We start from the raw sequence: 55,891 nt of genomic DNA, 5'->3' as shown, positions 1-55,891 counted from the left end.
TTCGCCCGATGCCGGCAGGATCGTCCTGAAGCGGTCAATTGAAGAAGGAACGGCATTGGCCTAAGCTTTGCCCATGACTGAGAGGTTCGACATTCGGCGCACGATTGGCAGCGATGTTCTTCCGACAGGGAGCCTCGGCGGAGAGACGATCCCCATCGGCGATTCCGCGGGCTATCCCGAAAGGCTTACGCGATGGCGCCGAGCGCGGACGATGATGCGCCACGCCAGTCTGAGCGTGTGCGGCCTCCTCGCCGTTCACTTCCTGGCTTGCTACCTGACCATGCTGCTCTGGATCATCGGACCTCAGCTGGCGACCGGCATTGGCAGTATCCGCCTGTCGTTCGCGCTGGTCCTGATGATGACGATTTATGGATATGTGTACTCACTGCCGTACGTTCTGCCTCTTGCCATTCTTTCGCTGGTCATTCTTCGTCCATTTGCGCAACGTTCTGCGCCGACGGTTCTGGTAACCGGCGGTCTGTGCGGCGCATTGACCGTATCTCTTGTCGGGTATCAGTTGTCGCTTACGGCATCGCAGGAATTCCGGTTTCGAACCTTGCTCGTCTCTGCCGTTGTTGCAGGAAGCATCGGCGCATGGATCGTCAAAGCCTTGCTTGCGCGCCTCGCTCCTTCACCCGCCCCCCGGCAATCCGTCAGCCGCGACGCTGAAGACTGATCTTCTTTGAATGATCTTTTACGCAAAGCGCATCGCTGATCGCGCCCGCGCCTTTGCAGCGACTTCAGCACGGTCGCGCGGCGGCTGCGAGGTCTCGAGCGAATGCAGCAGCTCGTGGGCGCATTGTGCGATCGCATTGACCGCCTGCTCGAATGCCGCCTCGTTGCGCTTCGAAGGCTTGTTGGTTCCGCTCAGCTTGCGCACGAACTGCAGCGCGGCGTCATGGATCTCCGCGTCCGTCGCCGGCGGATCGAAATTGAAGAGAGGCTTGATATTTCGGCACATGGCTTGCTCCCGGTCGTCTCCCCTCCCATCCAGGAGGATGATTGCTTCCCATAATCTAGTCGCGTGAGCGTAAATGACAAACGGGCTGGTCGTCAGCAACGCAATCCGCAAACAGCGCGGCAAGGCGAAGGTTGGCAGCAACAGCACCGCAGCCTCGATGCGGAGAAGATCGATCCCGGCGCCACGGCGTCAATGTCGCGTCGAATCTCGCGATGCAGACCGCAGCGCTCGAAAACATCCTCACTGCCACCCGCGAGCAGGAGCAGCGCCATGAGCTGAAGGGCTAGACGGGCCATGTCCCCGAAATAGAAAAGCCTGCCGCGGGAGGAGGTGCGGCAGGCTTTCCTAAAAGAACCGAACAGCGACTTGGGAGGAGGAGTGCCGCTGTTCCAACAGACGTCCCTTCGGGAGGAGGAGTGGGCCATCTGAATCTCGAAGCGGTGCGGGAGGAGGAGCATCGCTTCGATTGAGATAATCATACTCGCACCAGCGCCATCTGCCAGCCTCTATGTTGCACTGCAGCTATGCACCCGCCGCAACGATCCGCTGGACAGCTGGGCATTCCATACCCTTATTTGTCGGCTTTCTGCCGCTCCTCATCGAATTTCAGCGCCTCTAAAGGCTCACACAAATGTGCGCGGACAAATTAACCTTGGAATTCCATTGTGCGGCGCAGCAATCGTCCCCATATCAAGTGTTCAGACCGATTGGCGGCCAAGGAGACGACATTGCTCGATAAGCCCCCACAAAATCACAGCTTGGTCGAAATCGGGAGGTTCGGCTCCAATCCGGGATCCTTAAAGGCGTGGCTGTATGCGCCTTCGATCATGGCCCGCGGCGCCCCGCTGGTCGTTGCGCTGCATGGCTGCACACAGACGGCAGAGGGCTACGCCGCAGGTTCCGGCTGGTCCCAACTCGCCGAGCGGCGCGGATTTGCGGTGCTTTATCCCGAGCAACAGCGGTCGAACAATGCCAATCTCTGCTTCAACTGGTTCGAGCCCGGCGACATCAGCCGGGATGCGGGTGAGGCATTGTCCATCCGGCAGATGATCGGCCATCTCGTCCAGTCGCAGGGCATCGATCCCAAGCGCATCTTTATCACAGGCCTGTCGGCAGGCGGTGCGATGGCGAACGTCATGCTGTCGACCTACTCTGAGATATTTGCAGGCGGCGCAATCATCGGCGGGCTGCCCTATGGCGTGGCAGGCAGCGTGGCAGAGGCTTTCGAGCGCATGCAAGGCCGCAATCCGCCGACTGTCTCCAAGCTGCAATCGGCGCTCAAGCGCGCATCGAACCACCGCGGGCCCTGGCCTACGATTTCGATCTGGCACGGCACGCATGACCAGACGGTCCGGGCCAGGAATGCCGATCAGATCGCCCAGCAATGGAGCGGCGTGCACGCCCTTGCCATCGAGCCAACGCGGAGCGAGTTGATACACGGCCACAACCGCAAAGTCTGGCTCGACGCGAAAGGCATGGAGGTCATCGAGATCTATCTCGTCAAGGGCATGGGCCACGGCGTTCCCCTGGCGACGGGCGGCGATCGCGCGATCGGCAGAGCCGGCCCGCATATGCTCGAGGCGGGGATTTCCTCGACCGTTCGTATCGCGCATGCATGGAATCTGGCGACGGAGGCAGACGTCGAGGAGGCTGAGCCAGCCGGAAGCTTTGTCCGTCGCGAAGAGCTCGACGTGGCTCCATCCACGATAGAAAGAGCATTGTCCTACGCCAGGTCGCGCGCCAACGTCGCTAGCGCCCCCGACGGCAAGATCGCCAAGGTCATAAACGATGCGCTTCGCGCGGCGGGGCTGATGCGATAGCCAGACATCTCCCCAAGCGGGAATGATCAGCTATCAGTGCGAGAAAGACGCTGGCTGCCGTAGGGCCCACAGTGCTAGTTTGGCGCGGCAGCCGCCGTTTCGCCCGGCGGCAAGATCCGGAACATGAAGGTTGAAACCTTCTCCCCCGGCTGGAAAGGTCCGGGGACCTGATTGCTGACCGGTTTCAGGCTTTGCAGGAAGACGGCAATTGCTGTCACGTCTTCTTCCGTGAGTTGCGCCAGTGCATGCCACGGCATGATCGGCGCCAACTGGCGGCCATCCGGCCGCTGCCCGGCCTGAAGCGCCGTCACGATCTGCTCCCGGGTCCAGCTGCCGATGCCGGTCTCCTTGTCAGGCGTAATGTTGCGGCCGACGAAAACACCCTGCCCGGGGATCTCGAAGCCGACATCCGATCCACCCAGAAATCGCGCGCTGTCCGGTTTCCCGAAGAAATATCCCGGCGTGTGGCAGTCGTTGCAGCCGCCGATGGTGACGAGATACTCGCCGCGCGCAACCTGCGCATCGTCGGCCGCTGCCATACTCGATTGCAACGCCAATGCTGACGCGGCAAAAAATGCCAACCGAACGCTCAATCGAAACATCGTCCCCTCCAAGATACACAGAAGCTCGCAACGGCCAGCGAACTGAATATCACCATTAACCCCCTCGATATATTAGCCATTCTGAATTAACGAGGATGGCGGAGAGGATAACCGTCGGACGGCCGGCAGTGCGCGCAGGCTCTGCACAATGGTAGGCTTCGGTGTTTTCACGAGGGGTCGCGGCGATTATTGCCTCATATTATTTGTGGTTCCAAGCTCACTGATTTGAATGATGCGCAAAGGCTTTCGACAACAGCCGCACGGCTCCGACAAGCGGGGCCTGTCTGGCCAATTGCTTCGAAGCCTGGCTACTGAAAGAGCAAAGAGCCCATGAGGCCCGCGGAGATTCCGTCTAGTCCATCTTCTTTGCCGCGCGCTCGGCGGCTTTGCCCACAAGATCGCGGTCACCCGTCTCGTGAGTGGCCGCCATCGTCATATGCGTGATCTTCCAGCCCTCGGCAGATTTCACCAGCCCGTAGCGATAATGGCCGGAGAGAACCCAGAGATCCTTGCCTAAACTATGCGTCGCCTGGAAATCGGCCTCGGCCGTCGCCGTGTCGCCTGATGCATCCACAATCGCGTGGTTGGTGACGAGATGCAGCGTCCTGTCGAAGCCCGGCAGAAAGTTCGACCATTGCGCGACCACTTCATCGGCTGACAGTGTGACAGCTTCGCCGCCCCAGAGGCTGGTATAGTCGAGTGTCACCTTCTCGGCGAAGGCGCCCCGCACCCGTGGCCATTGATGGCGATCGGCGCCGGCGGCGATGTCCGTGATGGCATCGATGATGGCGAGGCGGTCTTCAGGCTTCATGCTATCTGCCTTGGCGATGGAGGGTGCCACCATCTTCATGAAGGCAACGGGACTTGCAATGATCATTTTCATGGGCCCGCCGCCCATTGTAAACGCCTTTGCTATCGCGCGATTCAGCTTCTCGATCAGCACGCGCCGGGCAAGCGTTCTTACCTCAGTCTTAGGGGCAGTCGTTGCATTCCCATTGATGACCTCCGAGCCTGACACTGATGCCCACTTGCAGTCTGGACGGTCGGCATATAAATTGACGCAATGCTTGATCGTTCATCCCAGACTCCGACGCAAATTCCTACGGACGCACTCAGCGAAATTCTACGAGACTTTCGCCTGAGTGGAGTCAACTACGGTCGCTGCGAGCTGCGTCATCCATGGAGCATCGCCTTTGCGCAGCAACAACTGCTTCGCTTTCATTTCGTCAGTGAGGGGCCATGCTGGATCCATACCGAAGCCCAGGGATGGGAGGAATTGCAGGACGGCGATCTGGTGTTGTTGCCACAAGGTGTCGAACACCGACTGGCCAGCAAGCCTGATGTTGTCGGGGACTCGCTCAAGAGCTGCCAGGTCACCAAGCTGGGGGGCAATGTCTGTGACGTGGTGCAGGAAGGGACAGGAGCGACGAGCACCTTGTTCTGCGGTTCGATGGCTTTGGGTGCGAATGCCCTCAACCCGTTGATCGCTCTGATGCCGCCGATCATCAAGGGTTGTGATGTTGCCGGCAATGATCCGATCGTCGGCCCCCTCCTCGCCGCCATGACGGCAGAGGCGTCGCAGCCCCAGATCGGCAGCGCCACGGTCTTGTCACGCATGGCTGATGTACTCGTCGCGCGGCTCATTCGGTGCTGGGTCAATTGCAGCGGCGCCTCGACAAGCGGCTGGCTCGCCGCGATCCGTGATCCGCATATCGGTCGTGCGCTGGCAGCCATGCACCGAGATCCCGGCCATGACTGGACGCTTGAGACCCTTGCCGGCGTGGCCGGTCAATCGCGCTCGATCTTCGCGGAACGCTTCAGCGCCATCTTGGGGGAAGGCGCGGCACGCTATCTCGCCCGTCTGCGCATGCAGCTTGCACGAGAGCTGCTCGGTCAAAACATGTCCGTTGCCGCGGTCGCTTCGCAACTGGGCTATGAATCTGAAGCTTCTTTCGCTCGCGCCTTCAAGCGCATCACCAGCGTCTCGCCTGGCGTTGTGCGCCGCACCATTTCCGGACGAACGGATATGGAATTCGGACTTTAGGATACATATCATCCTGAAAAACTCCGCTATTAAGACCTCCAACACTTGGAGGTACTTCAATGACGGACACAACATCACAGCTTGACGGCGCCGCGATCGGCCTCGATTCTACCGTTCCGAGTACATGGAGCCCAACAACCTGGTTCGCCGTTATTTCCATGGCAGCCACAAGCTTTGCGCTCGTCTCAGCTGAATTTCTGCCGGCAGGTCTGTTGACGCCAATGGCGCGTGACCTTGGCGTCAGCGAGGGAACCGCCGGCCAGGTTGTCACCGCCACCGCGTCTGTTGGCGCGGTGACGGCCTTGTTGAGCAATGTTCTCATCGGCAAACTGAACCGGAAGACTGTCCTGGTCGGCCTAAGCGCCTTGGCTATCGGCTCCAATCTCCTGGCCGCGCTGGCGACGGATTTTTGGCTGTTGTTATTGGGCCGGGCCGGGCTGGGCGTCGCGCTCAGTGGTTTCTGGGCGCTTTCGGTTGCCGTCGTGGCGAGACTGGTCGGCACCAATGCGACAGGTCGGGGTATGGCCATCGTCACCCTCGGTGTCTCTCTTGCCACCATAGCTGCACCATCCATGGGTGCCTTGATCAGCGATTGGCTGGGCTGGCGTGCCGCCACGGCCATGACCGCAGGGCTCGCAGCGATTGCGATGCTGCTGCAGATACTCAGCTTGCCGACGCTACCCGCAAGCACAAGCAATCGTCTTTCCGACGTCTTCCGGCTGACGAAACGGCGCACTGTGCAACTCGGGATGCTCGCCATCCTCTTGCTGATGACGGGACATTTTGCCGGCTCGGTCTATGTGCGACCCTTCCTCGAACAGGTGACGCTGCTTGGCACCGGGCCGATTGCCCTGGCGCTCCTCGGGTTTGGCATCGCCTCTGTGATCGGCAATGTCGCCGGCGGCCGACTGGCAGACGCGAATATCCACGTGGCGCTCGCTGTCACCGGCGTATTGATGGCGTTTTCGGCGCTTGCTCTCGTACTCTGGGGTGCACAGAGCGGCATCGCGTTTGCCCTGGTGACACTTTGGGGTTTCGCTTTCGGGATGGCTCCTGTTGTATTGCCCACCAACTTGTCCCGGGGCGCAGCAGACGCCTTGGAGGCTGCCGGCAGCCTGATGGTCGTTTCGTTCCAGGTCGCCATCAGCATCGGTGCGCTGTTCGGCGGCTATGTGGTCGATCACTTCGGTGCCTCAGCGCCATTGACATTTACAGCCGTCCTGGCGGCATCGACTATCGTTCTGGCGTTGCTTCAGCCCCGCAGCTGACTTTTGGAGCTCAAGGTGAGCAGATCGCCCGATTTCAAAAAAGGACATAGCTATCAGGGGCCCTCGGCGAAGGGCACCGCATGCCACAAACTATCGGATAGAACTGAAGCTCAACGCCCCCGGCGGCAATTTTGATACGCATGGGAATAGATGTGGAGCAAATCGGCAGATCTATCGCGCTCTCTCGATATGAGGATATGATCTCCCTTAAAAGGGCATCCGGCATGAGGAGCATCCGATGATCCACGAATTGCGCGTCTATACATGTCTGCCGGAGAGGCTGCCGGCACTGCAACAGCGTTTCGAGACCGCGACGCTGGCGATCTGGGAACGCCTCGGCATCCGCTCACTCGGCTTCTGGACGACGATGATCGGTTCTTCCAGCAACGATCTGACCTACCTGATCGAATGGCGGTCGCTGGCGGAGCGCGAGCAGAAATGGGCCGAGTTCATCGCCGATCCGGAGTGGCAGGAAGCGAAGGCGAAGAGCGAGGCGGATGGGCCGATCGTCGCCAACATCGTCAGTTCGCTACTGAAGCCGACACGCTTCTACCGCGGCTTCTCCAACCTGTCGGAATAACGGTTACGGCCGGCCGAGACCACATGACCATGTCCGACACCGCCGCCCTCCTTGAAGACGCCGCCGATCGCATCGCCGACATTTCCCGGGCAGATCTGCAGATCATGCGGCGCCGCGCCGCGCTGCTGTTGCGGAACTCCGGGTCGATCGCATTCGAAGACGACATTGAAGAAGCTCTTCGAGATTTGTCCGGAGAGTTCGGCAAGACCCGCAACGATACCGTTCGGTTCATCGTACGGAGTGGATGGAGAAGAACACCTATCTGCCCGCCCCTATGTTGGACGAGGAGACGGAAGTAGACGGGCATGCGTGATCAACCGAGCACGGATGTCCCCATACCCTACGACTACATCGCTTACATCGACGAGGCCGGCGATCCGGGCATACGACGCGTGATGCCAATCGATAACACAGGCGGTACGGAGTGGTTCAGTGTCGGGTGTGCCGTTATAAAAGCCACACGCGAACGTGAGGCCGTGGACTATGTCAATCGTGTGCGTGGCCTTATTCGATCTTCGCAGCGGCCAGATCTACATTACAAAAAACTTCAACCCTGGCAGCGCCTGGTGGCATGTACCGAACTGGCGAAAGAGAACACCCGCCTCTTTGCCGTAGTGTCAAATAAGCAGACGATGCGAGGCTATCGAAACCCGAACGCCGAAGCCGTCTCGCTTCATCCGAACGACTACTTTTACAATTATTGTATCCGCATTCTATTGGAGCGCGTGACCGAATGGGTAGAGCGGCGTTCGATAGTTGAATTTGGTGAGCCGCGAAAAATGCTTCTGGTGTTTAGTAAGCGCGGCGGCCACTCATATCGCCATGTTGAGACCTACGCCAAAATTCTGCGACTTCAGAAAGAAACCGGCAAGTTGTTTCAGCATTTTAGAGCGCCGAGATTTACAGTTATTGATCCTAGGCTGATGAAGGTAATTCAACACGATCAAAATGCTGGGCTGCAAATGGCGGACATAGTCGCCAGTGCCTTTTATCAAGCTGCACACGCTCGAGCGCTAAATTGGGATACAGAACCGGCGAAGGCGTTAAAACCAAGGCTCGGGTCGATCAACGGCCGTTATGTCGATAAGGGCATCCAACTCCTTCCCTGGCGTAGCTGGACCCTCCCGCTCACTGAGCAGCAGAAAGAGATTTTCAGGTTTTACGGATATCGGATTTAAGTGGCGGGCCCCGGTCTTGTTACCATCGGCTGCGGTAGGTCATCATCCAGTGGACGACCGTCAGTTTACGACTGCTATCCCCTGCATGGGATAACCCAAGATAGTTCCGGCGTAACCCGCCGTCTTCGATTCTAGCAGCTTTCTAAAAATAAGGAATCGCGCGATGGTTGAAACTGGCAAACGGCGGGATCGTTTGCCCAGACGCAGGAATGTTCGGCCCGGCGCCCTCGCCGGCGAGTTCGGCATGACGCGCAACGACACGATCAGCTTTATTGTACGGGAGTGGATGGAGAAGAACACCTATCTCGCGGTCCACGAGGTCGACGAAGACGGCGATGTGGACGGGAATGCCTGAGCCACGCTATTCTCGGCGAACCATACCTCCCATGATTGGAGCATCCGTATGCCAAGTCTCGCGCAGATGACCGGTTCACTCCATATCCACAACTTCTATATCGAGAAGTTGAAAGCCAAGCAGGAACAGCTTTTCGAAAGCGACACTGACCTGGCGATGCTTCTCGACAACGTGGCTGCCATTCGGTCAGAGCACGCCGAAGTATTGGCTGACGATATTGCCGACATGGAATGCGACGATGGATGGCGGGTGACAGCAAGTAGGGTCAATGTTAAATGATCAAGCCTGAACTCGCATTCGCCATCATAATGATGAGCAACTTCGCAGCTCCGATCGGGGCTTTTATCGCTGGGCGCTCGTGGCCACGTTGCCGGAAGACATTGCACCTTTTGGCGGTGATCTGGGTCGTTCTGTCAGTGTACGTATGCGACAGAATGACAGTCACGCCAAATATCACCGCTGTGGACGACTCATATGACGGACTAGATCAGTTTATAGTCGTCATCGCCATCTTGTTGCAGCAGCTAGCCATCCTAGTGACCTACCTAGCTTGGTATGCGTGTAGCGCATTTGTTAAGTGGCAGCGCGCATCTCGAAAAGAAGCAGGACCCCTCATGTGAAGGGAAGCCACCGGACATTTCAATCCATGCTGTGAACGTCGACATCGTCCTCACGCTCCCGAAGCCCCATATAGGACGCGTGCCGTAGCTTCCCGTCACGCGTCCAGGCTGCCTTGTGGCTGGCATTGACATTGGTGCGTGACCCTAGCAGGGGTAAACGAACACAACAGCTGCAATCTGAGTTTGTGAGCCGCGCCTGTGCTAGCCGAGGGGATGGATGCTTTTCTGACCTTACCTTGGATCATTGGCCAAAAATTCCAATTTTGGCGTTCGCCCTTTTGACTACCATAGCTCTCGTTACGAGAAATGACCGGAGAACGTTTTGCTTAGATTCAACAAGGAGTTATAATGGGTCCATTATCCGATCTGGCAAGCTTTTTATCAGAGAAACTCATAAGCGGCTGGAAAGAGAGAAGTATATGGAAAAATATAGCTATACTATTGGTATGTCTGGTTGTTTCTATATTTAGCACAGCAATAACTGTCATGACGGTGCATGAATCATTTAGTAATTTTTTTGGAAGATAGGTTTCTCCAGTAACTATTCCAACTCATAAACCGCCGCATTATCAGCAGCATCGCGCAGTCCCTTATAGGTCGGGTGGCGCAGCTTGCCGTCATGCGTCCAGCCTCGATATTCTATCTCGGCAACAAGCTTCGGCTTGATCCAGATCAGGTTCTTGCGCCCACCGGAATATTTGACGGCCGGTTTGGTCGTCTTGATCTTGTCCATCGTTGCGCGAAGCCTCATCGCCTCGTCTGCCTTAAAGCCCGTTCCGACCGATCCCACGTAAACCAACTCGCCTCCCTTCCGAGCAGCCAACAAAAGCGCGCCGATGTTCCCGAACGCCACGCCGGACATCTGATAGCCAACGATCGCGAAACCATCGCTCTGGATGCATTTGATTTTCAGCCAGTCGCCGCCGCGACCGCTGCGATAGGTGCTGCGATGGGGGACGCTCTTATTGCCGGCGGACAGGGTTACAATCAAGGAATGCAGCGACAGCAGCCCACGTATACGCCGACGACCTGCACGTCGACCCCGCAAAGCACCTGGGTTGGTGGCCCGGTCCGTCAGGTTAGGACCACCTGCTATTGATGATCGCAGGATTGATCTTTTGCGCCTCACTGACGGCCGTCGACGGCGACACCGTCAAATGCGACGGGCAGAACATGCGCCTGCTGGGCGAAGGTGTTCCGTTCGTCTCGGGCATCGACACGAGCCGTCGAGCGGGAGCAAACCTAGGCTTCTATTTTCGCAGGATTTTCTCCATCGCCCTGCCCTTGGCGAGTTCGTCGATCAGTTTGTCCAGGTGACGGATTTCCCGCATGGTCGTTTCCCGGATTTCTTCCACGCGGACGCCGCAGATCACGCCTGTGATCTGCGATCGGGAGGGGTTCATCTCAGGTGCCTGTGCAAAGAAATCCTCGAAGTTGGCGTTCCCCACCAACTGATCGTCGAGGGTCTCTCGGCTATAGCCCGTCAGCCAGCAGATGATTTCGTCGACTTCCGCCTTCGTGCGCCCCTTCTTCTCCGCCTTGGCGACATAGTGGGGATAGACGCTCGCAACGCTGACCGAATAGATGCGATGCTTCGTCATGGGTCCTCCGAGCCGATGGCTGACAATGAGCAACCCTCCTGCGGCGGGGCGCGGAAAAGCTTGGCTCATGGACGCAAACTCTACAGCGCCGCCGGCCATGACCGCAATTGGCGCAATCCAGCCCAAGCCACTGGTCTGCTGTCGGCCCAGAGCGGCCATGCTTCGATTACGCGCGGACGTGGACCATGAACTTGGGGTAGCCGGACGGTCCGCACGAACGCTTCGCCCGGCCTACGGAAGTTCAATCTCGCCGTCCACAACGTGGTTGAGGCCGGTGCCTTCCGCCGTTAGCGTCATGCGGACCTTCAACGTCTTGCCGCCGACCTGCCCCTTGCGCACCGCCTCCTCGATCTTGCGCTGCGACGTGACGCCGACTTCCTTCAGGAACTTGCGGATCGACATGTTGAAGGCGTCTTCGCTCATGGCGGAACTCCTCTGTATGCGGAAAGGATTGTAATGGAAGGTAAATCGTCAAGGAAGCAGCAATGACGCCCCAGGCCCCGGAATCTGACGCGAAAAATTTCGGCGACAGATGACCGCTCCCGGCCCAAAGCGGCCATACCGCCTAGAGGAATTTAGGTCCCGGCAAGTGCAGTTGGCTAGCTTTCATCGCGATGAGAAGAAATGCGAAGCCGAGAGGAATTATTATCAGTGCCAACCGAATTCGAACGTGCTTTGGGAACTCGTGAATGGATTTATAGCGGAACATATAGGGAGCCATCAGCGCGATCATTATCGCAAGGATACCCACCAGCAGATAGAAAAAGACGTCTTCAAACTGCAGATTAAGCATCTTTCCACCATTCACGCTGCCTTCTTTTAGCACTTGGGCGCGAAAGAGAAATCATAAAAGCGTGTGAAAATTCATCGTGACGATGACCGCAATTGGCGCAATCCTGCCAAGGCGATAGCCGGCCTTGGCGAACATGATGCGGCTGGCAACTACTCGCGTAGTGTATCCGCGACAAGGGCGTTGGCATGACCGTGGCCCATGCCATGTGCTTCTTTCCGCTTTGGCCACGGATGAGGTCTTTCCACTCTGCAATGGGACGGCCATACTTGGCCTCGATAGGCGGAAAATAAGAAGCCGGACCCTTGACTGAATCTGTTGCCATGATTTCTCCTAAACGTCAGTTGGTAGGTATAGCTCAGCGGATGCGCTGTCATCACCGATAACCGCTTATAGCGCTTCTGTGGCAAGGACCTCTGCCACAGGAGGAACTTCGAGAGCAGCTTTAATCTCGTCTGTGTCGAAGTAAAATGGCGTTGCCTCGATCAGCAGTCCCTCCTGAAATCTTAACAGTTGAGCGAACGGCTGAGAGACTGAAATACCTGTTTTTCGAGAGACCATCCGCAATGTACAGGAGACGTGCATGCTAGCAGGAGGGCCAGAACAGGTTAGGTTCTCGACCTCGAACGTGCTAAACGTGTCACTCATCAGGTGCATAAGCTCGGCTACTCCGGCTAATCCCCTCCAATCTCCTGCGTAGGGAACCGACGTCGGCTCGTGAACAACAACTTCAGTGTGGAATGCTTCTGCCAAGATGGCGGAATCCTTCTCCTTCGACGCCATGAAAGCGATTTCCACATCGAACATCTTCTCCAGTATCTGCATCGATGAGAGGGGATTATCTTGCTGCATAGTAAGCCCATTGGTTGTGAATGAAGAACGGACGCAGTGCTAGTTGGGACGGAGGGTTCGTGCCACCCGTTTCCTGCTGCTCAAAATGACCTCTGTCTTCAACTGTCGGCGGGGGATGGCACGATAAGCCGAACTGCAACAGAGTCGTTTTTCCGCAGCATGGTAGCTGCCGCCCACCTAATGTCCGGTGTTGGCGCATTGCCGCCCGGCAGCTTTGGCAGTCGGTCGGTGGTGTCTCTGACCTCATTTCTGCTAAAGCTGGGGAGTAAATCGGCCGCGATGCCACCAACTGCCGAAGTGTGAAGGGCGCAACGGGCTGATAGCCTCTTGTCTTGGAGGAGGAGCGCTGGGATGAGCACTGACCGGGAGACTGTGCGGTCCTATGATGCGGTCGCGGCGGAGTACGCTGCCGAGGCCGCGGTGATGCCCGAATGGGTCGCGACAGAGATCGATGTGTTCGTGACCGGGCTCTCCGGCTCGGGCAGAGTGCTGGAGATCGGAAGCGGCGGCGGGCGAGATGCACTTGAGCTTGAGAAGCGGGGAATCAGCGTCCGGCGAACCGACATTTCAAAGGGTTTCGTCGAACTGCTGCGCGAAAGTGGCTTTGAGGCCGACCTTTTGGACCCGCTGACCGATGACCTGGCCGACCCGCAGCGTCCCGGCATGCCGTATGACGGGATCTGGGCCTGTGCCTGCCTCATTCATGTCGCGCGCGAGGATTTCGGCACGGTGCTTGGACGGCTTGCCGAGGCGACCCGGACCGGTGGCCGACTGCACGTCTCGGTTAGAGAGGGCGACGGCGAGGATCTATCCACACACGGCAGTGCTGCAGCACCTCGGCGCTACGTCGAGACGTACTGGCGCGAGCCTGCCCTGCGGTCCGCACTTACAGACGCCGGCTGGATCGTCAGCGATATAAGTCGGTACGTCGGAAAACCCCATGATCGCTGGCTGAGCGTTCGGGCGAGTCGGGCCTGAGGCAAACAGAACTTGCGGGAATGGCCGGTTGTGGCTCGACTATGAACTCGAGGTGATCACCGCAATGTCGGCTTCCCGGTGAAGGCAAGATCGCCCTCTGTGGCGACATACGGATGCATTAATGACATTGCGTTCCAGCCGAAAGAATGGCCAGCCCTCGTCGGATCTCGGTACCCTCCTCACGTGTTGTTGATCACGATCTCGCAGCGGCTGGTTGCACCGCACACTCTTTGCTGTTCTTTTCGCACCTGCGAACGAATCGCTTCTGTAACCCGCCGGACAAGAGACATTCCTCCTGCCAGTCCGACGTCCGGCCAGAAAGAGGATCCGAACAATGGGTGATCTCCTGAAAGGTATCTCCAGTTTTCGCGGCGCGGTTTTTCCCAACCAGTCGGCGCTTTACCGCAAGCTGGCGAGGGAAGGCCAGCAACCACAGGCACTGATGATATCCTGCGCCGACAGCCGGGTGATGCCCGAAACCATCACGCAGGCCGGTCCCGGCGATCTCTTCGTCTGCCGCAATGCCGGCAATATCGTACCGCCCTTCTCGACCCTCAATGGCGGGGTCTCTTCCGCCATCGAATATGCGATCCTGGCGCTCGGCGTCAGCGACATCGTCGTGTGCGGCCATTCGGATTGCGGCGCAATGAAGGGCCTGTGCCATCCGGAGCTGCTCGAGCCGATGCCCAATGTCGCAGCCTGGCTGCGCCACAGCCACGCCGCCCATTCGATCGTCTGCCGGGCCTATCCTGATGACCTTTCCGAAAGTGACCGCGTGCGCGCCGTGGCGATGGAAAACGTCGTCGTTCAGCTCGATCACCTGAAGACGCATCCTTCGGTGGCCGCGAAACTCGCCACCAGCGAGATCACTCTGCATGGCTGGTTCTTCGACATCGAGACCGGCGAAGTCCAGGTCTATGACGGGGCGAAAGCGACCTTCACGGTGCCGCAGGAGGGAGAGCCGCTGCCGGTTGCGGTCACCGGCCGCGATCGGCCGCATGTCATGCCGCAAATCGCAGCAACGCTTGCCGCGGAGTAGCGCCATGACAGCAATCAGCTCCGCCTTTTCGCGCGACCTCGCCTCGTCGCTGGTCGTCTTTCTCGTCGCCATTCCGCTTTGCCTCGGGATCGCCATCGCCTCCGGCGTGCCGGCGTCGATGGGCCTGATCTCAGGGATCATCGGCGGCATCGTCGTCGGCTTCCTGTCGGGCTCGCCGCTGCAGGTCTCCGGACCGGCAGCCGGACTTGCCGTCATCGTCTTCGGCTTCGTCGAGGAATACGGCGTCGCCATGCTCGCCCCCGTCCTGATCGCCGTCGGTTTCCTGCAGATCGCCGGCGGGTTCCTGCGGGTCGGTTCCTGGTTCCGGGCGATCTCGCCGGCCGTCGTTCACGGCATGCTCGCCGGCATCGGAATCCTGATCATCCTGGGACAGATTCATGTGCTGATGGATGCCAAGCCCGCTGCCGGCGGCATGGAGAACGTCGCGGCTATCGAGGACAGTTTCGCCCGTCTCTGGGGGACCGGCCTGACGAGCGAGGCAACCGCCCTGAAGATCGGGCTCATATCTCTCCTTGCCATGGTGTGCTGGGAGAAGTGCCGCCCGAAATCCCTTGCGCTGGTTCCAGGAGCGCTGGTCGGTGTCGCGGCGGCGACGGTTCTCGCCGCCGCGTTGCAGCTGCCGATCGCCCGCGTCGAGGTCCCCACCTCGCTCGTCGACAGCATCACACTGCCGACCGGGGAAAACTTCGCCCGCTTGCTGGAGCCCGGCGTCATTCTCATGGCGGTGATGATTGCCGTCATCGCGAGTGCCGAAACGCTTCTTTCGGCCGCCGCCGTCGACCGGATGCATGACGGCGTGCGCACCGGGTTCAACAAGGAGCTGTTTGCCCAGGGCGTCGGCAACGGCCTCTGCGGCCTGCTCGGCGGATTGCCGATCACCGGCGTCATCGTCCGTTCCTCGGCCAACATTCAGGCCGGCGCGCGCACGCGGGCCTCCGCCATCCTGCACGGGACCTGGATACTGGGCCTGGTGGCGCTTGCGCCAAGCCTGTTGACCCTGGTGCCTTTGTCGGCCCTCGCCGCAGTCCTGCTCGTCACCGGATGGCGGTTGATCAGCCTGCGCCATGTCCGCCACCTGTTCGAGCATCATGGACTGGTTCCGGTCGGCATCTGGGCGGCGACCGTTGCCATGGTCGTCCTGCAGGACCTGCTGGTCGGCGTCGCGCTGGGCCTGGCGCTGTCGATCATCGAGATCGTGCCCTACCTCAGGCGAAAACTCGCCATCAGGCACGCGGAGATCGACGAGGAGATCCATCTCCAGCTCGGCGGCGCAGCCACCTGCAAGGACGTGCCCATTCTGCTGAACACGCTCGAGCAGCTGCCCGAGGGCCGCAAGGTCAAGATTGTCGGCGAGGACCTCCATTACATGGATCACACCAGCGCCGAAACCATCAGCGAATGGCTGCGACGCGAGGCGAAGTCCGGCCGGGCGATCGAAATTCATCCGCCGCCGGCCGCACGCCACCCCCGCCTGAAACCGCTGTTTCAGCGTTTTGCGACCGAGGTCGCCTGATCAAATCCGGGGAGGGCAACCGCCCTCCCCGAGCGCTTTTATCCATGGCTTTTCAAACCGCGGCTGCCGTCCCAGCGGTCTATTTCACCGGCCAGACGAAGAGCAGCGCGGGCACGCTGACCAGGATGATCAATGCCGACAGCGGCAGGCCGAGACGTGGGTAATCGGAGAACTTGTAACCACCAGGACCGAAGACCAGCGTGTTGCATTGATGGCCGACCGGGGTCAGGAAGTCGCAGCCCGCGCCAATTGCCACGGCCATCAGGAAGGCTTCCGGCCTGAAGCCGAGACCGGTTGCAAAACTGGCGGCGATCGGCGCCATGACGAGAACGGTCGCGGCGTTGTTGAGGAAGGGTGTAACAGCCATGGCGCTGACCAGGATCAGGCCGAGCGCAGCCCATACCGGCAGATTCATCGCCACCGCCCCCAGCCAGCCGGCAATCAGGTCGCTGCCGCCGGAGGTGCGCAAGGAATCCGAGACGGGAATAAGGGCGGCGAGCATGACCAGGATCGGCCCGTCGACCGCTTTATAGATATCCGTCAGCGGAATCGCCCGGAAGACAACCATGCCCAGCGCCGCTGCAAAGAAGGCCACGGCAACCGGCGCCAGGCCGACGGCGGTCGTTGCCATGGCGAGCGCCAGCATCAGAAGCGGAATGAAGGCGCGGCGCCGGATGCCGAGCATCACCTCGCGCTGAGCGAGCGGCAACAGCCCAAAATCCTGCAGAAGTGCCGCCAGGCTTGCCCGGCTGCCCTGCAGAAGCAGGACATCGCCGACGCCGAGGGTCAAGCTGCCCAACCGTTCCTTGAGGCGCTCCCCGCGCCGGCTGATCGCCAGAATGTTGACCCCGCGCGTGTAGGAAAGCGCCAGCTCCTTGGCCGAAAGACCGGCAAGCGACGAGTCCTGGCTGACGATCGCCTCGAGCGAAATAATATGGGTGTCCGGCTGGCCCTCTTTCGTCAGCGGCTTGCCGGACAGCTTCAATTTGCCTTGTGATACGATGCGGTCCATCGCCGCCGAGGGACCTTCCAGCATCACAATATCGTCCAAGCGGAGCGTGAGATCAGGAAAGGGCGCCATCCTGGTGCCGCCGCGCAGCACGGCCGTGGCGATGACCTCGCCATCGCCTGCTTTCACCAGGTCGCTCAATGCCCGCTCGAGCAGCGTCGACTGGCCGGTGATTGCGACTTCGCTGGTGTAATTCTTGATCTCCACGACATCTTCGATGGCGTGGTCCTGCTTGGTGCGGCTTGGCACCAACCAGTGGAAGAACAAGAGAAAGGTGATGCCGACGACCGTCAGGATTGCGCCGATCGGCGTGAAGTCGAACATGGTGAAGGATGTTCCCGTCATCTCCTCCCGCAGCCGGGATACGACGATGTTCGGCGACGTGCCGACCTGCGTCATCAGTCCGCCGAGCAGGGCGGCGAATGACATCGGCATCAGGTATTTCGAGGGAGAAGCGCCGGATTTCCTGGCGAACTGAAAGGCGACCGGCATCATGATGGCGAGCGCGCCGATATTCTTGATGAAGGCAGACAGCAACGCCACGGCGATCGTCAGCAGCGCCAGCTGGGTGGGAAACGTGTTGAGGTTTGGGAAAAATCGCTTGATGGCGGCATCGACGATGCCCGACCGGGCCACGCCCGCGCTCACGATCAGGGCGCTGCCAACGATGATGACGATGTCGTCCGAAAAGCCGGAGAAGGCTTTTTCCGGTGGGACGATTCCTGTCGCGACCGCCAGAACGAGCGCGCAACAGGCAACGACATCGTAGCGGAAGCGATCCCAGATGAAGACCGCCATCATGAGCCCGATGACAGAAAATGCGATGATCTGCTGTGTCGTCATACGGACCTGAGAGAGGCTGGGATGTCGCCGACAACCGAGCGGAACAAGATATCCAGGGAACGCCGTTACCACCCGCGAGTTCCCTGCCCCGCTAATCTAGCGCCTGTCAGCCTCCTGACCAGCTTATGCGTGCGCGAATACATAGAGGGCATGCCGGCGAGCCTGTTCCGCCGGCCATCGCAGCAACGTGTCACTGCAGGCCCGCGCAAACGCGGACAATGAGACGCCGCGGCGGCAGCGGCCTTCGGAATTCAGCCGTCACGCCCCCGCACCGCCCAGGAGGCGGTATCGTGATCGGGATGCTGGTTGTTGCTCTGCTTGATCGCCGCGGCCCAATCGGCGCCGTTGGTTTCGGTCGCACCGGTATTTTCCAGTCCCGTGATCGTCTCGAACCAGGTCACCATGTTTTCGGTGCAGGTATTGGCGAGCGGCGGGAAGGCATTCGGATCGTCGAGCGAGCCAATCATCAGGTTGGTGCGGCCGTTTTCGAGGTGGTGAAAAAACAAGGGCGTGCCGCAATTGGCGCAGAAGCCGCGCTCGACCAGCTCCGAGCTCTTCCACACGCTCGGCTTGCCGCGTGTCCAGGTGAGCGCATCATCGGGCGCGGCGACGAGCGCGGCAAAGATGCTGCCCGAGGCCTTCTGGCACATGCGGCAATGGCAGAGATGTGAATTGTCGAGCATGGCGCTTGCTTGGTAGCGCACGGCGCCGCACTGGCAGCCGCCGCTCACGCCTCTCTCGATGCGTTTCATTTTCTTCTCCTGCAAGAGGTGGAATGGGCCTCATCCCTTTTAGGTAGTGGTGTTTCGATCGTCCAGCGTTGATCGCCGCCTCCGATATGACCCCTAAACCATCGAAGCCTTCCCCGTTCGCGTCTCCTGATGGTTGAGAGCGTTCCTGCAGCCGGCCGCGGCGCAGAACTCTTCGGTGTCGATCAACGGGAAGTGCAGGTTGCCATCAGAATACTCGCGCAAATAATCACATGCATTGGTGAATCACTATATCCACAGACAAATTAACTCTATTGTATAGTTTGAAGCATTTTATGTATTTCATGGCTTACGATTTGTAAAAAGATAATATACCTTCCAGATGGGCATGTTTATCCTGCGATTGCGTCGGGGGACGAGTGGGCGCGCCCGCGTAACAATAACGATTGGCGGCGAACATCTCCGTCGTTCGCAGTATCACTGGGGGGAGTTTGTAATGGCGACTACGACAGTTTCAGGCACGACCGTCACGTTTTCGAATTCAGGCGCGGCAGCCGATCTGACGCAATCCGGCAGCGAGGACGGCAGCCTTCAGTTCACGTTCGACGTTCTGGCCGCAAGCGGCGGCGGCGTGAAGACGACGATCTATTCGGTGGATGACGGCATCAAGAACGACGACGGAGGGGCAACGATCGTCGTTACCAACAAGGCGTTCGTCGATTACAACAAGGATCTGCTGATCCAGGACGGCGTGGGCATCAGCTTCAGCCAAACCAGCCAGATGGGAGCAACATTCTGGATCGGCAATGACAACAAGATCCACTATGACGCAGGCGGTCTGAGCGCGCAGATCAACGCGCTCGATGCGGGAGAAACCTTCAAGGACACGATCCAGTACACGATCAAGATGTCGAACGGCACGCTCAGCGTCGGCACGCTGACGGTTGTGATCAACGGCATCAACGACGCCCCCGTCCTCAGCGGCAATGCGGCGACGTTGGCAGGCAGCGAGGACACCCCCTACACGATCAGCGCCGCCGATCTGCTGGCCGGCTTCTCCGATGTCGATGGCGACCAGCTGTCGGTCTCCGGCCTCACCGCCAACCATGGTGCCCTGGTCAACAACAATAACGGCACCTGGACCTTCACGCCTGACGCCAACTACAACGGCCCGGTCAGCCTGAGCTATACCGTCACCGACGGCCATGGCGGCAGTGTCCCGGCAAGCCAGACCTTGACGCTGGCGGCCGTCAACGACGCCCCGGTTCTCAGCGGCAGTGCGGCAACGCTCGCCGCAGGCAGCGAAGATACCCCCTACACGATCAGCGCCGCTGATCTGCTGGCCGGTTTCTCCGATGTCGACGGCGACCAGCTGTCGGTTTCCGGCCTGACCGCCAATCATGGCGCCCTGGTCGATAACAACAACGGCACCTGGACCTTCACGCCTGACGCCAACTACAACGGCCCGGTCAGCCTGAGCTACTCCGTCACCGACGGCCATGGCGGCAGTGTGCCGGCAAGCCAGAGCTTCACGCTGGATGCTGTCAACGACGCCCCCGTCCTCAGCGGCAGTCCAGCAACGCTCGCCGCCGGCACCGAGGACACCCCCTACACGATCAGCGCCGCCGACCTGCTGGCCGGCTTCAGCGATGTCGACGGCGACCAGCTGTCGGTTTCCGGCCTCACCGCCAACCACGGCGCCCTGGTCAACAACAACAACGGCACCTGGACGTTTACGCCTGACGCCAACTACAACGGCGCGGTCAGCCTGAGCTACACCGTCATCGACGGCCATGGCGGCAGTGTGCCGGCCAGCCAGAGCTTCACGCTCGATGCGGTCAACGACGCACCGGTCCTCAGCGGCAATGCGGCGACGCTCGCCGCAGGCAGCGAGGATACGCCCTACACGATCAGCGCCGCCGACCTGCTGGCCGGCTTCAGCGATGTCGATGGCGACCAGCTGTCGGTCGCCGGCCTGACCGCCAATCACGGCGCCCTGGTCAACAACAACAACGGCACCTGGACCTTCACGCCTGACGCCAACTACAACGGCCCGGTCAGCCTGAGCTACGCCGTCATCGACGGAAACGGCGGCAGTGTCCCGGCGACGCAGAGCTTCACGCTTGATGCCGTCAATGACGCGCCGGTTCTCAGCGGCAATGCCGCGACATTGGCAGCAGGCAGCGAGGACACCCCCTACACGATCAGCACCGCCGACCTGCTGGCCGGCTTTACCGATGTCGATGGCGACCAGCTGTCGGTCGCCGGCCTCACCGCCAACCACGGCGCCCTGGGCAATAACAACAACGGCACCTGGACCTTCACGCCGGATGCCAACTACAACGGCCCGGTCAGCCTCAGCTACGCCGTCATCGACGGCCATGGCGGCAGTGTGCCAGCCAGCCAGAGCTTCACGCTGGCGGCCGTCAACGACGCCCCCGTCCTCAGCGGCAGTGCAGCAACGCTGGCGGCCGGCACCGAGGACACGCCCTACACGATCAGCGCCGCTGATCTGCTGGCCGGCTTCAGCGATGTCGATGGCGACCAGCTGTCGGTTTCCGGCCTCACCGCCAACCATGGCGCCCTGGTCGACAACAATGACGGCACCTGGACCTTCACGCCTGACGCCAACTACAACGGCCCGGTCAGCCTCAGCTATACCGTCATCGACGGAAATGGCGGCAATGTGCCGGCGACGCAGAGCTTCACGCTGGATGCGATCAACGACGCGCCGGTCCTCAGCGGCAATGCGGCAACGCTCGCCGCCGGCACCGAAGACACGCCCTACACGATCAGCGCCGCCGACCTGGTGGCCGGCTTCAGCGATGTCGATGGCGACCAGCTGTCGGTTTCCGGCCTCACCGCCAATCACGGCGCCTTGGTCAACAACAATAACGGCACCTGGACCTTTACGCCTGACGCCAACTACAACGGCCCGGTCAGCCTGAGCTACGCCGTCATCGACGGCCATGGCGGCAGTGTCCCGGCAAGCCAGAGCTTCACGCTGGCGGCCGTCAACGACGCCCCCGTCCTCAGCGGCAGTGCGGCGACGCTCGCCGCGGGCACCGAGGACACCCCCTACACGATCAGCGCCGCCGACCTGCTGGCCGGCTTCAGCGATGTCGATGGCGACCAGCTGTCGGTCGCCGGCCTCACCGCCAATCATGGCGCCCTGGTCAACAACAATAACGGCACTTGGACCTTCACCCCTGACGCCAACTACAACGGCCCGGTCAGCCTGAGCTACGCCGTCGTCGATGGCCATGGCGGCAGTGTGCCGGCGACGCAGAGCTTCACGCTGGATGCAGTCAACGACGCCCCCGTCCTCAGCGGCAGTACGGCGACGCTCGCCGCAGGCAGCGAAGATACGCCCTACACGATCAGCGCCGCCGACCTGCTGGCCGGCTTCAGCGATGTCGATGGCGACCAGCTGTCGGTTTCCGGCCTCACCGCCAATCACGGCGCCTTGGTCAACAACAACAACGGCACCTGGACCTTCACCCCTGACGCCAACTACAACGGCCCGGTCAGCCTCAGCTACTCCGTCATCGACGGCCATGGCGGCAGTGTGCCGGCAAGCCAGAGCTTCACGCTTGATGCCGTCAATGACGCGCCAGTCCTCAGCGGCAGTGCGGCGACACTTTCGGCCGGCAGCGAGGACACGCCCTATACGATCAGCGCCGCCGACCTGCTGGCCGGCTTTACCGATGTCGACGGCGACCAGTTGTCGGTCTCCGGCCTCACCGCCAACCATGGCGCCCTGGTCGACAACAATAACGGCACCTGGACCTTCACGCCGGATGCCAACTACAACGGCCCGGTCAGCCTGAGCTACGCCGTCATCGACGGCCATGGCGGCAGTGTGCCGGCGACGCAGAGCTTCACGCTGGATGCGGTCAATGACGCCCCCGTCCTCAGCGGCAATGCAGCGACGCTCGCCGCAGGCACCGAGGACACCCCCTACACGATCAGCGCCGCCGACCTGCTGGCCGGCTTCAGCGATGTCGACGGCGACCAGCTGTCGGTCTCCGGCCTCACCGCCAACCATGGCGCCCTGGTCGACAACAACAACGGCACCTGGACCTTCACGCCGGATGCCAACTACAACGGCCCGGTCAGCCTGAGCTACGCCGTCATCGACGGCCATGGCGGCAGTGTGCCGGCAAGCCAGAGCTTTGCGCTGGCGGCGGTCAACGATGCTCCGACGGCGGTTGTGTTGTCGAACACCGTCACGTCGACGCCCGAAAATGGGGGCGTGATCAAAGTTGCCGATATTGCGGTGACGGATGTCGATTCCGGAAACAACGTATTGTCGCTGTCTGGCAGTGACTCCGCGTCATTCACCATCTTGAACGGCGCGCTGTACTTCAACGGCGGCGCGAACTTCGAAGCGAAGGCCGGCTACGACGTGACCGTGAACGTGAATGATGCAACAGTCGGCGGCACGCCGGATGCCTCGCATAACTTCCATCTCGGCATCACCGACGTGCTCGAAAGCGACAGCGATACGAGCAATGACCATGATACCGACACAGCGACCGCGACTACGACAAACTGGGGCGAAACCAACGGTGTCGATATCAAGGTCGGAAATGCGGCGGACAACACCATCAGCGGCGGCAACTCTGGCGATACGCTCTACGGCCAGGCAGGCAACGACACGCTGAATGGAAACAACGGGGCCGATGCGCTCTACGGCCAGGCGGGCAATGACATACTGATCGGAAGCCAGGGCTTGGACACGTTGTACGGCGGCTCCGGCAACGACACGCTCAATGGCAGTGGCGAGCAGGATGACCTTTGGGGTGGCTCCGGCAATGACACATTTGTGTTTACGACCGGCGACAGCACGTCCGGCGCCCCGGACACGATCTTTGACTTCCACCATGGGTTTGACAAGATCGATGTGAGCGGGGTCGACGCGTACACTGCCAACCCTAACACCCCCGGTGATCAAGCCTTCGCCTGGAGTGGAACAACGGCGACGGCTCACAGCGCCTGGTACACGGAAAGCGGCGGCAACACGATCCTTCACTTCGATAGCAACGGAGACACGAATACCGACGAAACGACGATCGTCTTGACAGGCACAAACCTGGGCTTGACGAGTTCGGATTTCATCCTCTGATCAAAACGGCGGCCGCTTTCCGGCCATGTCGCCACCGCGGCGGTTTCATCGCGGTGGCGGCCCAAAGTCTTTTTCCATCGGCACGACGAAAGCACGGGTTGCGGTCCTTGATCGTCCAGCCGCGCCGGAACGGGTGCAATTCTGGTGTGGTGGCTGGTTATATCGAATGCAACCAGCGCGTTTTACATTCCCTTATGGCTTTACCGGCATGATCCCGTCCAGCGAGATCGGAGAGCAGGCCTTGTTCATATCCACCCTGTTGGCGGCGCTCAGCCTGGGCTTTGCTTCAGCCGCGATGGCTTCTCCTGAGGTGATCGGCTGCAAAGGCGACTTGACGAAGATCCTCGAGGCTCTCAAACCTCTTGAACCCAAACCTGCCGGGCCGATGCGTTTGTTGGCCAGTCGCTGCCTGCCCATCCTCCACGGCCGCTACCCGGTTTACCCGTCCCCCGATGGACGCAAGGCCTTTACCTCTCACCCTATCGACGGGCTGTGGGTCGGCAGCGTCGATCGGGCCGGTGCCAACTACACATTCCCGATGCACGTTTTCACCTCCCTCTGGACGCCGATAGTGCCCTTCGAATGGCTGCCCGACTCGTCTGCGGTCCTCGGCGTCGCACAAGACAAAGCCAGTGGAGGCTTCGCGCTCGGAGGCCTGCAACCTTATCTGTTCACCGAGACCGGCGGCCAGACGCCTTTGCCTGTTCTCACCCATCCGAATGGCCCGCTGGACGACATCTTTTGGATCGGCGGCACCGGCCTGGCCTTCGCCACATTCGGCACCCGGGGCTCCTACTTCAGGCCTGAACGTGAAGACCCGCACCCGACGATCGCTCTCGTCGACGCCAGGGCCGGCCGGGTGCTGGACGCCGTTGAAATCGCAACCATCCCAACGCTGCCTGACTATAGGCACTTTGTTGCGGCGTCTTCCCGGGTCGACCGGAGCGGCCGGGTACGTGTGCTGACCGCTTGGCGGCCGGACATCTGGATGCTCTGGGATCAAGGCGAAAAGCCAAGGATTTTGCCGATCCACAACACGATAAAGCATCCCCGCTACACGCTTTCCATGGACTGAAACAAAGTGCTGATCATGGGAAATCTCAAAGGAATCGGAGAGAGTTGCGATTTTCAGATTCCCTGCCCGCCGCCGATTCCGCAATCGGGAGTAATCGCGGAGTTAAGGGAGGTGATCTCGGGCCGATTGATCTGGTCGATCACGGGGACAACCCATCTCGGCTCCTTCAGCCTGATCCCCGCCATCAGCCCGGATGACCGTTATGCTCTTATAACGATCCCCAGCGAAAAGAATTACGTTGGCCTTGTATCGATGACGGATGGTTCTGTTCTTCAGCGCTTTGAAATCTCCGGCTGGGCCAGCCCGACCCTCGGCTTCTCTCCCGACGGCAAAGAAGCCTGGATCACAAGCGGGTCGGGAATGGTGACCTTCACGATCGGGACACAGCAATGAATCGTGGAGCATGCGGCTTTCCACTCGATAGTGTCTGCGAGGCTGCAGCCCCTCGCATCGCTTTTCCTCAGGCCTTCCGAGCCTGACGATGCAATTCCTTTTCTTCTCAGTGGTGAAAGCATGACGTGGAAAGTGAAAATACCTCTGCTCATTCTGGGCTGTTTCTTGGCGGTGTCGGGTGTCCTGTTCCGGTCGTTCTAGCTGTCCGAATGGGGGATGCCCACCTTCATCGTCCTCCTGTGGCTCATCATGAGCCTCGTTTTTGGATGGGGAGGAAACGGCAAGCCCTATTCGCTCCGCTTCGGCTTCATTTGCGGCAGCGGCATCGCGCTGGCTTTTCTGGCGACCGGCTATATCCACCGCTATGCCGGCTTCGCCCTGATGTTTGCTCTTCTCTCACTCGGTATCAAGACGAAGTTCTTTGAACGCCGCTGGAGGTGAACGGCTGCTGTCTGCGCCTGACGCGGCTAATCAAATATTTCATCGGCGCGGGAACAAGATGCCCCGCCGATCGTAAGGATTATGGGCCGTGCGGAGGTGCTAACAACACAGCCATGCACTTCGATACTCTGTGCGGCCCACTCTTATCCCATCAAGACGGCACATCGACTCCGGCAGCCATGACAGCTGCCGCGGCGGCGTGAGGCCGCTCCATCCTGAACTCCCTCACCTCGCCGAATTGCCGGTCTCGTCCTTGACGCCGACCCGGTGGCGGTAGACCATTTCCCAGCCTTTCCAGCCGTTGAACAAAAGAAGCGCAACGGCGAGCAGAGACAGCACCAGCCCGGTCGGGACGATGAAATCCGGGCCCTGTACGAGCCGGCGCCAGAGGCTGACTGCCTCGATCAAAACGACGACCACGTTGCCGATCATGTGGAGCCAGGCATCTCGCAGGGCGCGAATGCGATCATCCCCTAGAAAGTCGGTCAGTCCGGCGAGCGCTGCCAGCGCCGCCATGACGAGGCCGGCCCCGAGCATCCAGTTCGACGCCGCCGGCCAGAATGGATTATCGGATTGGCTGTGGACGATATCGGTGACCAGCGTTCCGACGAAGAAGGCGACCGGAAACGGGATCAACATCGGGTGGATCGGATGGCCGGCAATGCTCAATGTGCTTTTCGGATTCATGGGCTGCCTCCGGCGTTTTCAGTTGTGCGCTTCCTAACAATCGAAGGGCATCGTCGGTTCCCGCCTGCCACGGGTTCGCAGGCGCCGCGTCCTGATGACAGCCCTCCCGAGCCTGGAATCCGTCGCTGCCGTCGGCGAGGCCGGCATGGGAGATCGGCGAGACCTGCCCCTCATCCGGCTGCCGCCACCTTCTCCCCGCGCGCGGGGAGAAGGGGACAAGTCGCGACCTCTCCGTCTCTCGCCAGCCTCTCGCAGGGCACGTCCCCTCTCCCCGTCAGAACGGGGAGAGGGTTAGGGTGAGGGGCCAATCTGAGGACGACGGTGGGGTGAGTTTCGTGGCAGATCTAGCGATAGTGGGGATGGCGACTGCGTCGCGCCTCCCGCCGATGCCCCTCCTCGCCCTCCGTCATTCCAGGCCTTGAGCCTGGAATCCATCGCCACAGTCGGCGAGGCCGGCATGGGTCCGCGGGTCAAGCCCGAGGACGACGAAGCGTGGGGTGAGCTCCGTGACGAATCCAGCGATGGTGCGAGAACAGCAGCAGCGTTGCGCCTTTGCCGATGCCCCTCCCCACACTCCGTCATTCCAGGCCTTGAGCCTGGAATCCATCGCCGCAGTCGGCGAGGCCGGCATGGGTCCTCGGGTCAAGCCCTGGGTCAAGCCCGAGGACGACGGAGGGTGGGGTGAGTTCCGTGGCAAATCCAGCGATGGTGAGGCAATGGCAGCGGCGCTGCGCGTCTTGCCGCCAGCCCTTCCCGGGCCTCCGGCGTCGCGCCTCCTGCCGATGCCCCTCCCCACCCTCCGTCATTCCAGGCCCTGAGCGTGGAATCCACCACCACCGTCGGCGAGGCCGGCATGGATCCGCGGGTCAAGCCCGAGGACGACGGAGGGTGGGTGGGCGCTGGCGATATCGCGGCACTTGCAGAATAACGCTCACCCACCCTTCGACTTCCGCAGCGCGATCAGCCCGCGCCGCAGCCACAGCAATTGCTGCGGCGGCATGTGGCGCAGATGGTCGTAGTCCATCACCGCGACGTTATAGACGGTGCTCCGCACCTGCGGGCCGTCCTCGCAGGCAAGCAGGATCGCCTGCAGCGCCATCATCCGGTTGCTGGCCTTGCGGGCGCGCTCGGCGAGGCTTTCGGTCACCTCGCCTTCATGGCCCTTGACGGCAAAGAGCGATTGCGCCCTCGGGCTCGGGGCCGGGATGCCCGTCGTCTTGTGGTAGCGGGCCATCGCTTCGGCATAGTCGTCACCGGCCTGGCGCTGCTCGTCGGTGATGGCGCCATCGAGGAACATGCGGCCGAGGGTGTAGCCGGCATAGGGGCTCCTGACCGTCTCGTCATCGACCGTCCTGGTGAAGCCGTGGATGCGACGGCGGGCGGCAACCGCCACGCTGACATTGTCCTTCTCGGTCTCGAAGGGCTTGATCTTGCCGCAGGGAAACCGCTCGACATTCGCCTTGCGCGGCCGGCCGGCGCCTTTGTTTACCCGCTGTATCTTCACCTTGGTGGCCTTGCCGCCCATCTGATGTCCTTCCTATCGAATGATGCCGTTTCTGAGTGCTTCGGCGACCAGGGCGGTCTCCTTGAAGACGCCGAGCTTCGCCTTGGCATTGGCGATGTGGGTGGTGACGGTGATCGGCGAGATGGCGAGGATGGCGCCGATCTCGGCGGCGGTCTTGCCTGCCGCCATCCAGCCGATGATTTCGCGCTCGCGCGGGGTGACGGCGCTCATGGCGCCGGCCCGTCGATGGTCGGCACGCGCGGCATCGTCACATGGGCGCCCGACAGCGTCACCCGCGTCACCCGATCGGGATGGCGGATCGGCGCGGCAGCCGCAATGCCGGGCGGCGGCCTTAGCGCATCCTGGCGCGCGGGAAACCGGTCGCGGTTGCGATGCGCCATGTTGATGACGGTGTTCTTCTTCGAGCCGAACAGCTCGGCGATCTCGCGCGCCGAAAAGCCCGCCTCCCAGAATTTCTGCGCCTCAACGATCTTGTCTTCCGTCCAGAACAGCTCTCTCATCCCACCGTCTCCTGTGCGTCTCGTGCGGCCTTGGCGATGACCGGGTTGTCGGGAAACATACTGGCGAGCTGCCGCCTGGCGTTGAGGCTGCCGTTCGCCGCCTGCCTCAGCAGCTGCATCTTGTAAGCCGCGACCTTCGGCTGCGGCGGTTCGGGCCGCCTTTCGATCGGCGGCCGGTTTTCTCTCGTTATCACCGCCTGCTGCTGGCGGGCCGCTTCGGCAAAGCTCGCGGCACTCGGGGCGAAGGCGCGGTTATGGTCCCTGACCTTGCCGGAAAGGAACAGCTTGGCGGCGCGCCAGACCGCCTCGCCCGGAATGCCGTCGATGGCGACGAGATAGGCGCGGATCTGCATGTCGGGATCAGTGCCGGCGGAAGCCGGAAAGCCCGAAAGCATCCCCGCTATGATCGTCACCGGAGAGGAAATCTCTTGCGGCGTCGACCAATGTCCTTCTGCCCGTGTTTGCATTGTCCGATCCCGCTTCCCTCGCCTTCTCATTGAAATACCAGTCGGATTTGATCGCCCGCCAGCCGCGCAGGATCTGCATCTCGGCGGCGTCGACGGGGTTGCCGGTCTTCAGATATTCCTTGACCTGGATCCTCGCCGCATAAGCCGTCAGCGGCTTCTTCAGCGTGCGGCTGCGATGTTCGATGATCGCCGCCGCCAGTTCCTGCCCCAACACCGGGGTCAAGATCTCCATGATGTCTTTGTCCATCGTTTCCTTTTCCATGCGCATCCCTTTCCGCGTCGCCCACTCAGACCCGCAGCCTGCGCCGCGCGCCGGCAAAATTGACCGGGGCGCCCGGCCGGGCGGGGCGGCCGGCAAACCGCCGGACTTTGCCGGCGGCGTAATCCTGTTGGGCGGTGTCGCCCTTCTCGGCGCTGCGCAGCCGGTGGATCTCCGTTTCCACTTCAGGCACCGACATGCCGAGAATGGCTGAGATCTCGATATAGTCGCGGCCGGTGCGGAAGAGCGCGAGGGCGCTTATCTCGATGCCCTGACGGGCTGGGGCGATGTTCATCGCGTGATCCTCTTTCCCCAGGACGCGGCCGGATGCTCCCGGCAAAGCCGGCCCCGGCCGTCCTTGATTTTTCGAGTTCGTTGCTTTCATCAGGAGCCCGCTCTGTTGCGGGAGCAAGGGCTCCGGTCGTCGTCTCTCAGGGCTGCCGCCCCGTGGCCGCGATGCGTCGCGTCCTGGAGATGCCGGCGCCGCCGAGGGAGGAGCGGCGACGCCGGCGACCGATAGCCGTCAGGGAGGAGTGAGGCTGTCGGAACTAATGATCGGCAAGGAACGGGCGAGGTTCACGGCCTGCCGCATCTCCTCCGGGTCGGTCTGCCGACCGCAATCTTCGCAATGGCGCTCGATCACCTCGGCGATCGACAGCGCCCTGCCGCAGTTCGGGCAGCCGGTGTAGCGGGCGCCCCGGTGATCGGCAAAGCCCGAAGGCCTCGGCCTGACGTTGATGCTGTGTGTCTGTGTCATGATGATAAGGGTATATAAAATACCTCGCACGTCAAGCAAATTAGGGCATTACATGTACCTTTTTTTAGGGTATGATTTATATCATGTTGAAAGATCAGGAACAATTTGAGCGCGAAGAACGCGCAAAGCGTCTGGTCATGGCCAGGAAGAACGCCGGCTTTGCCGGACCGAAGGCGATCGTCGATCGGTTCGGCTGGAACGCCAATGTCTACAAGGCGCATGAATCGGGCCGGAACGGCTTCGGCATCGCCGACGCGAAGAAATACGCCAAGGCGTTCAAGGTCAATCTCAACTGGCTGCAGTTCGGCATCGGCGATGCGCTCGATCCGGAGGAGCGGCCGGTCTCCGTTGCCGACGTGCCGAAGATCTCCTGGGTCAGCGCCGGCCAGCTGACCGAGCAGGCGCCGGTCACCGACTTCTCGGAATTCGCGACCGTCGCCGCGCTCGACCTGCCGGACGGCGATTGGATCGCGCTCGAGGTCGAAGGCAATTCGATGAACAAGATCTCGCCGCCGGGCTCGATCATTTTCGTCAATCGCCGCGACAAGCGCCTGGCGCCGAACGCGCTTTACGTCGTCGCCGACGAGACCGGCGCTGCGACCTACAAGCGCTACCGCCCGAACGACAATCCGCCCTTCCAGCCCGCCTCCTACGAGGAGGTGCCGCCGCCACAATTCCAGGGCGCCGTCACCATCGTCGGCCGCGTCCGCCGCTCGGTGATCGAGATGTGAGAGCCTCGACTTCTCTCGAAACATCAATAGATTCCTGGATGTAGCTTTCAGCTTTCCAGCAGAACGCCAAGCCCTTCCGAAAAAGATTCAAGATGATCCGCCCTTCCTCAGGCGCCGGCAGAATTTGGTTCTACATCGTCACGCTCGCCGTGCTGCTCATCGCTTTCGGCGCCGCGCGGGGCATGCTGCATTGAGCTGAGCTTCGCCTCGAAAAGCGAAGGGCATTGGACGCCTTGCCGGCGCTCCAATTACCGCGCGCAAAGTTCTGCGGCACGCTCGCGACACCGTCGCGCCTGGAACCAAGCCTTCGAGCGCCGGCATCGAAACCGAAAGACCGCGAACCGCCACAGAGCGGATCATCGCCGCCGCCGCGCGCGCCTGGTATCCTGATCTCTCTTGCTCCTTTTTTCTTCCATCTCTTTCCCGTTCCTGAAGGCTGGTGAGGGAGGGTTCCGGCCAAAGCTTCCCCCTACCCCATGAGCAGAGCCCATGAAGCCGGGAGAGCATTGGCCATGTCCTGAAGGCCGGAGCCGGGATGGGACACGTGCCAGAGGGGCCATTCGCTTCGCCCTCGTCCTGATTTTCTGACAGCGCACTTAAGGACTTTCGCTTCCCGCGCCGCTGGGCTTCGTCAGCTCGGGAGTTGCACCCGGTCGCCCAATCACTGCGCCCACCCATACGCCTACGAATCGTACCTCGTCAATCCGTGAGGTATTTTTTATACCCAATGCGATTGACGCATTGAGGTATTAAATATACCTTTCTTCACGCCGCTGATCAGACAGCGCAGAGAGGGCAAAGCGATGCAGCATTTCCGCAAGATCGAGACCGAGCAGAGCCTAAGGGACGCCCGCTGGAATGCCGCCCGCCGGCTCGATGACTGCACCGCCTATATGGCCAATGAAGCCCAGCGCATGGGCGCGCTCGGCTTTGCCTATCTCCGCCGCCCCGAACATTCGGTCCGCGGCCCGTCCTGGCTGCGCGGCGCCACATCAAGTGTGGCGGCGCATTACCGCTATGCCCGCGAGATCATGGGCATCACCGACCGCGATCAGCTTTACGCCTGAGGGAGATGGCCATGTCTGCCGATTGCATCATCCGGGCCTTTTCCGGCTGCCCCTGCCCACCCGGCCACTGCGCCGAAAGCCCCCTCACCCCGCCGCCGGTCACCTTCGTCTCCTGGCGGATGCAGGCCCTCACCTGCCTCGCCTTCGGCTTCCTCGCCGCAATCGCCTCGGCCGCCTGGATGGGTATTTCCCTTGATTCCAGCCATAGCAAGCCTATTATGACCATAAATGGTCACATCAATCGGGAGAGCGTCATGCCGACAATCAGCGTGGCAGAGGCAAAGGCCGGTTTCGCCAGCCTGGTGGACGAAGCCGCAAACGGCGAATTCGTGACGATCACCCGCCACGGCAAGCCTGCTGCCGTGCTGGTGTCGGTCGAAGCCGCCGAGGCTGCCAAGAAGGCTTTGAACAAGCCGCGGCCGAATTTCGGGGATTTCCTGCTGAGCTTCCCGGGCGGCGGCGAGCTGAAGCGAAGCCCCTCAAAAATGAGGGGCGTCGATCTGTGACGACTTACCTGCTCGACACGAATATCATTTCGAAGTTCGCGCCGGGCAAGGCGCCGCCGTCCGATCCGGTGCGAGCGTGGTTTCACGAGCAGGGACAAGCCGAGGCTCTCTTCCTGTCGGCTCTTTCCGTGGCGGAGATCGAGAAGGGAATGCGCAGCCTTCACCGTCGCGGCGGGATCGAGCAGGCAAAACGGCTTTCGCAATGGCTTGACGTCGTCACCGACACATTCGCAGACCGGATATTGCCGATGGATACCGTCGTCGCCAGGATCGCCGGCGCTCTGGAAGATGAGGCGGAAAGCAAAGGCTGTCATCCCGGCCTCGGCGATCTCATCATTGCCGCGACAGCGCGGGCCTATGACCTCACCGTCGTCACCGAAAATCTGCGGCATTTCCAGCCGCTTGATGTGGCCGTTGATCTTCCGGCCGCTTTCCGGCCGGCGTGATCGGCCAAACCGTTCATGAACTGAACTTGATGTCGCTCGCCTTCGCCGCCGTTATCAAGGCGCGGCGCACCTGCTCGGGCCCGGCGGCATCATTGAAGACGTCAAGCACGAGCAGCTCGGCAGCCTTGGCCGCCGGCGTCTGCTCGGGCCAGTCGCTCAGCAGCATATTGCCGGCCTGGACGACGTTATAAACGGTCCTGGTCTTGCCATTGATGGTGATCTTCACCGGTTTGAAGCTTCGCCGCCTGCCCATGATGCAGCCCCCTGACGCGGAAACACGCGAGTCAACGAATCACATCGGGACTCGTTCCGGCACCAGATTATTTTCAGCCGTGTCAAGTTATAACTTTTCTGCGGGAACGTATAGCTGCCGAGACAGATTGGGCTGGGCGCGGGCGCGGCGATTTCCAGCGAATCTTAGCGACAACGAAAAACCCCGCCGGAGCGGGGTTTCTAGCTGGTCGGAGTGGAGTGATTCGAACACTCGACCCCCACGTCCCGAACGTGGTGCGCTACCAGACTGCGCTACACTCCGTGACCAGCGGCGCTTCTATAGAACAGCCTATCTGGTTGCACAAGCGCCAATTTTCAAAAATCCGAGGGAATTTTTGACGGGTTGATGACAGGGGCTGGAATGGGCCGTTGCTGCAAAAAGACACACCCCGCGCAAATTAAACGGAAGTGCAAAAGGGGCAATTTTCTTTTGCCGGGTTCCGCGCTAAAGGGCTCGGCGGGACAGGCGAAACCGCCGCGACGGCGGCTTCGCAGCCAATGCGCCAGAGATCAGGGACGACACGATGAAACTCCGCACCATCACCGCGGCCGGGCTTGCAATTGCGCTTGCCGGATGCACGACCATTCCTTCCGCCGGCAATCCGATCGAGGCCCGCTGGGTCGGCAAATCGGCCGGCATCTTCTTTGCCGCCTACGGGCCGCCGATCAGCGATCGCGAGGAAGGTGCGAGCACCATCTATACCTGGCGCGGCGGCTACAAGACCGTACGCATTCCGGCCAAATATGCCGAGGGCGCCGATGGCAAGCGCGGCAAGCAGATCGCCGCTGCCCGCACCGCCTATCTGCGCTGCCAGGCCGAAATCACCACCAACTCCGATTACACGATCCGCGATATCCGCACCGTCGCCGACATTCCCGGCGTCAACGGCCCGTCCTATTGCGCCGAGTTCCTGGCGCCCGAACAGAAGTAACGGGCAACCGGAAGAGACGAAAACAGGCGGCCGATGTGCCGCCTGTTTTGTTTTGGGCTCCACAAGTTCAGCCTCAAAGCGTTCGTATGAAGGGCCGTTGCGGATCGGTGCAGGTGATGAGATCGGGCACGGAGCGCAGAACGAATGATGATGTGAGGTTGTGCCGTGCGGCCCCCTCATCCGACCCTTCGGGCCACCGCCCGGGATTGAGCCACGGGTCTCAACCCGTCCTTCGGACCCCCGCTGGGGAGAAGAGGGAGCGCGCGGCTTCGCCATCGATCCCATTGGATGGCGTGCCTTTGAGCAGGACGGTTGCGTTTGGGTGGCGTCGGTGCGCCTTGCCTTCCCTTCTCCCCGGCGGGGAGAAGGTGGCCCGAAGGGTCGGATGAGGGGGCCTCAGGCTCCTGCGTCAACGACAACAGGTCGCCGCCGGCCGCTAAAACTTACCCCTCTGCCGGCCCATAGAGGCCGAGCTGATCGAGAAGCGCCCGCTGCCGGTCGGCGTTTTCGACCAGCAGGCCGGTGTAGCGCTCGACGATCCGCTGCTGGTGTCCTCGGTCGGAGACGGCCGACAGCGCGCCTGTGATGGCGGCGATCTTTTCCGAGACCTGGCGCAGTTCTTCCAGCAGCTCCGCCTTGCCACTGGCCTCGGCGACGACCTGCTTCGTCACCTTGCCGATGCCGGCCGGCGTGCGGCTGCCGCCGGAGACGTAGCCTTCCGGCAGGTCGCCCTTGAGGTTGACGACGGATTTGAAGCGGATGACGTCGAAGATCTGGTCGACCGCCTGCTTGGCGCCGGTCACCCGCGAGGGATGGTCGGTGTCGGCGGCGGCATGTGGCAAGAGTTCCAGCTTGCCCTTGTGGCGCGCTTCGAGCGGCAGGTAGGGCAGCATCGGGCCGCTCAGCGTACCGGTCGCGGCGTCGCTGAAGAGATCGGCGTCGATTGCCGCATGAGCGATCTTGCCCGAGGCAAGGGCTGCATCCAGCGCGCCGGCATCGACGACCTCGCCGCGGTCGTAATTGACCAGCACGGCGCCGTCCTTCATGGCGCCGAGCACCTCGGCATCGACGGTGCCGGCATTGGAATAGGTGCCGGTCGCGGCATCCAGGCGGCCGAGGCCGATATGGACGGAGAGCACGTCGGCGCCGCTTGCCGCTTCCACAGGGTTTGCGGCATAGTCGAAGCCCTCGGCCTCGATCCAGCGCTTGTGATGCTCGCGGGCATAGATCGCCACCTTCATGCCGAAGGCCTTGGCGAGCTTGGCGACTTCACGGCCGATATTGCCGTAGCCGAGAACGGCGAGCTTGCGGCCCTCGAGTTTTGCCGTCGGGAAATCCTTGAGCTGGCGGCCGGTATCGAAATCGCCGCCGGCGACCATCCGGTGCAGCCGGTCGACCGGCAGGTCGGGCATGACCTTGAGGATCGCCTTCACGGCCATCTGGGCGGTCGCGCGGCTGTTGATGCCGGGCGTGTTCATCAGGGGCGCATTGCCGCCCTCGCCGTTGCCGCCGCCCCAGGAGGCCGAGCCCATATTGCCGGTGCCGGCGCCGATGCGCACGCCGCCGAGCGGGAAGACGGAGGACTTCGGGATGAAGGTCGCCGCCGCGATCAGCGCGTCATACTGGCCCTTGTCGGTCTGCGGCAGGATCTCCGCCTCGGTGCTGAGGTTCGGCTGGTAGAAGAAATGGATGCGGCCCTTTTCGAGGCTTTCGCGATCACCGAGCGGGCCGAGATGGAAGACGCCGCCCTTCTCCTCGATATAGGCCTTGACCTCGCTATAGTCGGGTTCGCCGTCGGCACCGAAGCGCAGGCCGACGAGATCGGCGATCATCACCGTATAGGCGCGGTTCGGATCGTCCTTGCGCACGGCGCCATCGGCCTTGGCGGGCGCCTCGAAGGTGACGCCGTATTTGGCGAGCTCCTCCTCGAGCACGACGATCTTGGCTCTGAGATAGGCATATTGCAGGTTTTCCAGCAGAGCCACGACATCTTCGGGCTCGCGGATGCCGCCGACCCAGGCGCGGTAATCGCCGGGGGTGCCGGGGAAGGCATTGACGTAGCGGGCCGCATCGAGGCCGGGCTCGTATTCGCCGTTCGGATGGGTGATGCCCTCATAACCGAGCAGTTGCTTGGAGCGGGCGATGATGCGGGCGTGGATGCCGGCATCGGTGATATCAGCGTCCTCGACCTTCAAAAGCGTCACGGCCGCACCGCGGCGCTCGGCATCGGTGACGGTCAGCGACAGCAGCGGGTGCGACTTGACCCATTCGTCGATCACGGCGCGGTTGGCGGCAGAGCGGCGGTTGAGTTCGACGATGGTGCCGACCCGGGCTTCGGACTGCAGCAGCCCGAAGGTGGTTTCGGCAAAGGCGAGCGCGCTGTAGGTGTTGATGACGCCGCCGAGCATGCGGTCTTCACCGGCATCGTAGAACGGCCCGGCATCGACCGAACGCTTGGCCGAAAACGGCTGCCGGGGATCGATCGGCGGCGCGATCTTCAGCTGCCGCGGGATCGCCCAGGCCGGATCCTGCTGATTCTTCTCGATCAGCGCCAGCGCATGCGGCGTGAAGGAGGCGACGAAATAGCCGGAGATGCCGCCGATCGCCTTCTGGAACGGCATGAACAGGCAGCATTTCGCCATCACGGCGCTGACGAGCTCGGGCTCCCAGGGCATGGCGCCGAGCATCGAAGTGGCGTCGAACACCGCATGGCGGTTGGCCGGGTCGCCGTCGAGCCAGCTCAGCAGCTCGCGGATCTCGGCGCTGGTATAGGCATTGGCGCCTGTCGTCTCGTGGCCGACGCCGACGAAGATCGACACGCCGAGGCCGGACAGCTCGGCCGCCGACGGGATCACGCCTTCGGAGGCGGCGAAATGGATGCGGCTCTCGCAGCCCTTTTCGGCGAAACGCTGCATCTCGATCAGCTGCGTCGCCCAGGACTGGCGGAAGAAGCCGGCGGCCTTGGACGGATCGCTCTCCGGCCGCGGCGTATCGACATAGACGCGCTGGCCGGCATCATTGGCATTCATCAGGTGCTGGATGCAGACGGTGAAGCCGCTATGGCCGCCGCCGAGCCCGACCGCCATGCGGTTGGTCTTGGGGAAACCGAAATAGCGATGGATCGCCCGCATCATGTCGGTCAGGATCTTGTCGGCCGGATAGCCGCGATGCATGCTGCGGGAAATCTCGGCCGTGGTGAAGCCGCCGATATCGTTGCCCTTGTCGTCGAACTTGCGATAGGTCTTCTCGATCCAGGCGTCAAAGGCGATGCGCCTGAGGCGGCTATCCACCTCGTCGGTCGTCGCATCGGTGATCGGCCCGACGCCGAAAAACGGGTTTGACGGCAGCTTCGGCGCGCCCGACGCGGTCTGTCGAAGGGCGTTCAATCGCTGTTCCTGCATCTGGGCGATATCTGTCATGGCCTGCCTGTCTCTGTCCGGAGCTGAAGTTCCCTTCATGGTGAAGCGACTGTTCCGGCGAGACAACCTCATATGCGCCGAACGACAGGCGAAACGCGTCATCCGGCATGTTGGGTTGATGATATCCCGCCAAGCCCCCCATCCGCCCATCCCCGGGGGCCAATGCCGCCGGTCTTTCGATCCTCAAGCGACAAGCACAACGACCAGCCCTCATCCTGAGGCGGCAGGCACAACGATCAGCCCTCATCCTGAGGTGCCCCGCAAGGGGCCTCGAAGGACGAGGGCGGGTGGCTGCGGTGGCCAGCCCGTCCTTCGAGGCTTCGCCCTCTGGGCTACGCACCTCAGGATGAGGCTGGAGAGAGGGCGCGCCGTGCCGCGCGCCCCTCATCCGGCTGCCGCCACCTTCTCCCCGCACGCGGGGCGAAGGGGACAAGCCGCTACCTCTCGGTCTCTCACCAACGTCGCGCAGGGCACGTCCCCTCGCCCCGTTTTTACGGGGAGAGGGTTAGGGTGAGGGGCAAGCTTCGGATGGTCCCATTGCCCTCTCCACATAAAAACAGGCTTGCCGCACGCAACCATCCGGCGTATGTCTTGCCCGTCGCGAAAAGCGACTGCCTCCCTTGATCCGCTCAGTGGCGGAGTAAACAGGTGGACGAATGGGTCGTCCAGGCGGTCGAGCACAAGCCCGCCATGCGCCTCGGCCATGGTGCGGCCAGCACCTCCCTGAAACCAGTGCCTGACCCGATCAGGCCTCATCGTGAGCCATCGGCGCACTCTGTCGGCGCTTGTGCGCTCGCGTCGACCCGGAACGCACCCATGACCAGATCTCCCTTATCGTCATCTTCACCGCCATTGTTCTCGATGCCGTCGGCATCGGGCTGATTTTTCCGATCCTGCCGTCGCTGCTGCAGGACATCACCCATGCGGCAAGCGTCGCGCCCATTATCGGCACGATGACGGCGCTCTACGCGCTGATGCAGTTCATCTTCGCCCCCGTGCTCGGAGCGCTGAGCGATCGGCTCGGCCGCCGGCCGGTGCTGCTGATTTCGCTGGCGGGCGCCGCCGTCAACTACCTCTTCCTCGCCTTTGCCCCCAATCTGACCCTGCTGTTCATCGGCCGGGCGATTGCCGGGCTGACCAGCGCCAATATCTCGGTCGCCACCGCCTATATCACCGACATTTCGCCGGTGGAGAAACGCGCCCGCCGCTTCGGGCTGTTCAACGCCATGTTCGGCCTCGGCTTCATCATCGGCCCGGTTCTCGGTGGCGTGCTCGGCGATCATTGGCTGCGGCTGCCCTTCATCGCAGCCGCCGCCCTCAACGGCGCCAACCTGCTGCTTGCCGTCTTCATCCTGCCGGAATCACGCCCGGGCCGCCGCGAGACGATCGACCTGGCGGCGTTCAATCCGCTGAAGTCGCTGCGCTCGGTGCTGGAGGTCAAGAGCCTGCTGCCCATCGTCATCCTGTTCTTCATCTTCAGCGCCACCGGCGAGGCTTACGGCACCTGTTGGGCGCTCTGGGGCGCCGACGCCTTCCAATGGAACGGACTGTCGATCGGCCTTTCGCTCGGCGCCTTCGGCATCTGCCAGACGTTTGCCCAGGCCTTGCTGCCGGGGCCGGCCGTGAAACTGCTCGGCGAACGCGCCGCGATCCTTGTGGGTGTTGCCGGCGTCTCACTCGCGCTCACCGTCATGGCCTTTGCCGGCCAGGGCTGGATGATCTTCGCGATCATGCCGGTCTTCACCCTCGGCGGCATCGGCGTGCCGGCGCTGCAGTCGCTCGCAACCCGGCAGGTCGACGAGAACAGCCAGGGCCAGTTCCAGGGCGTGCTGGCGTCGGCCGTCAGCCTCGCCTCGATCGCAGCACCACTCGGCTTTTCCAGCCTCTATTTCCTCCTCCGGGCGGAATGGCCGGGCGCCATCTGGCTGTCGGTCGTCGCCGTCTACGCGCTCACCGTGCCGCTGGTGCTCGGGTTGCGGCTGAAGACGGCGGAGCGGGCGGCGGTGAGTTAGCCGGTCGTGGTGCGCTTCTAGCTTGCGTGGCGGCGGGGGCACCCCCAGTGTACTGCCGGACCCGCAAGGGAGGAGATTGGCTGGAGGCGGCCCCCAATCTCCCTCATTCCTGTGCTCGTCACAGGAATCCAGCGCGCCCAAGTCCTTGGGCGCGGGAGACGCTCTTCAGGTCATATGAGTCATTCACCGCGCGGACGCGCGGTGGCTGGATTCCTGTGACGAGCACAGGAATGAGGGAGGCGCTTTAACCCGCGCTGCGGCAAGGGGCACCCCCCTCTGTCTTGCCGGACATCTCCCCACAAGGGGGGAGATCGGCTGGGGTGAGCGCCCTCATTCCTTTTTGCCGATATTCCGATGCCTATCGGCATTGTTTAGGGAAGGCTTGGCCACTTGCCGATCTTCCCCCTTGTGGGGGAGATGCCCGGCAGGGCAGAGGGGGGCCGCAGGACGCGACGCCCCCGAAGCCAAGCCACGCCTAAGCCGCCTCCCCCTTCTCAGCCACGCTCTCCGCCAGCTTGCGGGCCGCGACGAAATCGACCTTGCCGGAGCCGAGCACCGGCACCTTGCCGATGGTGACCTCGGCCGGGACCATCATGTCCATGGCGCCCTTGGATTTGGCGAAGGCGAGGAATTCGGCGCGGGTGGCGGTTTCGGCTTCGGTGAGCAGCACCAGGCGCTCGCCCTTCTTGGGGTCAGGCAGCGAGGAGACGACCGAGAGCGCGCCCGGCCAGAGCTCGGCGGCGAGCGTTTCGACGGCGGCGAGCGAGATCATTTCGCCGCCGATCTTGGCGAAGCGCTTGGCGCGGCCGCGGATCTTGACGAAGCCGTCCTCGTCGATGGTGACGATGTCGCCGGTGTCGTGCCAGCCATCGGCGAGCGGCTCGAGCACGCCGGGCTTTTCGGCGCGGAGGTAGCCGGCCATGACATTGGCGCCGCGCACATGCAGCCGGCCGCCCTCATCGATGCCGGGCACCGCTTCGAGCTTCCATTCCATGCCCGGCAGGATTTTGCCGACCGTGCCGGAGCGGTTGTACATCGGCGTGTTGATGGAAATCACAGGCGCCGTCTCGGTGACGCCGTAACCTTCCAGGATGCGCAGGCCGAATTTTTCCATATAGGTGTTGCGGGTCGAGGCCTTCACCGGCTCGGCGCCGGAGAAGATGTAGCGGATCGAGCGGAAATCGTAAGGATGCGCCGTCCTGGCATAGCCGTTGAGGAAGGTATCGGTGCCAAAGATGATCGTGGCGTTGGAGACATAGATCAGCTCCGGCACGATGCGGTAATGCAGCGGCGAAGGATAGAAATAGACCGGCACGCCTGAGATCAGCGGCAGCACCGTGCCGGCGGTCAGCCCGAAGGAATGGAAAACGGGCAGGATGTTGAACACCTTGTCGCCGCTGTGGAAATCGATGCGGGCGGCGGCCTGGGCGGCGTTCGACAGGATGTTGCGGTGGGTCAGCACCACGCCCTTCGGCGTGCCCTCCGAACCCGAGGTGAAGAGGATGACGGCCGGATCATCCGGCCGGCGTTTCACCAGCGGCCGGCCCTTGCGCAGCAGACCGCGGATCTTGTCGAGCGCGCCGATCTCGGCTCTCAAATCATCGAGCCAGACGATCGTCACCTGCTTTTGCAGTTCCTCGACGACAGGGCCGAGCTTGGCCTGGGCGACGAAGGCGCGCGAGGTCAGCACATGTTTCACCTCGGCGGCCCTGCAGGCGGAGAGGATATTGGCGGCACCCGCGGTGAAGTTCAGCATGGCCGGCACCTTGCCCGCGCTCATGACGCCGAGAATAGTGGCGGCGGCGCCATTGGCATTCGGCAGCATGACGCCGATATTTGCCTCCGGGAAGCGGGCGCGGAATTTTGCGCCGAGCACGGCGGCACCCGTCAACAGCTTGCCATAGGTGAGACTGCCGGTGACCGGATCCTCGACGGCGAGTTTTTTCATGCCGATTTCCTGGGCCGCCTGGATGACGCGGCCGAGCACGGTGGACGAGGTGTCGGCGGTCTCGAACAGCAGGTTCGACATGACCTGATAGAGGGCAGCACCCGCCGCCGTGCGGCGCTTGCGGCCCTTGAGCTCGGCCGGCACTTCGAGCTTCACCGGCTCGAGAATGGTGACCTTGACCTTGGGAAACAGCCGGCGGCGGATCTTGCCGTTATCGAGATAGGAGAGATAGCTCTTCTCCAGCCCGTCGATCTTGACCGGCACCACCATTGAGCCGGTTTTGTCGGCGACCATGGCCGCACCGTCATAGACCTTCATCAGCGTTCCGGTCACCGTCAGGCGGCCCTCGGGGAAGATGCCGATCGGGCTGCCGTCCTGCACCACCTTGATCAGCGAGCGGGTCGCCATCGGCTTGGTCGGGTCAAGCGGCAGGAACTTGCACATTTTCAGGAACGGCCGCACCCACCAGGCCTGGGCGATCTTGTAATCGACGGCGAATGTCGGCTCCTCCTCGGTGATGGCGAGCGCCAGCGCGCCGTCGAGCAGGCTGACATGGTTGAGCGCAATGATCGGCGCGCGGCCGGCCTTCTTGATATTCTCCAGCCCCTCGACCTCGAGGCGCATGAAGGCGCGGAACAGGATCGAGATGAAATCGCGGAAGGCATTGGTCGGCAGCGTCTTCAGCATCAGCCAGGCGACGGCGAAATTGAGGATGCCGAGGCCGATCAGAATCTGCGGGATGGAGGCGCCGAGCGCCTGGATGACGGCGACGAGGCCGAGGCCGACGGTGATGAACAACGCCGAGAGCACGTTGGCGGCACCGATGACACGGGCGCGGCGGTCCTCATGCGCCCAGGTCTGCAGCGCGGCGAAAGTCGGCACGGCGATGAAGGCGCCCGAGATCGCCATGCCGGCGAGATCGATGGCGACGCGGATGGTGTTTTCACCGGCGAAGAAACCGAGGATCGTCGTCGCGTGGCTCGTGGATTGCAGGCCCCAGAGGTTCCAGGCGAGATCGAGGCTGAAGAGGCCGAGCAGCGCCGTGCCGACCGGGGCCGGCAGCAGCACGATGCGGCCTGATGACATCCAGGCGGCAATGCCGGAACCGACGGCCACGGCGATGGCGAAGACGGTGAGATAGGCGGGAACGACGAACTCGGAGCCGCCGAGCAGCTCGGTCACCATGGTCGGCAGGATCGAGAGCACGAAGGCGCCGACCAGCCAGAACCAGCAGTTCATCAGCGCCGAACGCCACAGCCGCTTGTCCGCGCGGATTTCCATGACCAGCGTATAGCTGGAGCGGATGACGTTGCGGTCGATCTGCAGATCCGGCGCCTTGGAGCCGGTCGGCGGGATCATCCGGCTCGCCAGCCAGCAGAGCAGCGACAGCCCCATCATCATCGAGCCGAACAGCAGCACATTGTCGCCGCTCGAAAAAGCGAGGGCGGCGATGATCGTGCCGGCGAGGATGGCGATGAAAGTGCCGCCTTCGATCCAGGCATTGGCCTTCGGCAGGTCGCGGCGATCGAGATGATCGGGCAGGATGCCGTATTTGATCGGCCCGAACAGCGCCGAGACGACGCCGAAGCCGAAGAGCGCCGCCATCAGCACAAAGATGGAGGAGAAACCAAGGCCGACGACGGCAAGGGCCGCGATGGCGATCTCGCAGCGTTTCAGCAGTTCGGCCACCTTCGCCTTGTCGTGCTTGTCGGCCAGCTCGCCGCCGAGCGCCGAAAGCAGCAGGAAGGGCACGATAAGGATGACCCCGGCAAGCGTCACCAGGGCAGCGCCTTCGCTCGCCGACATCTTGAAGAGAATGAGGAACACCAGCGTGTTCTTCAGGAAATTGTCGTTGAAGGCCGTGAGGAACTGGGTCCAGAACAGCGGCGCGAATTTTCTAGACGTCATCAGATTGTGTTGCACGGCGGGAGTCCTTCTTTGGGTAGCTCGAGAAGGCCACAGAGTTGTTACCCATTGGTTGAACGCGGCAACAACTCTGCGCTGTGGTTAAGGAAGATCAATCTTCATCGCTACGATTGAATTTGACGAGCAGTTTTTCCGTGCGGGCATCTTCGACCTTGCGGATCAGCTTCTCGGATTCGGCATTGTCGCGCAGCGTCTTGGTGATGTTCACCGTGGTCTGCACCAGCATCAGGATGCCCATGGCGAGATAGCCTTTGCCCCAGAGATCGAGCGGCATCATATAGAGGCCGAGCGCCAGCATGAAGGCGGCCGCACCAAAGGAGATGTAGGAGAAGCTGACCCAGCTGGCGGAATGTTTCTGGAAACTGTCGTTCATTGCAGTGATCCTTCAATTTTGAGGGGTGTTGGTCGAATGGATGAATTCAAGCGGCCGGCGTGATCCGGCTCTTCAGCCGGGCGAGCACGTCATCAGCCGATGAGCTGAGCGGCGCGCCGCAGCCGGCATTGGCGAGCTTTTCGATGATGCCGGCCGGCCGGGTGGTGCTTTCCATCTCCTTCAGTGCCGCCGCCGTCAGATCGTTCTGGCTCTGGCGCAGGCGAAGCCGCGCCAGCGTCTCCTCGGCCTCGTCGAGGGTGGCAAGGCCAGGGCCGGCGACCACGACATCGAGCTTCTGCGCCTGCTCGGTGGCCCGCGCCAGCCGCTCGCCGCGCTGCAGCTCCTGCAGCCGGGCCTCGGCGGAGCGGACGATTGCTTTCAGCTTGCCGATCGAGGTGGTGAACTGGGCCTGCGCCGCCACCGAGGCATCGCGCTCGGCTTCGAGAAAGGCGATCGCCTCGGCCGCCTCGCGGGCCAGTCCCTCATTGCCCTTATCCAGCGCCGCGCAGGCGCGGGTCTCCAAATCGGCGATGCGGCTGACGATCGTCTGATGCTGCGCCTTTTCCTGCTCGTTCTGGGCGATGGCGACGGCGACGCTGCGGCGCGCCGACTGGATCGCCTGGGCGGCATCGCGGATCTGCTGGGCGAGCAGCGGCACGGCGTGGCGATCGGCAAAGGCCTGCTCGGCATCATGCGCCCTGCCCCGCAAAAGAATAGAAATCAGTTTGAACATTTCTTGCCTCCGGTTTATGAACGTTGTTCACAAGTGCTGTTATGGCAGAATCATGAACGACGTTCAAGATAATTTTTGAACACCGTTCAAAAAATCGAAGTGGAATGGTTAATGGCCGGCAGGCGAGAAGAAAAACGCGAGGATTTGAAGGCGCGGCTGATCGAGGCGGCGCGCGAGCGCATCGCCCGCGACGGGCTGACCAATCTGCGCGCCCGCGACATCACCCAGGACGCCGGCTGCGCGCTCGGCGGCCTCTACACCGTCTTCTCCGACCTCGCCGAGCTCGTCATCCACGTCAATTCGTCGACGTTGAAGGCCTTGGAGGCGAAGCTGACCCTGCCGGAAGCCCGCGACAAAAGCCCGACCGACCGCCTGCGCAACCTCGCCCAGGGCTACCTCGCCTTCGCCGTCGAGCACCGCAACCTCTGGAAGGCGCTGTTCGACCACTTCCCCCCCGACACCAGCCCAACGCCGCAATGGCACCTCGACGAACACCTCTTCCTGATGGACGTGATCGCCGAGCCACTCGCCGAACTGCAGCCCGACATGCCCGCGCAAGACCGCGCCATCCGCGCCCGCACCCTCTTCGGCGCCGTGCATGGCGTGGTCAGCATCAGCCTGGAGGGCCGCTTCGTGGGATTGCCGCTGGAGCGGCTGGCAAGGGAGGTGGATGAACTGGTGCAGACGATCGCGGCCGGGGCGGAGCGGCGAAGGGAAGCGGGCGCGTGAATGCGACCGGCGAGTTGGTGCCCGAAAGTTGGCGCGTGAGCGGGTAGGTTTGGCAGCAATGCTCCCCCACCCTCCGTCATCCTCGGGCTTGACCCGAGGACCCATGCCCGCCGCTCATGAAGCTCCACCCCAAAAACTGCCCCTCACCCTAACCCTCTCCCCGTAAACGGGGCGAGGGGACGTGCCACACGCGACGTTAGAGAGGGACGGAGAGCTCACGGCATATCCCCTTCGCCCCGCAAGCGGGGAGAAGGTGGCAGCAGCCGGATGAGGGGCTTCCCCTCCCGGATCGCCTGCGTCGGATGTCGCACTCATGACCCTCCCCACTCTCCGTCGTCCTCGGGCTTGACCCAAGCACCCACGGCCAAGCACTCTGCCCCACCACGCCACCGCGAAAGGAAACCCCATGAGCCGCATCTTCATCACCGGTTCCACCGATGGCCTCGGGCTTGCCGCCGCCCGCACCCTCATCAGCCAAGGCCATGACGTCGTCCTCCACGCCCGCTCCCGCGAACGCGCCGCCGCCATCGCAGACACGTCAGCCACCGCCCTCGGCCTCGTCATCGGCGATCTCGCCAGCGCGGCCGAGACGCGCTCCATCGCCGAACAGGTCAACGCCATCGGCCGCATGGACGCCGTCATCCACAATGCCGGCATCTACCTCGAACGCAGCCGCGGCGAAACGCCTGAAGGTCACGCCAAGACGCTGGCCGTCAACGTGCTCGCCCCCTATCTTCTCACCGCCTGGATCACCCGCCCCGACCGCCTGATCTATCTCACGAGCGGCATGCACCGCAGCGGCGCCAGCACCCTTGACGATATCGACTGGAAGCGGCGGCCATGGAACGCCAGCCAGGCCTATTCGGAAAGCAAACTCTACATCGCCACCCTCGCCGCCGCCCTCGCCCGCCACTGGCCGGATATCTTCAGCAACGCCGTCGACCCCGGCTGGGTGCCGACCAAAATGGGCGGCGCCGGCGCGCCGGATGATCTGGAGATGGGGCACCTCATGCAGACCTGGCTGGCGACGAGCGATGATGTCGCTGCCAAGGTCAGCGGCGGGTATTGGTATCACCGGCAGCGGCGGGAGGCTGCGGCGGAGGTGAATGATGCTGGGTTTCAAGATGCGCTGGTGGGGAGGCTGGGGGAGTTGACGGGGGTGCGGTTATTTCCAGACAGCAAAACATAACTTTTGGCGGGTGTAGGTTGAATGCGGCAGGGCTTTTTTTATCGGTGCCAACGAGTGTTGCGCAATAGGCGAGAGACCGTGACGACTCATTCTCTATCCGCTATTCATGACCTTCAGCGACACAAGAAGCGCAGAAATTTGAGTCAATGAGAGTGTCAGAGAAATGAACGCGGTCGAAATCGAGGAAGCTGTATCCGAACTTGTCGATCAGCCGTTTGATACTGCGGAATTTCCGTTCGCCTTTCTTGCTGCCTTCGGGAATAAAGAAACCACCATCAAACGGCTCCGTACGGCATCGGCCAATGCGTCGGATGTCACGGGCGGCGTCCTGCAGAAAAGTAATATTCACATTGCCACCTGCTCCGAAGGCATGGTCGGAGAGACGCTGATAGCGCTGCGCAATAGCCCAAAGACTACTTCAAACAAGGTAAAGTTCATTCTTGCAACCGATGGCCTCTCGTTCGAAGCTGAGGATCTAACGAGCGGCGAGACCGTTGCCTGCGCCTATGCAAAGTTTCCAGAGCATTTCGGTTTCTTCCTGCCGCTTGCGGGGATTACCACCGTCAAGCAAATCCGGGAAAGCTCTTTCGATATCCGGGCTACGGGCCGTTTGAATAAGCTCTATGTTGAACTCCTCAAAGACAACCCCGACTGGGCGACGGCAGCGCGCCGTCCGGACATGAACCACTTCATGGCCAGACTCATCTTTTGCTTCTTCGCCGAGGATACTGACATCTTCAACGGCGAAGGGTTGTTCACCGCGACCATTGATCAGATGAGCGATCGCGAGTCCTCGAACACGCGCTACGTCATCAGCACCCTATTCCGGGCCATGAACACCAGGATCGAGGATCGCGCCAAAGCTGAGCTTCCGAGATGGGCGAACGGCTTCCCCTATGTGAATGGCGGTCTGTTCTCCGGCAGCACCGAGGTTCCGAAGTTTAGCAAGATCGCACGGTCCTACCTTCTTCATATCGGCGGACTGAACTGGAAGATGATCAATCCCGACATCTTCGGATCGATGATCCAGGCCGTCGCCGACGACGACGAACGTGGCGCTCTGGGCATGCACTACACAAGCGTGCCAAATATCCTGAAGGTGCTTAACCCGCTCTTCCTCGATGACCTTCGGGATCGCCTGGAGGAAGCCGGCACAAATCCGCGCATGCTGCTGAACCTGCGGAGACGCATGTCGAGGATCAGGGTCTTCGATCCCGCGTGCGGTTCGGGCAATTTTCTGGTCATCGCCTACAAGCAGATGCGGGAAATCGAGGCCGAGATCAACAAGCGCCGCGGCGAGTCCGACAGGCGTACTGAAATCCCGCTGACCAATTTCCGGGGGATCGAACTCCGCGACTTCCCCGCTGAGATCGCCCGCCTCGCGCTGATCATCGCCGAGTACCAGTGCGACGTACTTTACCGCGGCCAGAAAGAGGCCTTGGCCGAGTTCTTGCCATTGGACGCTGAGAACTGGATCGTTTCCGGCAATGCTCTGCGGCTCGACTGGCTCAGCATCTGCCCTCCGGCAGGAACCGGCATCAAGCTTCATGCCGAAGACCTGTTCCACACCCCTCTTGATCAGCCTCAGATTGATTTCGAAAATGAGGGTGGGGAAACCTACATCTGTGGAAATCCACCGTATCTCGGCTTCACTTGGCAAAGTCGAGAACAGAAGGCTGAAATACGCGAGTTGCTCGGCGGACGAAGCTCCGCCAGCGGTTTCCTCGACTACGTTGCCGGATGGTTTGTTAAGGCAGCCGAGTATATCGACAGAACAGGCAGTGTTGCCGCCTTCGTTGCAACCAATTCCATCTGCCAAGGACAATCGGTTCCGCTCCTTTGGCCGCATGTATTTGAAGCTGGATGTCAGATACTGTTTGCCTATACCTCCTTCAAATGGTCCAACTTGGCCAGCAACAAAGCCGGTGTGACAGTCGCCGTCATCGGCATCGGTCGCCCAACATCCTCCCCCCGAAAACTTTTTGAACACGACGATACTGGCGGAGTTGTCGTTCGCATGGGGGCTTCCATCACGCCCTACCTAACATTGGGCCAAAGCATAATAATTGAGAAGCGAAACGCGCCTATCAGTGACCTGAGTGTAATGGAGTTCGGAAATAAGCCCACCGACGGCGGGCACCTCCTGCTGCGACCCGACGAAGTGCCCTTGCTTGGACTGAGCCAGAAGGAGGAGGCAACTTTTATCCGCCGTATCTATGGTTCAGACGACTTCATCAACGGGGGCGGTCGGTGCTGCGTTTGGATTGAAGATACGCATTTGGGCGAGGCGTTGGCGATCGATACCATTCGCGAACGCGTAGATGCTGTCCGTCGTGTCAGGCTCTCCAGCCCGGACAAGGGTGCAAACGCGTTGGCCAAGCGGGCGCACCAACTCAAACTCATGCGAATAGGCACGCGACATGCCATCGTTGTAGCCGGTGTTTCGTCTGAACATCGTTCATTTCTCCCTGTAGGGCTGGTAGACAATCGAACGACTCTCACAAATCTGGCCTTCGCGCTCTACGACGCACCCCTCTGGAACATGGCGTTAATCGCCTCGAGCTTGCATATTTCTTGGATCGCCACAGTTTGTGGAAAACTAGAGACCCGATACCGTTACTCAAATACTCTCGGTTGGAACACGTTCCCGGTCCCCCCGCTTACCGAAAAAAACAAAGCAGACCTCACCCGCTGCGCCGAGGACATCCTCCTTGCGCGCGAAGCTCATTTTCCTGCGACGATCGCTGATCTGTACGATCCGGACGCTATGCCGGCGGACCTTCGCGCCGCCCATGAGCGTAACGACGAAGTCCTGGAGCGCATCTATATCGGACGTCGCTTCAGGAATGACACGGAACGGCTGGAAAAGCTGTTCGAGCTATATACGAAGATGACCGCCAATTTGGGCAAGTCCCCGAAGGCCAGGAGGGCGGCGACCATATGAGCGGTTATGTTTTATTCCAGATGTGGGGCCCGTTTCGGCAATCGTTGATCAAAGGGCATTTGTTCTATGTCGAACAAGCGCGGAAGCGGTTGCTTTCGCAATTCGCCGATATCGAGGCTGACGCAAATCGTGCGACTGAGGAGTGGCTGGAGCAAAGTGGTCAACACTTTGACCCGGATCGACATGATCCCGGCGACTTCTACGATGCTGCCAATGACGTCGGCATTGAGTTCTATGGGCTATTGAGTGACATGCGGGAGCAAACCCGCTTGAGCGTAGTCGCCGGAATGTTCCACGAGTGGGACAAGCAACTACGTGATTGGCTGGTTCGTGAGATTCGGCACTGGCATCATGCCCACAATGCCGCATTGAAGGTGTGGTCGGCTGACTTCAGCCAGATCACCGACTTACTGGAAAGCTTTGGATGGAATGTTCGCGGCACAGATTACTTTCGCAGGCTTGATGCGTGCCGCCTTGTGGTCAATGTCTATAAACACGGCGAGGGCAAGTCTCTCGACGAGTTGAAGAAAAACTTTCCTGAATACCTTGATGATCCGTTCAACGGGTCAGGCGGCGCGTTTTCGAATTCTAAATATCGTGACCACACGCACCTCAAGGTAAGCGACGATCATCTACAGTCGTTCTCGGATGCAATACTGGCCTTCTGGCGGGACGTTCCTGAGAATGTTTTCGACTCCCAAATGACCAATATTCCGGATTGGTTCGGCAAAGCTATCAATAAGGACCGCGCCGAATCACAACAGCGGAGCAAGAAATGACTGATAGAGCCGCAAAAACCATCCCATCCGTTTCCATGCGTACCGCAGGCACAGGCGCTTCCACAAAGGCGAACGAACTCGGCATGCGCACCATGCAGGAACGGGCGTACGAGCACCGCGGCGAGCAATACCTTCTCATCAAATCGCCGCCCGCATCTGGCAAATCGCGCGCGCTGATGTTCATTGCCTTGCACAAACTGCACAACCAGAATGTTCGCAAGGCGATCATCGTTGTTCCCGAACGTTCTATTGGCGGCAGCTTCGCCGACGAGCCCCTATCAAATTATGGCTTCTGGGCGGATTGGTCGGTGAAGCCCCAGTGGAATCTCTGCAACGTCGCCGGCATCGAAAACACGTCCGTGGCCAAGTCGAAGGTCAAGGCCGTTGAACAGTTCCTTGAAAGCGAGGATCGGGTCTTGGTTTGCACGCATGCGACGTTTCGATTTTCCGTCGAAGAACTCGGAATCGAAGCCTTCGATGATTGCCTGATCGCGGTCGACGAATTTCATCACGTCAGCTCAAACCCGGACAACAAGCTCGGCGCGCAGCTCGGTCAGTTCCTGTCTCGCGACAGGGTGCATTTGGTTGCGATGACGGGGTCTTACTTTCGCGGCGACGCCGAGGCCGTGCTTGCCCCGCAGGACGAGGCCAAGTTCGTCACCGTCACCTATACCTATTATGAGCAGCTTAACGGCTACGATCATCTGAAGTCGCTGGATATTGGTTATTTCTTCTACTCCGGCCGCTATCTCGATGCGATCACAAAAGTGCTGGACCCCGCCCTCAAGACGATCGTGCATATTCCGAACGTCAATTCCCGGGAGAGCACGAAGGACAAGGTGAAGGAAGTAAACGAGATCATGGACGCGCTCGGCACTTGGGAAGGCGAAGACCCCAAGACCGGGTTTCACCTCGTTCGCCTGCCCGGTGGACGTCTCATCAAGGTCGCCGATCTCGTCGATGACGAGCCGGCACGACGGGACAAGGTCGTTTCAGCATTGAAAGACGCGAAACACAAGAATGACCGCGATCACGTCGACATCATCATAGCGCTCGGTATGGCCAAGGAGGGCTTTGACTGGATTTGGTGCGAGCATGCGTTGACTGTCGGTTACCGCGCCAGCCTCACCGAGATCATCCAGATCATCGGTCGCGCCACCCGCGACGCTCCCGGGAAGGCGTCGGCGCGTTTCACCAACCTGATCGCTGAGCCAGACGCCAGCGAAGAGACTGTCGTGGACGCCGTCAACGACACCTTGAAAGCAATCGCCGCCAGTCTGTTGATGGAGCAGGTGCTCGCGCCGCGCTTCAACTTCACGCCGAAGAACGCCGAAAGCGGGCCGCTGCCTGACTTTGATTATGGCGAAAAGGGTTATGACCCTAAGGGCACGAATGTCGGCTTCAAAGAGGCAACCGGTCAATTCCATTTCGAAATCGGCGGCCTCGTGACGCCGCAGAGCAACGAAGCCAAACGCATCTGCCAGGAAGACCTCAATGAGGTCATCACGGCGTTCGTGCAGGACAAGCCCGCTTTGGAGAAGGGGTTGTTTGACGATGAGACCGCGCCGCAGGAACTAACCCAGGCCCGCATGGGCAAGATCGTTAAGGATCGCTACCCGGAACTCAGTGACTCCGATCAGGAAGCCATTCGGCAACACGCCATTGCAGCCTTGAACCTGACACAGAAGGCAAAGTCCGTAGCTGCCGAAATGGAAGACTCAGGGCAGTTGACAGGTGGTTCGGCGCTAATTGACGGCGTCCGTAAATTCGCGATGGATGTCCGCAACCTTGACATCGACATGATCGACAAGATCAATCCATTCGAGGCTGCTTATTCGATCCTGGCGAAATCCATGAGCGAGCAGACCCTGAAACAGGTCGCAGCGGTGATCGCCAGCAAGAAGATCAGCATTCCGTACGAAGAAGCCCGGGACTTAGCATTAAGGGCCAGAAAGTTCATGCAGGATCGCGGTCGCGCGCCTGATATCACATCGGCCGACCCATGGGAGAAGCGCATGGCGGAAGGGGTGGTCGCCCTGAAGCGACACGTAGAGCAGCAGAAGAATGGTTGATATCTCCGACGACGACCTCCTTGCCGAACTCGGCGCGGCACCAGAGGCCAAGAAGCAGAGCGCAAGGACGCCACGCGAAGAACGGATCATCGCGGGATTTGAAGACATCGTCCGGTTCCACGAGGAACATGGTCGTGTGCCACAGCTTGGCGAGGAACGCGACATCTTCGAACGCCTCTGTGCCGTGCGCCTCGACAGGCTGCGCGCGCAGGAGGATTGCCGAACATTGCTTCAGGAGTTCGACCGGTATGGCTTGCTGTTGACCCCAGCCGCTGCCGACAAGGACGAGGAGATGGATGACGATGAGCTTTTGGCCGAACTTGGCATAGAGCCGGTCAGCGTCGTAGACCTTACCGAACTGACCCATGTGAAGCCTCGCGCCGAAGTCCGGGCTGCGGAGGAAGTCGCTAATCGGACGCCTTGCAAAAACTTCGAAATGTACAAGCCGCAGTTTGCCCGGGTCAAGGATGAGCTAGAAAAGGCCGCGCGCGAAACTCGGCGTTTCGGAGAAGACGCCGATGTCAGACAGGGCGAGTTCTTCATTCTGGGTGGCCAGATGGCGTTCGTCGCCGCGTTGGGCGAGGAATTTAAGACGGATTATGGCCGGCTTGATCGTCGCCTTCGCGTCGTCTTCGATAATGGCACTGAAAGCGACTTGCTTCTCCGATCGTTTCAGCGTGCGCTATACAAGGACGACTCCGGGCGCCGAATTACAGACCCCAACGCGGGGCCTTTATTCGGCGGGGCAGCGGACGAGCAAGACCTCGCAAGCGGCACCATCTACGTCCTCCGGAGCAAATCCGACCATCCTGACGTCGCGGCCTATCGAGACCTGATCCACAAGGTTGGCGTCACGGGCGGATCGGTAGAAGCACGGATTGCTCAGGCGACTTTGGACGCCACTTATCTCCTTGCGGAAGTCGAAGTCGTCGCGACTTACAAGCTCTTTAACATTAACCGGACCCGACTGGAAAACGTCCTGCACCGAGTGCTTTCTCCAGCGCGCCTTGATCTGACCATCCAGGACCGGTTCGGCAATCCAGTAAAGCCGAAGGAATGGTACCTAGTGCCGCTGCACGTCATCGACGAGGTCGTGGCGCGAGTGAAGGATGGCACTATCAAAGCGTATGAGTACGATCCTACAGCGGCAATGCTCCGCCCATTTGCTTAGCGGTAACCTTTTGCCGCGTGATGCCGCCAATAATGTCATGCACAAATAAGTGACGTTAACCGTGTCTCGAAGTCGGGAAGGGGCGAAGGTGGAAACCAGGCTCCGCCCTCGCTGGGCTATTGGCTTCAATCGAACGGCAGCGCTCGAATGAACGCCGCAAGCCTCTCTGCTTCCTTCGTAGTTAAGTCAGATGGAAATCCAAGATGCAGCACCATATCAGGACGAAGCTGGAAAGCGTGAGTTATCAATCCTTCGTCCATTTCCTCCGTTGACGTGATCTCGAAATCATCCTCGTCGTCCTCCAGTGCCGAGAGATCAATCGGCTCCGGAATAGCTGCCTCGCCCTTTGCGACCTCGCCGAGAGACACAAGGCTGTACTCCCACTCGATGCGCGTTTTGTATCCTTTCCTACCATTTCGAAAGGTACCGCATCCAGCATTTGCAAGCTCTTTGAATACCCTTACGACTTCGGGGTAAGCCACCTTGGATTTGAATCCAATGCGATCAACCGACGAAACCCGCATCGCCTTCTTCCGGGTTGAAAAATAGTCCAAAATCGCCCTAGCGCTTGGATCATCTCGATAAAGAGACTTCAAAATTGATATGACATTATTTTTGATCAAACTATTCACTTAAATCTCCTGTTCGTCAAGTCAATAAAGCTCATTCAAGCCAACTTGGTAACATATGCATACACAACGTTAAGTATTCCGTCAATGAGTTTTTTAGCTGCTCTAAAAGATTTTTAATTGGAAGTTTTAAAAAACAACAACCTCGGCAACAGGATTTCCTTCGCGCTCGATCAATTTTCGAGCACGTGTGATCTGTTCCGAGATAACGATGACGATGGCCCGAACCCAACATCTCGGACCTTCGCCGCGGCGCCCGGTGTTGGCCGCTCAAGGGTCAGACTCCTGTCGAAGTCCGCAATACGGGCGAAGACCGAATGGCCGCCACGAGTAAATATAAGATCCGGAAGAAAATGAGGCTCGCCAGATATCTCTGAGCAGCCCTCTACTGATTTTATTACGGTTTTCGCAGCCATCGCCACAGGCTTTTGGGCAAATCGCCACATACCTCTGAGCAAACCAGCGTTTCGCCACATAACTTTGAGCACTGCGAGTGACCGTTAATCGCAATGGTTGCGGGCCTCGCGAATCGGCTCAAATCGCTGTAAAGATGAGCGTATGAAAGCGGATGCTGCAAGCACTTCGAGAGGCAAGCGGCCAACCTCATCCTATGTGAGGCCCGAACGGATTCGCACGGCCACGCTGCAGGAAGTTCTCCATCGGTTCGGCAGAAGCGCGAACAACACGGGTCAAGCCGATCTCCTCCGAAGCTACGGACAGCGCGATACCTTCCTCTACTACGCTGGTGATCTCAACCTACTCGCCAAGGTGACAGTCTCAATAGTCGGCACCCGGCAGATTAGTCCTGCCGGTATTCGCCGGGCGGCAAAGCTGTCCAGGCAGCTTGCTGAAGCCGACGTTCTCGTCATGAGCGGCTTGGCAAAGGGGGTCGATACCGTAGCGCACACCTCTGCATTGGAGGCACGGGGGCATACGGCGGCGGTCGTTGGGACGCCTCTAGACCGAGTGTATCCGGCAGAGAATGCCGAACTGCAGATGGAAATTTACAGTCGGCATCTGCTCATCTCACCATTCAACATTGGTGAGCAGGTCTACAAATCCAATTTCCCAGCACGAAACAAGGTAATGGCGGTCTTGAGCGACGCCACGGTGATTGTCGAAGCGTCAGATACCTCGGGCACGCTGCACCAGGCCGCCGAATGTCAAAGAAACAACCGTTGGCTCTTCATCATGCGCTCAGTCGTGGAGGATGAAGCGGTGACTTGGCCATCGAAATTCCTGAAGCATCCCAAAACCCGTGTGCTGACTGACACATCAGAGTTACTGGAAGCCATAAGTCGATGACCGATATCTCTGTGACCTGCCTGATCCCATACAACGCGGAGAAAAAAGAAAACCGCCCCCAGGTCGAGTGGGAGGCAATTCACATGAAGCGAGTAGTGAAAGCCGAGCCTCTGAATGGCAGCTTTCATTTTTGGGTCAACGGCGTCTACACGAAGATAAACAAAAACAACGTCGGGCTCTTCCAAAGCGAAATCAATAAACTATTCGCTGCGCAGATCATGGCCCACCATCCATATCCTGTGGCCGTGGTTCCTATCCCCAACGGCGATGGAGTTATCGGACAAAACAACGCATTCCGAACGCTCCGCATTGCGACGACCATCGTCAATAGAATGGCGAACGGCAGCGTCTGTCTCGACATGCTGCGTTGGAATGTGCCGGTAGGAAAAGCGCATCTAAATCAGCGTGCGCGGCGGGTTGATGATCATCTCGCTGCTCTCCAGATAAACGGAACGACAAATCTACCAGTCGTAATATTCGATGATTTCCTTACAACTGGCTCTCAAATGGCTGCTGCGAAAATCAAGCTTGAAGAGGCCGGGTACAACGTTGTTGGCTGTTACACGATATTTGAAAGGCTTGACGCTGGTGCGGTCGTGAACCCGCCCGGTTGGAAGAACACGACCCGCAGCGTGATGCGGATCGCAGATTTCTTTGCCAACATCGGTTAGCGCCGTCTGGGCGTCATCTC

52 protein-coding genes, 1 tRNA gene and 5 pseudogenes (1 of these 58 only partly in view) are annotated in these 55,891 nt (G+C 60.8%); 31 read left to right on the top strand and 27 right to left on the bottom strand.

The window, feature by feature from the left end:
- Window positions 1-211 precede the first annotated feature (211 nt).
- Window positions 212-676, top strand: a complete 465-nt coding sequence (locus AMC88_RS05735; RefSeq protein ID WP_141397944.1) for a hypothetical protein — start codon at window positions 212-214, stop codon at window positions 674-676.
- Window positions 677-694: 18 nt separating this feature from the next.
- Here AMC88_RS05735 and AMC88_RS05730 read toward each other — a convergent pair whose 3' ends face one another.
- Window positions 695-961, bottom strand: coding sequence for a DUF2277 domain-containing protein (locus tag AMC88_RS05730; protein WP_004676994.1), 267 nt, complete (start codon window positions 959-961; stop codon window positions 695-697).
- Window positions 962-1,626: 665 nt separating this feature from the next.
- Between AMC88_RS05730 and AMC88_RS05725 the strand changes: the two genes are divergently transcribed.
- The gene (locus AMC88_RS05725; RefSeq protein WP_064824959.1) at window positions 1,627-2,781 is read left to right on the top strand and encodes an extracellular catalytic domain type 1 short-chain-length polyhydroxyalkanoate depolymerase; all 1,155 of its coding nucleotides are present in this window, start codon (window positions 1,627-1,629) and stop codon (window positions 2,779-2,781) included.
- A gap of 74 nt (window positions 2,782-2,855) precedes the next feature.
- Here the strand turns inward: AMC88_RS05725 and AMC88_RS05720 are convergent, their stop codons facing one another.
- On the bottom strand, window positions 2,856-3,383 hold the full coding sequence (locus tag AMC88_RS05720) for a c-type cytochrome (protein WP_064824958.1): 528 nt from the start codon (window positions 3,381-3,383) through the stop codon (window positions 2,856-2,858).
- A gap of 352 nt (window positions 3,384-3,735) precedes the next feature.
- Window positions 3,736-4,266, bottom strand: coding sequence for a nuclear transport factor 2 family protein (locus AMC88_RS05715; RefSeq protein ID WP_064825814.1), 531 nt, complete (start codon window positions 4,264-4,266; stop codon window positions 3,736-3,738).
- Window positions 4,267-4,446: 180 nt separating this feature from the next.
- Here AMC88_RS05715 and AMC88_RS05710 point away from each other — a divergent pair, with 180 nt between their 5' ends.
- From AMC88_RS05710 to AMC88_RS05680, 7 genes and pseudogenes are all read left to right on the top strand, one after another.
- Entirely contained in the window at window positions 4,447-5,427 is a 981-nt protein-coding gene (locus tag AMC88_RS05710; RefSeq protein WP_064824957.1) for an AraC family transcriptional regulator, read from the top strand.
- 59 nt (window positions 5,428-5,486) lie between these two features.
- Window positions 5,487-6,695: an MFS transporter gene (locus tag AMC88_RS05705; protein WP_064824956.1), complete on the top strand. Its 1,209-nt coding sequence runs from the start codon at window positions 5,487-5,489 to the stop codon at window positions 6,693-6,695.
- A gap of 238 nt (window positions 6,696-6,933) precedes the next feature.
- On the top strand, window positions 6,934-7,275 hold the full coding sequence (locus AMC88_RS05700) for an NIPSNAP family protein (protein WP_037137388.1): 342 nt from the start codon (window positions 6,934-6,936) through the stop codon (window positions 7,273-7,275).
- A 23-nt stretch (window positions 7,276-7,298) separates the two neighbouring features.
- Window positions 7,299-7,588: pseudogene (locus tag AMC88_RS05695) on the top strand (CopG family transcriptional regulator).
- On the top strand, window positions 7,581-8,453 hold the full coding sequence (locus AMC88_RS05690) for a DUF3800 domain-containing protein (protein ID WP_064824955.1): 873 nt from the start codon (window positions 7,581-7,583) through the stop codon (window positions 8,451-8,453). The pseudogene AMC88_RS05695 and the gene AMC88_RS05690 overlap by 8 nt, the downstream one beginning before the upstream one ends.
- Window positions 8,454-8,679: 226 nt before the next feature.
- Window positions 8,680-8,808, top strand: a pseudogene (locus tag AMC88_RS05685) (CopG family transcriptional regulator); the annotation flags it as partial.
- A 48-nt stretch (window positions 8,809-8,856) separates the two neighbouring features.
- Entirely contained in the window at window positions 8,857-9,087 is a 231-nt protein-coding gene (locus AMC88_RS05680) for a hypothetical protein (RefSeq protein WP_064824953.1), read from the top strand.
- A gap of 882 nt (window positions 9,088-9,969) precedes the next feature.
- On the opposite strand, the pseudogene AMC88_RS05670 reads toward AMC88_RS05680, so the two are convergent.
- Window positions 9,970-10,374: pseudogene (locus tag AMC88_RS05670) on the bottom strand (ATP dependent DNA ligase); the annotation flags it as partial.
- Window positions 10,375-10,526: 152 nt separating this feature from the next.
- On the opposite strand from AMC88_RS05670, the pseudogene AMC88_RS33980 reads away from it, so the two are divergent.
- A pseudogene (locus AMC88_RS33980) lies at window positions 10,527-10,649 on the top strand (thermonuclease family protein); the annotation flags it as partial.
- 29 nt (window positions 10,650-10,678) lie between these two features.
- Here the strand turns inward: AMC88_RS33980 and AMC88_RS05665 are convergent.
- The 5 genes and pseudogenes from AMC88_RS05665 to AMC88_RS05650 all read right to left on the bottom strand — a co-directional run bounded on the left by AMC88_RS05665 (window position 10,679) and on the right by AMC88_RS05650 (window position 12,671).
- Window positions 10,679-11,029, bottom strand: coding sequence for a DUF2200 domain-containing protein (locus AMC88_RS05665; protein WP_064824951.1), 351 nt, complete (start codon window positions 11,027-11,029; stop codon window positions 10,679-10,681).
- Between the two features lie 231 nt (window positions 11,030-11,260).
- The gene (locus AMC88_RS05660) at window positions 11,261-11,452 is read right to left on the bottom strand and encodes a DUF6494 family protein (RefSeq protein WP_064824950.1); all 192 of its coding nucleotides are present in this window, start codon (window positions 11,450-11,452) and stop codon (window positions 11,261-11,263) included.
- Between the two features lie 142 nt (window positions 11,453-11,594).
- Window positions 11,595-11,837, bottom strand: coding sequence for a hypothetical protein (locus AMC88_RS05655; RefSeq protein ID WP_190306516.1), 243 nt, complete (start codon window positions 11,835-11,837; stop codon window positions 11,595-11,597).
- Between the two features lie 134 nt (window positions 11,838-11,971).
- A pseudogene (locus tag AMC88_RS31885) lies at window positions 11,972-12,144 on the bottom strand (DUF4287 domain-containing protein).
- Between the two features lie 65 nt (window positions 12,145-12,209).
- Window positions 12,210-12,671: a nuclear transport factor 2 family protein gene (locus tag AMC88_RS05650; RefSeq protein WP_225884132.1), complete on the bottom strand. Its 462-nt coding sequence runs from the start codon at window positions 12,669-12,671 to the stop codon at window positions 12,210-12,212.
- 351 nt (window positions 12,672-13,022) lie between these two features.
- Here AMC88_RS05650 and AMC88_RS05645 point away from each other — a divergent pair, with 351 nt between their 5' ends.
- The 3 genes from AMC88_RS05645 (at window position 13,023) to AMC88_RS05635 (ending at window position 16,222) form a co-directional block, all read left to right on the top strand.
- Window positions 13,023-13,649, top strand: a complete 627-nt coding sequence (locus tag AMC88_RS05645; protein ID WP_064824947.1) for a class I SAM-dependent methyltransferase — start codon at window positions 13,023-13,025, stop codon at window positions 13,647-13,649.
- Between the two features lie 334 nt (window positions 13,650-13,983).
- On the top strand, window positions 13,984-14,688 hold the full coding sequence (locus AMC88_RS05640; RefSeq protein WP_064824946.1) for a carbonic anhydrase: 705 nt from the start codon (window positions 13,984-13,986) through the stop codon (window positions 14,686-14,688).
- 4 nt (window positions 14,689-14,692) lie between these two features.
- Window positions 14,693-16,222, top strand: a complete 1,530-nt coding sequence (locus AMC88_RS05635; protein ID WP_064824945.1) for a SulP family inorganic anion transporter — start codon at window positions 14,693-14,695, stop codon at window positions 16,220-16,222.
- A gap of 79 nt (window positions 16,223-16,301) precedes the next feature.
- On the opposite strand, the gene AMC88_RS05630 is transcribed toward AMC88_RS05635, so the two are convergent.
- On the bottom strand, window positions 16,302-18,074 hold the full coding sequence (locus AMC88_RS05630; protein WP_064829915.1) for an SLC13 family permease: 1,773 nt from the start codon (window positions 18,072-18,074) through the stop codon (window positions 16,302-16,304).
- 251 nt (window positions 18,075-18,325) lie between these two features.
- Window positions 18,326-18,826, bottom strand: coding sequence for a GFA family protein (locus AMC88_RS05625; protein WP_064824944.1), 501 nt, complete (start codon window positions 18,824-18,826; stop codon window positions 18,326-18,328).
- A 454-nt stretch (window positions 18,827-19,280) separates the two neighbouring features.
- Between AMC88_RS05625 and AMC88_RS05620 the strand changes: the two genes are divergently transcribed.
- From AMC88_RS05620 to AMC88_RS31880, 4 genes are all read left to right on the top strand, one after another.
- A complete protein-coding gene (locus tag AMC88_RS05620; protein WP_064829914.1) occupies window positions 19,281-23,912 on the top strand; it encodes a cadherin-like domain-containing protein in 4,632 nt (1,543 codons plus the stop codon).
- 166 nt (window positions 23,913-24,078) lie between these two features.
- Window positions 24,079-24,987: a hypothetical protein gene (locus tag AMC88_RS05615; protein WP_225884192.1), complete on the top strand. Its 909-nt coding sequence runs from the start codon at window positions 24,079-24,081 to the stop codon at window positions 24,985-24,987.
- Between the two features lie 15 nt (window positions 24,988-25,002).
- The gene (locus AMC88_RS33975; RefSeq protein ID WP_225884191.1) at window positions 25,003-25,380 is read left to right on the top strand and encodes a YncE family protein; all 378 of its coding nucleotides are present in this window, start codon (window positions 25,003-25,005) and stop codon (window positions 25,378-25,380) included.
- Window positions 25,381-25,596: 216 nt separating this feature from the next.
- Window positions 25,597-25,821 carry a hypothetical protein gene (locus AMC88_RS31880; RefSeq protein WP_225884190.1) on the top strand — a complete coding sequence of 75 codons (225 nt, stop codon included), beginning with the start codon at window positions 25,597-25,599 and terminating at the stop codon, window positions 25,819-25,821.
- Window positions 25,822-26,046: 225 nt separating this feature from the next.
- Here the strand turns inward: AMC88_RS31880 and AMC88_RS05605 are convergent, their stop codons facing one another.
- From AMC88_RS05605 to AMC88_RS31870, 8 genes are all read right to left on the bottom strand, one after another.
- A complete protein-coding gene (locus tag AMC88_RS05605) occupies window positions 26,047-26,508 on the bottom strand; it encodes a DUF2231 domain-containing protein (protein ID WP_010025656.1) in 462 nt (153 codons plus the stop codon).
- A gap of 931 nt (window positions 26,509-27,439) precedes the next feature.
- Entirely contained in the window at window positions 27,440-28,033 is a 594-nt protein-coding gene (locus tag AMC88_RS05595; protein ID WP_037143885.1) for a hypothetical protein, read from the bottom strand.
- A gap of 12 nt (window positions 28,034-28,045) precedes the next feature.
- The gene (locus tag AMC88_RS05590) at window positions 28,046-28,243 is read right to left on the bottom strand and encodes a response regulator transcription factor (RefSeq protein ID WP_016734507.1); all 198 of its coding nucleotides are present in this window, start codon (window positions 28,241-28,243) and stop codon (window positions 28,046-28,048) included.
- Window positions 28,240-28,533 (bottom strand): GcrA cell cycle regulator, encoded by a 294-nt coding sequence (locus AMC88_RS05585; RefSeq protein ID WP_064824941.1) that lies wholly within the window; start codon window positions 28,531-28,533, stop codon window positions 28,240-28,242. The genes AMC88_RS05590 and AMC88_RS05585 overlap by 4 nt, the downstream gene beginning before the upstream one ends.
- Complete coding sequence (locus AMC88_RS05580) at window positions 28,530-28,928, bottom strand: hypothetical protein (RefSeq protein ID WP_064824940.1); 399 nt, start codon at window positions 28,926-28,928, stop codon at window positions 28,530-28,532. Before AMC88_RS05580 ends, AMC88_RS05585 begins: the two co-directional genes overlap by 4 nt.
- Complete coding sequence (locus AMC88_RS05575; RefSeq protein WP_064824939.1) at window positions 28,894-29,262, bottom strand: hypothetical protein; 369 nt, start codon at window positions 29,260-29,262, stop codon at window positions 28,894-28,896. Before AMC88_RS05575 ends, AMC88_RS05580 begins: the two co-directional genes overlap by 35 nt.
- A 25-nt stretch (window positions 29,263-29,287) precedes the next feature.
- Window positions 29,288-29,554 (bottom strand): hypothetical protein, encoded by a 267-nt coding sequence (locus AMC88_RS05570; RefSeq protein ID WP_064824938.1) that lies wholly within the window; start codon window positions 29,552-29,554, stop codon window positions 29,288-29,290.
- A gap of 228 nt (window positions 29,555-29,782) precedes the next feature.
- Complete coding sequence (locus tag AMC88_RS31870; RefSeq protein WP_081277717.1) at window positions 29,783-30,016, bottom strand: hypothetical protein; 234 nt, start codon at window positions 30,014-30,016, stop codon at window positions 29,783-29,785.
- Between the two features lie 83 nt (window positions 30,017-30,099).
- On the opposite strand from AMC88_RS31870, the gene AMC88_RS05565 reads away from it, so the two are divergent.
- The 4 genes from AMC88_RS05565 to AMC88_RS05550 all read left to right on the top strand — a co-directional run bounded on the left by AMC88_RS05565 (window position 30,100) and on the right by AMC88_RS05550 (window position 32,766).
- Window positions 30,100-30,747, top strand: coding sequence for a S24 family peptidase (locus tag AMC88_RS05565; RefSeq protein WP_004673751.1), 648 nt, complete (start codon window positions 30,100-30,102; stop codon window positions 30,745-30,747).
- 803 nt (window positions 30,748-31,550) lie between these two features.
- Window positions 31,551-31,814, top strand: a complete 264-nt coding sequence (locus tag AMC88_RS05560; protein ID WP_064824937.1) for a hypothetical protein — start codon at window positions 31,551-31,553, stop codon at window positions 31,812-31,814.
- 254 nt (window positions 31,815-32,068) lie between these two features.
- Complete coding sequence (locus tag AMC88_RS05555) at window positions 32,069-32,320, top strand: type II toxin-antitoxin system Phd/YefM family antitoxin (protein WP_064825813.1); 252 nt, start codon at window positions 32,069-32,071, stop codon at window positions 32,318-32,320.
- A complete protein-coding gene (locus tag AMC88_RS05550; protein WP_064824936.1) occupies window positions 32,317-32,766 on the top strand; it encodes a type II toxin-antitoxin system VapC family toxin in 450 nt (149 codons plus the stop codon). Before AMC88_RS05555 ends, AMC88_RS05550 begins: the two co-directional genes overlap by 4 nt.
- A gap of 13 nt (window positions 32,767-32,779) precedes the next feature.
- Here the strand turns inward: AMC88_RS05550 and AMC88_RS05545 are convergent, their stop codons facing one another.
- A complete protein-coding gene (locus AMC88_RS05545) occupies window positions 32,780-33,019 on the bottom strand; it encodes a DUF982 domain-containing protein (protein WP_064824935.1) in 240 nt (79 codons plus the stop codon).
- A gap of 205 nt (window positions 33,020-33,224) precedes the next feature.
- Window positions 33,225-33,301: transfer RNA gene (locus tag AMC88_RS05540), tRNA-Pro, on the bottom strand.
- A 262-nt stretch (window positions 33,302-33,563) separates the two neighbouring features.
- On the opposite strand from AMC88_RS05540, the gene AMC88_RS05535 reads away from it, so the two are divergent.
- Complete coding sequence (locus AMC88_RS05535; protein ID WP_010055906.1) at window positions 33,564-33,971, top strand: hypothetical protein; 408 nt, start codon at window positions 33,564-33,566, stop codon at window positions 33,969-33,971.
- Window positions 33,972-34,414: 443 nt separating this feature from the next.
- Here AMC88_RS05535 and AMC88_RS05530 read toward each other — a convergent pair whose 3' ends face one another.
- A complete protein-coding gene (locus tag AMC88_RS05530) occupies window positions 34,415-37,390 on the bottom strand; it encodes an NAD(P)-dependent oxidoreductase (RefSeq protein WP_064824934.1) in 2,976 nt (991 codons plus the stop codon).
- Between the two features lie 785 nt (window positions 37,391-38,175).
- On the opposite strand from AMC88_RS05530, the gene AMC88_RS05525 reads away from it, so the two are divergent.
- Window positions 38,176-39,402, top strand: coding sequence for a TCR/Tet family MFS transporter (locus tag AMC88_RS05525; RefSeq protein ID WP_210256243.1), 1,227 nt, complete (start codon window positions 38,176-38,178; stop codon window positions 39,400-39,402).
- A gap of 475 nt (window positions 39,403-39,877) precedes the next feature.
- Here AMC88_RS05525 and AMC88_RS05520 read toward each other — a convergent pair whose 3' ends face one another.
- The 3 genes from AMC88_RS05520 to AMC88_RS05510 form a co-directional block, all read right to left on the bottom strand.
- Window positions 39,878-43,273, bottom strand: coding sequence for an acyl-[ACP]--phospholipid O-acyltransferase (locus tag AMC88_RS05520; protein WP_064824933.1), 3,396 nt, complete (start codon window positions 43,271-43,273; stop codon window positions 39,878-39,880).
- A gap of 94 nt (window positions 43,274-43,367) precedes the next feature.
- Window positions 43,368-43,649: a YiaA/YiaB family inner membrane protein gene (locus tag AMC88_RS05515; protein WP_011424367.1), complete on the bottom strand. Its 282-nt coding sequence runs from the start codon at window positions 43,647-43,649 to the stop codon at window positions 43,368-43,370.
- Between the two features lie 46 nt (window positions 43,650-43,695).
- On the bottom strand, window positions 43,696-44,382 hold the full coding sequence (locus tag AMC88_RS05510; protein WP_064824932.1) for a PspA/IM30 family protein: 687 nt from the start codon (window positions 44,380-44,382) through the stop codon (window positions 43,696-43,698).
- A 111-nt stretch (window positions 44,383-44,493) separates the two neighbouring features.
- Between AMC88_RS05510 and AMC88_RS05505 the strand changes: the two genes are divergently transcribed.
- The 6 genes from AMC88_RS05505 to AMC88_RS05480 all read left to right on the top strand — a co-directional run bounded on the left by AMC88_RS05505 (window position 44,494) and on the right by AMC88_RS05480 (window position 53,266).
- A complete protein-coding gene (locus AMC88_RS05505) occupies window positions 44,494-45,111 on the top strand; it encodes a TetR/AcrR family transcriptional regulator (protein WP_064824931.1) in 618 nt (205 codons plus the stop codon).
- A gap of 406 nt (window positions 45,112-45,517) precedes the next feature.
- Window positions 45,518-46,300 (top strand): SDR family NAD(P)-dependent oxidoreductase, encoded by a 783-nt coding sequence (locus AMC88_RS05500; protein ID WP_064824930.1) that lies wholly within the window; start codon window positions 45,518-45,520, stop codon window positions 46,298-46,300.
- Between the two features lie 163 nt (window positions 46,301-46,463).
- Entirely contained in the window at window positions 46,464-49,244 is a 2,781-nt protein-coding gene (locus AMC88_RS05495; RefSeq protein WP_064824929.1) for a class I SAM-dependent DNA methyltransferase, read from the top strand.
- Window positions 49,241-50,023, top strand: coding sequence for a hypothetical protein (locus AMC88_RS05490; protein WP_064824928.1), 783 nt, complete (start codon window positions 49,241-49,243; stop codon window positions 50,021-50,023). The genes AMC88_RS05495 and AMC88_RS05490 overlap by 4 nt, the downstream gene beginning before the upstream one ends.
- A complete protein-coding gene (locus AMC88_RS05485; protein ID WP_064824927.1) occupies window positions 50,020-52,095 on the top strand; it encodes a DEAD/DEAH box helicase in 2,076 nt (691 codons plus the stop codon). The genes AMC88_RS05490 and AMC88_RS05485 overlap by 4 nt, the downstream gene beginning before the upstream one ends.
- Window positions 52,088-53,266 (top strand): GIY-YIG nuclease family protein, encoded by a 1,179-nt coding sequence (locus AMC88_RS05480; RefSeq protein WP_064824926.1) that lies wholly within the window; start codon window positions 52,088-52,090, stop codon window positions 53,264-53,266. Before AMC88_RS05485 ends, AMC88_RS05480 begins: the two co-directional genes overlap by 8 nt.
- 125 nt (window positions 53,267-53,391) lie before the next feature.
- Here AMC88_RS05480 and AMC88_RS05475 read toward each other — a convergent pair whose 3' ends face one another.
- The gene (locus AMC88_RS05475) at window positions 53,392-53,898 is read right to left on the bottom strand and encodes a hypothetical protein (RefSeq protein ID WP_150128056.1); all 507 of its coding nucleotides are present in this window, start codon (window positions 53,896-53,898) and stop codon (window positions 53,392-53,394) included.
- A 555-nt stretch (window positions 53,899-54,453) separates the two neighbouring features.
- Between AMC88_RS05475 and AMC88_RS05470 the strand changes: the two genes are divergently transcribed.
- The gene (locus AMC88_RS05470) at window positions 54,454-55,200 is read left to right on the top strand and encodes a DNA-processing protein DprA (protein ID WP_081282696.1); all 747 of its coding nucleotides are present in this window, start codon (window positions 54,454-54,456) and stop codon (window positions 55,198-55,200) included.
- On the top strand, window positions 55,197-55,871 hold the full coding sequence (locus AMC88_RS05465) for a phosphoribosyltransferase (RefSeq protein WP_064829913.1): 675 nt from the start codon (window positions 55,197-55,199) through the stop codon (window positions 55,869-55,871). Before AMC88_RS05470 ends, AMC88_RS05465 begins: the two co-directional genes overlap by 4 nt.
- Here the strand turns inward: AMC88_RS05465 and AMC88_RS05460 are convergent.
- Window positions 55,868-55,891, bottom strand: the end of a protein-coding gene (locus AMC88_RS05460; protein ID WP_064829912.1) for a TniQ family protein. Its footprint extends 2,118 nt past the window's final position; the window shows 24 of its 2,142 coding nt (coding positions 2,119-2,142); the start codon falls outside the window, past its right edge; its stop codon occupies window positions 55,868-55,870. The genes AMC88_RS05465 and AMC88_RS05460 overlap by 4 nt on opposite strands.

It is taken from the genome of Rhizobium phaseoli (assembly GCF_001664385.1).
GTDB classification, from domain to species: domain Bacteria; phylum Pseudomonadota; class Alphaproteobacteria; order Rhizobiales; family Rhizobiaceae; genus Rhizobium; species Rhizobium phaseoli.
Note: the sequence above shows the minus strand (reverse complement) of the source record. Positions and strands in the feature narration are given on the sequence as shown.

Bases quoted from the DNA above. Each gene is read 5' to 3' on its own strand.
- AMC88_RS05735 (WP_141397944.1), top strand. From the start codon at position 212: ATGATGCGCCACGCCAGTCTGAGCGTGTGCGGCCTCCTCGCCGTTCAC.
- AMC88_RS05730 (WP_004676994.1), bottom strand. From the start codon at position 961: ATGTGCCGAAATATCAAGCCTCTCTTCAATTTCGATCCGCCGGCGACG.
- AMC88_RS05720 (WP_064824958.1), bottom strand. From the start codon at position 3,383: ATGTTTCGATTGAGCGTTCGGTTGGCATTTTTTGCCGCGTCAGCATTG.
- AMC88_RS05715 (WP_064825814.1), bottom strand. From the start codon at position 4,266: ATGAAAATGATCATTGCAAGTCCCGTTGCCTTCATGAAGATGGTGGCA.
- AMC88_RS05710 (WP_064824957.1), top strand. From the start codon at position 4,447: ATGCTTGATCGTTCATCCCAGACTCCGACGCAAATTCCTACGGACGCA.
- AMC88_RS05705 (WP_064824956.1), top strand. From the start codon at position 5,487: ATGACGGACACAACATCACAGCTTGACGGCGCCGCGATCGGCCTCGAT.
- AMC88_RS05700 (WP_037137388.1), top strand. From the start codon at position 6,934: ATGATCCACGAATTGCGCGTCTATACATGTCTGCCGGAGAGGCTGCCG.
- AMC88_RS05690 (WP_064824955.1), top strand. From the start codon at position 7,581: ATGCGTGATCAACCGAGCACGGATGTCCCCATACCCTACGACTACATC.
- AMC88_RS05680 (WP_064824953.1), top strand. From the start codon at position 8,857: ATGCCAAGTCTCGCGCAGATGACCGGTTCACTCCATATCCACAACTTC.
- AMC88_RS05665 (WP_064824951.1), bottom strand. From the start codon at position 11,029: ATGACGAAGCATCGCATCTATTCGGTCAGCGTTGCGAGCGTCTATCCC.
- AMC88_RS05660 (WP_064824950.1), bottom strand. From the start codon at position 11,452: ATGAGCGAAGACGCCTTCAACATGTCGATCCGCAAGTTCCTGAAGGAA.
- AMC88_RS05650 (WP_225884132.1), bottom strand. From the start codon at position 12,671: ATGCAGCAAGATAATCCCCTCTCATCGATGCAGATACTGGAGAAGATG.
- AMC88_RS05645 (WP_064824947.1), top strand. From the start codon at position 13,023: ATGAGCACTGACCGGGAGACTGTGCGGTCCTATGATGCGGTCGCGGCG.
- AMC88_RS05640 (WP_064824946.1), top strand. From the start codon at position 13,984: ATGGGTGATCTCCTGAAAGGTATCTCCAGTTTTCGCGGCGCGGTTTTT.
- AMC88_RS05635 (WP_064824945.1), top strand. From the start codon at position 14,693: ATGACAGCAATCAGCTCCGCCTTTTCGCGCGACCTCGCCTCGTCGCTG.
- AMC88_RS05630 (WP_064829915.1), bottom strand. From the start codon at position 18,074: ATGACGACACAGCAGATCATCGCATTTTCTGTCATCGGGCTCATGATG.
- AMC88_RS05625 (WP_064824944.1), bottom strand. From the start codon at position 18,826: ATGAAACGCATCGAGAGAGGCGTGAGCGGCGGCTGCCAGTGCGGCGCC.
- AMC88_RS05620 (WP_064829914.1), top strand. From the start codon at position 19,281: ATGGCGACTACGACAGTTTCAGGCACGACCGTCACGTTTTCGAATTCA.
- AMC88_RS05615 (WP_225884192.1), top strand. From the start codon at position 24,079: ATGCAACCAGCGCGTTTTACATTCCCTTATGGCTTTACCGGCATGATC.
- AMC88_RS33975 (WP_225884191.1), top strand. From the start codon at position 25,003: ATGGGAAATCTCAAAGGAATCGGAGAGAGTTGCGATTTTCAGATTCCC.
- AMC88_RS31880 (WP_225884190.1), top strand. From the start codon at position 25,597: ATGCCCACCTTCATCGTCCTCCTGTGGCTCATCATGAGCCTCGTTTTT.
- AMC88_RS05605 (WP_010025656.1), bottom strand. From the start codon at position 26,508: ATGAATCCGAAAAGCACATTGAGCATTGCCGGCCATCCGATCCACCCG.
- AMC88_RS05595 (WP_037143885.1), bottom strand. From the start codon at position 28,033: ATGGGCGGCAAGGCCACCAAGGTGAAGATACAGCGGGTAAACAAAGGC.
- AMC88_RS05590 (WP_016734507.1), bottom strand. From the start codon at position 28,243: ATGAGCGCCGTCACCCCGCGCGAGCGCGAAATCATCGGCTGGATGGCG.
- AMC88_RS05585 (WP_064824941.1), bottom strand. From the start codon at position 28,533: ATGAGAGAGCTGTTCTGGACGGAAGACAAGATCGTTGAGGCGCAGAAA.
- AMC88_RS05580 (WP_064824940.1), bottom strand. From the start codon at position 28,928: ATGCTTTCGGGCTTTCCGGCTTCCGCCGGCACTGATCCCGACATGCAG.
- AMC88_RS05575 (WP_064824939.1), bottom strand. From the start codon at position 29,262: ATGGAAAAGGAAACGATGGACAAAGACATCATGGAGATCTTGACCCCG.
- AMC88_RS05570 (WP_064824938.1), bottom strand. From the start codon at position 29,554: ATGAACATCGCCCCAGCCCGTCAGGGCATCGAGATAAGCGCCCTCGCG.
- AMC88_RS31870 (WP_081277717.1), bottom strand. From the start codon at position 30,016: ATGACACAGACACACAGCATCAACGTCAGGCCGAGGCCTTCGGGCTTT.
- AMC88_RS05565 (WP_004673751.1), top strand. From the start codon at position 30,100: ATGTTGAAAGATCAGGAACAATTTGAGCGCGAAGAACGCGCAAAGCGT.
- AMC88_RS05560 (WP_064824937.1), top strand. From the start codon at position 31,551: ATGCAGCATTTCCGCAAGATCGAGACCGAGCAGAGCCTAAGGGACGCC.
- AMC88_RS05555 (WP_064825813.1), top strand. From the start codon at position 32,069: ATGCCGACAATCAGCGTGGCAGAGGCAAAGGCCGGTTTCGCCAGCCTG.
- AMC88_RS05545 (WP_064824935.1), bottom strand. From the start codon at position 33,019: ATGGGCAGGCGGCGAAGCTTCAAACCGGTGAAGATCACCATCAATGGC.
- AMC88_RS05535 (WP_010055906.1), top strand. From the start codon at position 33,564: ATGAAACTCCGCACCATCACCGCGGCCGGGCTTGCAATTGCGCTTGCC.
- AMC88_RS05530 (WP_064824934.1), bottom strand. From the start codon at position 37,390: ATGACAGATATCGCCCAGATGCAGGAACAGCGATTGAACGCCCTTCGA.
- AMC88_RS05515 (WP_011424367.1), bottom strand. From the start codon at position 43,649: ATGAACGACAGTTTCCAGAAACATTCCGCCAGCTGGGTCAGCTTCTCC.
- AMC88_RS05510 (WP_064824932.1), bottom strand. From the start codon at position 44,382: ATGTTCAAACTGATTTCTATTCTTTTGCGGGGCAGGGCGCATGATGCC.
- AMC88_RS05505 (WP_064824931.1), top strand. From the start codon at position 44,494: ATGGCCGGCAGGCGAGAAGAAAAACGCGAGGATTTGAAGGCGCGGCTG.
- AMC88_RS05500 (WP_064824930.1), top strand. From the start codon at position 45,518: ATGAGCCGCATCTTCATCACCGGTTCCACCGATGGCCTCGGGCTTGCC.
- AMC88_RS05495 (WP_064824929.1), top strand. From the start codon at position 46,464: ATGAACGCGGTCGAAATCGAGGAAGCTGTATCCGAACTTGTCGATCAG.
- AMC88_RS05490 (WP_064824928.1), top strand. From the start codon at position 49,241: ATGAGCGGTTATGTTTTATTCCAGATGTGGGGCCCGTTTCGGCAATCG.
- AMC88_RS05485 (WP_064824927.1), top strand. From the start codon at position 50,020: ATGACTGATAGAGCCGCAAAAACCATCCCATCCGTTTCCATGCGTACC.
- AMC88_RS05480 (WP_064824926.1), top strand. From the start codon at position 52,088: ATGGTTGATATCTCCGACGACGACCTCCTTGCCGAACTCGGCGCGGCA.
- AMC88_RS05470 (WP_081282696.1), top strand. From the start codon at position 54,454: ATGAAAGCGGATGCTGCAAGCACTTCGAGAGGCAAGCGGCCAACCTCA.
- AMC88_RS05465 (WP_064829913.1), top strand. From the start codon at position 55,197: ATGACCGATATCTCTGTGACCTGCCTGATCCCATACAACGCGGAGAAA.